Origin of the sequence: Nostoc sp. XA010 (assembly GCF_020829625.1) — a bacterium.
GTDB lineage: Bacteria > Cyanobacteriota > Cyanobacteriia > Cyanobacteriales > Nostocaceae > Nostoc.
Genome location: NZ_JAIVFX010000010.1, coordinates 197,125 through 254,795, shown reverse-complemented (window position 1 = coordinate 254,795; position 57,671 = coordinate 197,125). Strand labels below are relative to the sequence as shown.

Here is a 57,671-nt window from a genome sequence, read left to right as displayed (position 1 = left end):
TCAACATATAATTTATTTGTAGTCTATTTTAGATGTTAAATTTAGGCTAAATTAAAGATAATTTTACTAAATAAATCGGATATAAAATTATTAGCTGGTTAAAGCTTTAATTATTTTGGTATTAGTTGAAAATCATAAGTTATCAAATTATGTTTTATAAATCGTTTCCATTGTTAGTGATTGGTTTATGGGGAGTTATAGTACTGCCCTTGCCAAATAAAGTAAATGCCATAACCCCTTTGACGCGAGCAGAGATTCAAGACCTCCAGAACATCGTACAACTGATACCCAAAGATAAACTCAAGAAACGTCCTGCACGCAAGTTAGATGCAATGATTCCTGGGGACGGGCTGTCAACTGGTCGAGCTTCGCTAGCAGATTTGCGTTTCAATGATGGCTCTTTGGCACGAGTGGGAGAACAGGCGTTATTTCAATTTTTGCCGAAGACTCGTGACTTTAAACTTTCAAATGGGACTGTGTTGCTACTCATCCCACCAGGAAGGGGACAAACACGTATACAAACGCCAAGTGCAGCAGCAGCAATTCGTGGTTCAGCATTATTTGTACGCTATGACCAACGAACAGACACCACAATTGTGGGTGCACTCACAACTAGCGGCATTGAAGTTTCTAACAAGGAAGGTTCTGAAACTAAGGTGCTGGAAGCAGGACAGATGATAATTCTAATTAAAGGGGAATTTCAGAGCTTATATGATTTTGATCTGAGAAATTTTTATGAAACGAGCCAATTGGTTCGGGAACTTGATTTGAATAGGCAAAATCCTGTGCCTACACATGATCCAGCAATCACCAGTGTTCAAGCCGAAACTACTGCGGCTTTGAAAGCACAGCCATCGGTAAAAGGTGAGGGAGTAATTGAAATGCAGCTAACTCGTCCTAATAGCCCAACTGAGACAACACCCGTAACCTCAACAGAGAAATCACCCAACACCTCAACTGAGACAACATCTGTAACCTCAACAGAGAAATCACCCAACACCTCAACTCCTCCAACACCCGTAACCCCAACTACTCCAACACCCGTAACTCCAACTACTCCAACACCCGTAACTCCAACTGAGCCAACACCCGTAACTCCAACTACTCCAACACCCGTAACCCCAACTACTCCAACACCCGTAACTCCAACTACTCCAACACCCGTAACTCCAACTACTCCAACACCCGTAACCCCAACTGAGCCAACGCCCGTAACCCCAACTATTCCAACACCCGTAGCCCCAACTGAGCCAACACGCGTAACCCCAACTGAGTCAACACCCGTAGCCCCAACTGAGCCAACACCCGTAACTCCAACTGAGTCAACACCCGTAGCCCCAACTGAGCCAACACCCGTAACTCCAACTACTCCAACACCCGTAACCCCAACTACTCCAACACCCGTAACCCCAACTGAGCTTCCAAGTACATAAAACTACTAATGGGAGTACAAAATGCTCTGCGAATGCCGAACGCAGTTGGTTTTTTCATAATTTTAATTTCGCCTAAGTATTGTGGGACTTAGCTGCTTCAAGGCAGTAGCACAGACTTATGCCCGAAACCAGAGGCAGAACCCATGACAAACAATTTTAGTTACTGCCTCTACAGCAACCAAAGCAAAAAGTGATATTCCCTACGACGAGAGAACATCTGCTAACGCTAGATTAAATCAAGGACAGGACTTACACAGGGTTAACGGGATATCCTTATATAGTTCAATGACGTTTTCTGTGTAAGTTCCTAAGAACTGATTTATTGCTAAAGACGAACATAAATTTATGACTTTTGATTACGACCTGTTTGTAATTGGTGCGGGTTCTGGAGGTTTGGCGGCTTCCAAACGGGCGGCTAGCTATGGGGCAAAAGTGGCGATCGCAGAATATGATTTAGTTGGTGGCACTTGTGTGATTCGCGGTTGCATTCCCAAAAAACTCATGGTCTATGGATCTCACTTTCCTGCCCTGTTCAGTGAAGCTTCAGGCTATGGCTGGAAAGTAGGTAATGCCGAGTTAGACTGGGAACATTTCATTACATCTATAGATAAGGAAGTTCGGCGACTGTCACAACTACATATCAGCTTTTTAGAAAAAGCGGGAGTGGAACTAATTTCTGGTCGCGCCACATTGTTAGACCCCCACACAGTAGAAGTTGATGGACGCAAAGTTACAGCAGATAAAATTTTAATTGCTGTTGGTGGGCGTCCCATCAAACCAGATTTACCAGGGATGGAATATGGCATTACCTCCAACGAAATCTTTCATCTAAAAGAACAACCAAAACACATCGTCATTCTTGGCGCTGGTTATATTGGCACAGAATTTGCCTGTATCATGCGTGGTTTGGGTTCTGAGGTTACACAAATTACCAGAGGTGAAAAGATTTTGAAGGGGTTTGATGAGGACATCCGTACAGAAATTGAAGAGGGGATGACGAACCACGGAATTCGCCTGATTAAGAATAATGTGGTAAAAACAATTGAACGCGTGTCGGAAGGTTTTAAACTGACTTTATCAGGGGAAGACCAAGAACCATTAATCGCCGACGTGTTTTTAGTGGCGACTGGTCGAACTCCCAATGTAGATGGACTAGGTTTAGAAAACGCTGGGGTTGATATTGCTGCTACTTCTATGGAAGGGCCAGGGTATAGTACCACAAATGCGATCGCAGTCAATGAATATAGTCAAACTAATCAACCGAATATCTTTGCCGTTGGCGATGTCACAGACCGAATCAATTTAACTCCTGTCGCCATTGGTGAGGGACGAGCCTTTGCAGATAGTGAATTCGGCAATAACCGCCGCGAATTCAGTCACGAAACTGTTCCCACAGCCATATTTTCTACCCCAGAAGCCGCTACAGTCGGCTGGACAGAAGCCGAAGCACGAGAAAAACTCGGTGATGCCGTCAAAATTTTTCACACTCGCTTTCGCCCCATGTACTATAGTTTGACTGGTAAGCAAGAAAAAACAATGATGAAGTTGGTGGTTGATAGCAACACTGACAAAGTGCTAGGCGCTCACATGGTGGGTGAACATGCTGGTGAGATCATTCAAGGTGTAGCGATCGCTGTGAAGATGGGCGCAACTAAAAAAGACTTTGACGCCACCGTTGGTATCCATCCCTCAGTAGCGGAAGAATTTGTCACAATGCGGTAATAAGATTTAGGAGTTAAGAGTTAGGAGTTAAGAGTTAGGAGTTGAAAAAAGAAACTCATTACTTAAAACTTAAAATTCTTAACTTCTCACTCCCAACTATCTACAGCTTTGCAATATATATATCTTCACGGTTTCGCTTCCAGCCCTAATTCTGCCAAAGCGCGGGATATAGGCGATCGCTTTGCCCAAATTCATACAAAGCTAAAAATTCCCGATCTAAATGCTGGCGATTTTTCGCAGTTAACAATTACTCGTCAGATTACTCAAGTTGCCGCAGAATTCAGTAATAATTCTACCCCAGTAACGCTCATTGGCTCAAGTTTAGGCGGCTTGACCACCGCCCACTTGGGACAACAATATTTACAAGTACAACGTCTTGTGCTGCTAGCACCAGCTTTTGAGTTTTTATCCCATTGGTTACCCAAGCTAGGCGATGAAGAACTACAGCGTTGGCAGCAAGAAAAATATATCAAAATCTACCACTATGGGGAGGAGCGAAAGCTTCCCTTAAGTTACGATTTCGTTACAGATGCTGCCCAATACCAAGAGGAGTTTTTGCAACGTCCTATCCCCACCCTGATTTTGCATGGAAAAAACGATGAAGTCATCCCCATCGAAGCCAGTCGTAACTTTGGGCAATCGCGTCCTTGGGTGGAGTTAGTCGAACTCGACAGCGATCACGCCTTGGGTAATGTTATGGAAGAAATTTGGCAGGCAATTCGCCTCTTTTGCCAATTACCTTGAAGCTGTAAAATATTAGACTCTTACATAAATAATGTCTTTAGTCATTTGTCCTTTCTTTAGTTACTAATGACTAATGACAAATGACCAATGACTAATTACTAAAATTATGCTTCCCTTTATCCGGTCAGATTTAGCCAAATTTACCGCGTACAAACCTCACCCCAGCAGCGATACAGCCGAATCTGTCCCCGTGCAATTTGATCGGCTAGATACAAATGAAAGCCCTTATGATTTACCACCTGAGTTAAAAGAAAAGCTAGCCTGGACATATCAGCAAGTAATTGAAACAAATCGTTATCCTGATGGCGGACATGAGACACTTAAAGATGCGATCGCCCAATACGTCAATGAATCAGCCGCCATCTCGCTATATACTGCTGCCAATATTTCTGTTGGAAATGGTTCCGATGAACTAATCCGTTCTTTATTAATCGCCACCTGTTTAGGAGGAGAAGGTTCCATTCTAGTTGCCAATCCCACTTTCTCAATGTACGGAATTTTGGCACAAACTTTGGGTATTCCTGTAGTCGCGGTAGGTAGAAATGAAACAAATTTTGAAATTGACTTAAAAGCAGCACAGGCTGCGATCGAACAAACTCAAAATCCCGCCATTCGCGTAGTTTTTGTAGTGCATCCCAATTCACCGACAGCCAATAGCTTAACTGCGGCAGAGTTGGCATGGTTAAGAAGTTTAAGTGAGCATATTTTGGTAGTAATTGATGAAGCTTACTTTGAATTCAGCCAAACTACCCTAGTAGGTGAATTAGCACAGCGTCCTAATTGGGTAATATTACGCACTTTTTCTAAAGCCTTCCGCTTGGCAGCTCTCCGTATTGGCTATTGCGTCGCTCATCCCGAAGCGATCGCCATCTTAGAAAAAGTTCGCTTACCTTACAATCTCCCTAGCTTTTCCATAGCAGGAGCATTAGTTGCTTTACAAAATCGCGCACTCTTATTAGAGTCAATTCCCCAAACCCTGAGTGAACGAGCCAAACTCATCGAAATTTTATCCCAGCAACCAGAACTACAAATTACCGCAAGCGCTGCTAACTTTATTTACTTACGTCTTAAACCAAATAGCTTTAATTCACCAGATGCTGCCTTAAAAACTTTCCACCAGAAACTTAGAACACTTGGCACCGTTGTGCGACACATTAGCGGAGGATTTCGAATTACTGTAGGAACAATCGAGGAAAATGCCCGCACCGTTAATCGAGTCCAAGCTGTTTTGGCAAATTTGGAATTTTAGGAATTCACTCAGTAATTAAATCGGCTGTTCACCTCACTGCCCAAACGGCGTACTATTCCCACTGTTTGCGGCAGCACACCTACTAAAAGAGCAAAAGCAACATCCGGCAGAAGAGCCACTATATCTGGTGGAAAGTATTGTTCAAATTGATCGAGAATTTTCTGAACTCGCTGCCCAGGCACCGGGTTTTCTGTAATTTGTTTGATCAATCGAATCCACTGTCGTCTAATTAAGTAAGCCTTCTGGCGTTCTTCATTAGATTCGGGAGTTAATAAAGACAGATTCCCTATGGGCAATGCTCTTTGGCAATCACAATCGTAATCCCCACCTACAGCAGCCCCAGGCCCAGCGAACTCTGCATGATAGCGTTTAAAGAGGATTAATCCATTTCGTCTACGACTATTGACGATGAAAACTTCCCCACTGTGTAAACGTGTAAGGATATCCGAGCCTTGCGATTGCTCAGTTCCATCTGGCATGACAAGAGAGTCAAGGAAACTCGCTTCAGGGTAATAAGTTGATACCATAGAGGTCTGATAGCGTCGATGCTGTTCGCTATCCATGTTTTTTAAACTTTCAACGAATTTGGTAGTAGTATGCACTTCAAAACAAATTAACTGTTATGTCGAATCAGGTTTTTGAATTCTTTATATTATCAAGACTCTTTTGACCAATTTTACTAAGATAGTAATAAATAGGCATTGTTTAGTAATTGAGTGATCATATTTTATGAGATATAACTAGATTTGTCTTCCAATTATGAGAGGCTTTTCTTAAAGTTTTTATAAAGATGAATATCTTAATTAAAAAGTTATTATGAGCTATTGCTAGTTTTCTCAGAGCAATTGTACAGCTATTTTCATTATAATTAATTTATTTATCTATATAAAATATTCTAAAATACTTGTCGTTTAATAGCAAACAAAAAAGTAAAGTTTAATAAGTTAATCATTTAAGATAAGTTTTTAAAGTTATATATTTATTAATATTACGAATAATAAGCTGCATAAAAAATCCAAACAAAATATCCTTAAAAAAATTATTTAAAGCTATGTAGCAAGTACTAAATGATTCGTAAAGTTTTTTACTTATTTTCTTTTCTCCGAGACGCTACACATTGGCAAAAGCCTCTCGTAGAGATAGTGGTTCAATAATTTTTGCAAAAATCTAAGTATATGTAGGGTGCCCTAGAACGCAGCCCGTAACACAGTCTTTGGACAGTGCTATACTCTCGTCTGGCACACCCTGCATATATTTCAAAAATAAAATATCAGTTCTATAACTAATACTAGCTTAGTTTTAATTAAGTTAGTTTGTGCTTTGATTATCTATATTGGTGAGAAATTTCCCAAAAGTAATTACAACATCAAAACTTAATTATTATCTGCCAAAATAAAATTCAAATAGTGGAATCAGTACTCAGATGCTTGTGCAATAACATTTGGCTTGAGCGTCTTAGCAAAAATTTATTCCAATTCGATTCGACTTTATGCACCCGATATCCCAACTTGAAATAAAGTTGCCTTGCTTGATGGTTATTTTCCAAAACGTGGAGATATAAGTCTTGAAATCCCCAGTCACGAGAAACTTTTTCACAGCTAGTCAGTAACCCTGAAGCAACACCGTGTCTACGGTATTGTGGGTGAACTGCTAAATTAGATAAGTAAGGAAAACCCTTGCCAGTCTGGCTCCACGAATCACTGTAACGTACACCCAGTTCTACACTTCCTACTAAGTTATTAGCCGCACCAGTAGTAGCTTCAAAGGCCACTAAACAAATATGACGCGACGGAGGTAATGCCATGCGATGCCTTAAGTCTTCGTAAATACCGAGACGTAGCAATGGGAAAGCCCATCCCCACATACCCTGTTGGGAGTGAAAGCTTTCAGCAATAATTTGAGAAACACTGATCAAATCAGCCGATGTAGCTGTACGAATTTGAAATTGGCAGCAAGCTGGATTGATTGGCTGTTGCTGGTATGGATGAAAAAACCGATATTTCAAGGCTAGTTTAGTATTGATTTTATTCAACGAAAATTTTCTCAAATCTCCTCAAATACCATTTCAACTGAAGAAAAACTTTATATCTGCCCAGGATATTGAACTAACCTAAGATTGCTAATTCGCTTTTCCTTGTAGAGCATACAAAGTTTTCCACTTTAGTTTGGGGCTTTATAGCCTGTATCTTTGGAAAAGTCAAAGTCTTAGAAGTTACAACTTCATCAAGCTACAATCTTAAGTTCAGTAGGTTCAAGTGCATCCCTTGCTTTAGGTAGGGAGGATATAAGTTTGTTTACCACAAAAACATCTGTAAAGTGGAACAGGTTTAGGTGAATGGGTAGATAAATAGCATAACCTGTCCGTAAACATTACCTACAAAATTGTTAAGTAAGTACACTACCGACAAATTCTGCTTGCAAACCACCTTTAGTTACAGTACTGAACTCGCTTAGGCAATTGCCGCTAGACTAACAGGACTTTACTACTAGTACAGGTTGGCGGAAATAAACCTACCATTTCATTACAGCTAAAAAGCTCAAAATTATAGACTTTTCACTTCTGAGAGCCAGTTGCTTCTGTTCTCTTCTCTTCGAGAGGCTACGCCAACGAGACGCTGCGCGTACCTTGCTTCCCCGGAGGGGTACAAGTAGGTAGAGCCGCAAGGGCGTACTGACTGGCTTTTTTTGACTTCCGTCTTTACGGTAATAAGTCATAGTAAGAGTCTGTACAGGTACAGGGGAAGAATCTCCAAGATTCAAGATCCCTAACTTCTTAACTCTACCTTGTCTTAATGATAGTTCTGATTGCTAAATTAGAAGGAGGTATTTGTCTAATAGTATACTTTGACTTTAAATATTCATGTTTTAATATTTTTGACTCTACCATGATTACCATAAATAAAATTTACCTGCAAGTGTTAGTAAAACTGCTGCAAAGGGAAAACTTAATATGCAGCTTCATCTGGATTTGTCAGCTAGCTATGAGCGCTGTATGTATTATCAGACATTGCTCACAGGAGGTGAAGGAAGATTTGGCAAGCAAGCAGCGACTCTGTAACCCTAAAACTGATTATGAAAACAATTACACTGCACCAACGCAAACGGTAATAGGCATAAGCTATTGAGACGAATTACTGTGCGTAAACGCTCCTATACTCAGCAGTCATGTAGCCAAACAGCCTTATTGGTCGAAATGCTCTGCTATTACCTGACTCAGAAAAATTCTTACCTGATCAGATTATTCTTTATCCGACTGCCGTTGCAGCAGGAAAGCGGTGCATGAAATCCCAAGCAAACAGTAAGCCTAAAATTTTGGTTGTCGATGATGAACCAGACAACCTTGACTTGCTTTACCGCACTTTCTATCGCGACTATAAGGTGCTAAGGGCAAACTCTGGCCCTGCGGCACTCGATCTGCTGGTTCAAGAGGGGGAGGTCGCGGTGATCATCTCGGATCAGCGGATGCCGATGATGAGCGGTACAGAATTTTTGAGCCTGACAGCAACTCAATATCCAGATATTATCCGGATTATTTTAACTGGCTATACCGATGTCGAAGACCTGGTGGAAGCAATTAACGCTGGTAAGGTATTTAAATACGTTACGAAACCGTGGGAAGCTGAGGAACTCAAAGCAGTGGTACGCCAAGCTTTGGATACTCACAATGTTCTCAAAGCCCGTACCCGCGAGCTTACTCGCACACTTCGGCAAGAATCGCTGCTGAATACTGTCACAAATACAATTCGCAGTGCTTTAGACTATCGCCAAATTTTGCAGGCAATTGTAGATACAGTAGGTCACATGTTGGAGGTGGATGTTTGCCTATTACGTCCCTTCCAAGATGAGCAGTTAGCGGATAAAGGATTTATTTATCAGAAGCCTCTTTTTGAAGAAGCAGGGGTGCAGGCAAATAATTCTTCTGCTGTGTCCCTGTCAACCTCTACGCCTCTGCCTCTTTTGGCTCAAACGGTCTGGGAAACTCGTGAAGTCCAGGTGATTCACGATGTAACTGATGATGAGCGTATTCACGGTAATACTCCCGAACTGCGCCAACGTGGGGAAGCTTTTACTGCCGCTAACATTTGCTCTAGTTTAGTTGTGCCATTGATCTGCCAACAAGAACTGATGGCAGTGCTGGCACTGCATCAGTGTTCTGTGCCTCGCTTGTGGGAAGAGGATGAGGTGCAGCTAGTGTTGATGGTGGCGGATCAGGCAGCTTTAGCTTTGTCTCAAGCTTATGCTTACGAGCAAGTACGTGCCCTTGCCAAGCGAGAAGCTTTAATTAATACAATTACTAGCGCGATTCGCTCTAGCTTAGACCCCCAAGATATTTTTGCGGCGATTACCCAGCAATTGGGACAAGCTTTACAAGTAGATGGCTGCATCCTGTCTTTGTGGACAGATGAAGATGAGTTTGTTCACTGTGTGGGCTTGTATGACAGTTTTCAACATTCAGAAAATTTGCGTAGGGACAGCTTAAACCAGGCATCGCCAGCCCCAGACAATAATTCAAGTAGCAAGAATAACCTATTGCCTCCGAGATTGCCCTATTCTCAAGCATCTATACAGGAGAATCCAATCCTCCAACAAATGCTACAGACTCATGAACCAGTGGTAATTGGTAATGTGAGCCATTCTCCCTCAGATGTGCAGGGTTTTGATTTGCCGTTAAACATGCCAGCGCGATCGCTAATGTTTGTGCCATTATTGGCTGATGGTAAATGTATCGGTAGTATTACTTTACATGAAGGTAAAAAAGTACGCCGATGGCTGTCATCTGATATTGATTTGGCTAAAGCAGTGGCAGCTCAAGCAGCGATCGCTGTGCAGCAGTCATACCTGTATCAAAAAACTCGCCAACAAGCTGAACGCTTACTGGAATTAGATAAACAAAAAACTGAATTTTTCCAAAATATTTCCCATGAGTTTCGTACACCCATCACCTTGATTCAAGGGCCTTTAGAGTCGGCGGTGGCGGCTGGTGAAGGATTATCTTACTCCCAAAGTGCGATCGCCCTGCGTAACTCCCGCCGTTTGCTGCGACTGGTAAATCAACTCCTGGATTTACAACGTCTGAATGCAGGGAGAATGCAGCCTAGCTTCCATCCCTGCGATTTAGCAGAATTTGTCACCCAAATTGTGGAATCTTTTCGTCCCTACTGCGAGAAAAAGAGATTGCATCTCGTCACCCAGTTAGATGAATGTTCTCCAGTGTACTTGGACATGGAAAAATTTGACAAGGTGGTTTATAACCTCCTGTCAAATGCCATGAAGTTTACTCCCGAAGGTGGGATGATTATTGTCAGACTAAAATCTGAACGCGATCGCTGCATACTACAAGTAGAAGATACTGGAATAGGCATTGTTAAAGAACAAATTCCTCACCTCTTTGAGCGCTTTCGCCAAGCTGAAGGTTCAGCAAACCGATCCTATGAAGGTAGTGGTTTGGGTTTAGCTTTAGTTAAAGAATTGGTCGAATTACATGGTGGTCAAGTCACTGTGGAATCAGTTTACGGCCAAGGCACTACCTTTAGTTTGTGGCTTGTGACTGGAAATGCTCATTTACCCACACAGCAAGTACTAGAAACGCCTACCGAACTGAATACAAGCCGCGCTAGCGTAGAATTGGCTGATTTAGAACTGGTATCAACAACAGACAATATTGAAGATAGTACAATAAACTCCTCCCCTAGTATTGATACTCAAGACTCAACACTTAAGACTCAGCACTCAATTTTAGTTGTAGATGACAACCCGGATTTACGAACCTATGTATCTGAGATTTTCCGCCGCAATGGCTATCATGTACGCACAGCTCGTAACGGTTCTGAAGGGCACAGTCTAGCTAAGGAAATTATACCCAGCTTGATTGTGACTGACTTAATGATGCCCTTGGTGAGCGGACTTGAAATGATTCAGATGATCCGCAAAGAGGAGAAGTTGAAAGGAATACCAATCATTCTGCTGACAGCAAAAGCTGATGAGGAAACCCGCATCGAAGGTACAGAACATGGTGCAGATGCTTATTTAGCAAAACCATTTAACGATCGGGAACTTTTGGCGGAAGTTCGGAATCTTTTGGCATTGAAGGAAAATGAACGGCGAATCATAGAGTTAAATACTTATTTAACAGAATCGGTGCTAAAGCGCTTTTTACCGGCTGTATTGGTACAAAAAGCTGCAACCGGAGATTTGACGTTAGATTTGCGCCCAGAACCACGCTTAATTACAGTTTTGTTTAGTGATATCGTGGGTTTTACACAGCTATCAAATACTCTCAGATCCCGACGAGTCGCAGAGTTACTAAATGAATATTTAGAAGCCATGACCAAAGTTGTATTTGGCAATGGCGGCACTGTAGATAAATTTATGGGAGATGCTATTTTAGCTTTATATGGAGCGCCGGAAGAGCTAACCCCCAATGAACAAGTGCGTCGTGCTATCAATACAGCAAGAGCAATGCACCGCTCACTAGCTGAGTTGAACCAGCGCTGGCGAAACCAAGGTGTATTCGATGGTGACAGACTTACTAGCGTCCAGTTTCGGTGTGGTATCCACCAAGGTACTGCTGTTGTGGGGATGTTTGGTAGTGCTCAACGAGCTGATTATACTGCCATTGGCCCAAGTGTGAATATTGCTGCAAGGTTGCAGGCTGCTGCTGTTCCCGGTACAATCTTAGTTTCTGCTGCCGTGGCAGATTATTTGCAGGAAGAAGAAATTACTAAAGGTAGTCCGCTAGAACTTAAAGGAGTAGATGAAACAGTTTTGACTTTCGCTGTTACACCAGAGGTAATGGTTAATCGCTAAAATTTAGACTGGTATTTTAAAGCATTAGCAATGAGTAAGAGTGCCTAATCATATCCAGTTTATATAATATGCCACTATCAGTTGCAGACAAAACTCCAATTCCAAGCACAGTCTGGAGGCGACACAGCGATCCACCAGCTTTGTGGATTTCTGTCATTATAGGTTCAGTCTCTCTGCACTTGCTAGCGTTCTGGCTGATGCGCTCATCTAATGCATTTAGTTTGTGGTTTCCCCAACAAAGTCAATCTGCTGTTCCCATTGAATTGATAGAAATTGCTCCAAAATCAAAATCAACAGCCAAAACAGTTTCGCCAAAGCCAGCATCCGCAACTAAAAAGTTTTTACCAGCACGTTCATCACAAACAGCCCGAACTACGCCCAGAAATCAAAATTTTGGCACAATAAATCCTGCTGATAATCTCCAGCAGAAGAAGCAAACTTACGCCTCTCAACCTAATAGGCAACCCTTTAGGCAACAAAGAGTTGCTAGGGCGACACTGACGCCGAATTCTAAACCAACACCGACACCGACACCAACACTGACACCGACACCGACACCTACAGTTCCAGTCGGTAATCTACCTTGGAACCGTCGTCAAGAAATCAAACTGGGAAAGGGAACACTACTACCAACAGGTATTCCATCAAATTCACCAGATTCGGAAGCTGAAAATAGAAAAACGCCACCTACCTCCGCTCAGGAAACGCCAGTAACTCCGACTAGAGAAACTCCACGCACCCCCCCCGCTCAGGAAACGCCAGCAACACCGACTAGAGAAACTCCACGCACCCCCCCCGCTCAGGAAACGCCAGCAACACCGACTAGAGAAACTCCACGCGCCCCTACTCAGGAAACTCCCGCAACATCGGCTAAGGAAACTCCACGTACCCCTGCCCAAGGAGCATCAGTAGCAATAGTAGCTCCTTTGCTTAGAGATGAAGTCAGTAGCTTGATACAATCAGGAAGATTACGACAAGATGCTTTACCGGACGTTATTGCTTTATATAGGGGAAGCAACACAAAAGAATTAGACTCAAGTTTTCTCGTTCAGAATTCTGGACTTGAACCAGCACAACTCTTGGCTAGTTTCATAATTGATAACAATGGCAATTTTCAACAGGCTGTAGTTCTAGAAATAGAACCACTAACACTGCAAAGTGAAAAAAGCACATACCAGCAGGTCCTCAGCGAAGTTTTTAAAACAGAAAACTTTATTGCTGCTCACAACAACGATGGCACAAAACCAGAATTAAGCAATCTGTATGTCAGAATCAACATCCAACCTGCTAATTCCAACTAATGCTTGAATTTTTACAAAAGCTGTGTTATATTTATAGGGTTGGAATTGTGCGGGCGTAGTTTAGTGGTAAAACTATAGCCTTCCAAGCTATTAATGCGGGTTCGATTCCCGCCGCCCGCTTAAAAAAGTTTGAAATGCACTAGTGCAGCACGGTAGAAATGCACCTTATTTTTAGAAAATAAAGGGCAAAATACCCTATTGCTCTATGTGTCGCGCTATTTTGGAGTGGGTGTCTGAACCCCGCCCAGTAAAGCTAAGGCTTAATATTAAACAGCTTAATTATTGCTTTTATTGACTAAGAAACAGCCATGATTGAGTAAGCAATGCCTACGGAGAGGTACGCCTACGCTAACCTTGGCAAACAAATTAAAAACTAGAGGAATATCGCCCAGCTTGAATTCTCGGGTATTGCATAAATGCGGGATGAATTGGCGGGTGAAACCATTGGAAATTCGTTATAAATTATGCGAAATCATCCCCTAATTCAGCAACGCAAATTTTCGAGTATCCCTCATTGTTTTAAAATCAACAATCTTTAATATTTATCTACTTATCCAAATCTACCGCTAACGTAATCTCTGGTATCTTGCTGCTGAGGATTGTTGAAAATTAATTCTGTGGCGTCGTACTCTACCATGTAGCCGTTACGACCTCCGCTTTCTGTAGTTTTAACATTAAAAAAGGCTGTTTTATCAGAAACCCGCGCTGCTTGCTGCATATTATGGGTAACGATAACGATGGTATATTGCTCTTTAAGTTGGTGAATTAATTCTTCAACCCGCAACGTGGAAATAGGATCAAGGGCAGAGCAAGGTTCATCCATTAATATAATTTCAGGTTGGACTGCGATCGCACGAGCAATACATAACCTTTGTTGTTGTCCACCAGATAAAGACGAACCACTTTGTCGCAGTTTGTCCTTTACTTCGTCCCACAAAGCTGCTTGTCGCAAACTCCGTTCTACCAATTCATCCATATTGCCTTTGTAGCCGTTGATTTTGGCTCCAAAAGCAATATTGTCATAAATCGATTTTGGAAACGGGTTTGGTCTTTGAAACACCATCCCAATCCGACGACGCACCTCTACAGGATCAATGTCGGATGCATACAAGTTTTTATCGTAAAAAAGTATTTTACCTTCTGCCCGAAATGACTCAATCAGGTCATTGAGGCGGTTATAGCATCGTAACAACGTACTTTTACCACAACCAGAAGGGCCAATAAAGGCTGTAACCTGATTTTTTGGAATATCTAGCCAGATATCTTTCAAGGCTAAAAATTTGCCGTAGTAAACGTTGAGGTTTTCGGTGCGTAAAACGGTTTGAGTATCGTTGACTGTGCTAATGTTGTTAGCCATAAATTAAATGTAGTATTAGTTTTAGCGATACAAATCCGCTATGTAGATGCTATTCGACTAAGCTTTCTTGCGGGTTGCCCAGCGAGCGATGATACTTGTGATTAAAACCATCAATACCAAAATCAAAGATGCTGCCCAAGCTAGTGATTGCCAATTTTTAAACGGAGAAATGGCATATTTGTAAACTAAAACAGCAAGAGAAGCTGTGGGTTCAAATAAGCTACCAGGCCAAAAATTGGAAAACAGGGCGGTAAATAGTAAAGGTGCGGTTTCTCCAGATGCTCTGGCGATCGCTAGGGTTGCCCCAGTTACAATAGCTGGTAGGGCTGCTGGCAACACTACTTGACTAACTGTTTGAAAGTTAGTTGCTCCTAACCCTACAGATGCTTGTCGCAAATCTTGCGATACTAACTGCAAGGCTTCATCAGTGGTTCGGACAATAATTGGCAACATCAAAATTGCCAGTGCAAACCCTCCACCTAGAGCAGAGTATGATCCTAAGTTTAACTTTACCAGTGTCAAAACTACAATGCCATAAGCAAATACTCCAGCAATAATTGACGGGACTCCGCTCAGGACGTTAGCCGCAAAACGTACCCATCTTGCTACATTGGCCGAGCTAAATTCTGTGATGTAAATCGCCGCCAAGACACCAAATGGAATACTAATCAGGGCAGCAATTCCTACCATTAATAGTGTGCCCAAAATTGCATTACCAAAGCCTCCTCCCTGTTGTAAAGCTTTGGGCGGCAGTTCAAAAAAGAGGCTGGGACTCAAACTGCTAAAGCCTTGAATAATGACGTAAGAAAGCACTGCTAGCAAAGGCACAAGTGCCAATACCCCACAGATAAATGCAACTACAGTCATTACTGTATTAAACAGTGTCCTTTGAGACATGGGAGCGCGAGTTAGACTGCGCTCTGGAAAACTAGAAGTCATAATTCAACCCAAAACTAAGCTACAGTCGCTTGACTCTCAGAACGATAAACTCGGCCATGATATTGACTACCAGGGTCAAGAAGAATAGAACTAAAGCAGCGTACATTAAAGCCGAAACTTGCAAACCACTAGCTTCTGAAAATTGATTTGCTAGTAGAGAAGAAATTGTATTGCCTGGTGCTAACAGTGAGATACTAATGTTGTTGGAATTACCAATTAACATTGTTACAGCCATTGTTTCTCCCATTGCCCGACCTAGTGACAACATCACAGCACTAACTATCCCTGAAAAGGCTGCTGGAATCAGAATTTGCAAGATGGTTTCCCATCGGGTTGCTCCTAGTCCTACGGCGGCTTGGCGCAAACTGGAGGGTATAGATATTAAGGCATCGCGCGATAGAGCTGTGATGATGGGCAAAGTCATAATTGCTAATATGACTCCTGCCGGTAACATTCCTGGGCCTGTAGGGGGGGTGCTAAAAAATGGTATCCAGCCAAAGTAACTATTGAGCCATTTTCCCAAGTTAGTTAAGATAGGCACTAAAACAAAAATACCCCACACGCCGTAGACAACGCTGGGAATAGCTGCAAGCAGTTCTACCGCAAAAACTAATACCAACTTCACTTTTGCAGGTAAAAAATCTTCGCTTAGTACAATAGCAGTACCAACTCCAATCGGTACAGCTATCAGTAAACCGATAAAAGAACTCAAGAGAGTTCCATAAATTTGAGGTAGCACCCCGTAGGTATCATTAACTGGGTTCCAAGTGGTGTTAGCTAAAAAGCTAGCACCAAACTTTTGGATGGCAGGCCAAGAAGCAATTGCAACTTGTAAGCCGATCCATAATAAAGCGGCAGCAACCCCAAAGGCGAAAATTTTAGTAAGCCAAATAAAACCCTGATCTAGGGACTTTTCTACATCAGAGCGATTTTTTGTCGCTGATGAAAGGTTTTGAGAATTTGTAGTCATGACTACCGACTTTCACAATTAAATCAGAGGAAGATATGGGAGGCAACCATATCAACAAATTTGTTGCCTCATCGTCTTTTAAAACTGAGACATTGGTAACACAGAGTTCCAAATTACGAATGCCTCTAGTCTAGTAAGCAGCCTAAAAATTATTATCTAGGAATGCCTCATATTTTGACTGTAGCTACTTGCTAGCACTAGTACCACTACCAACAGCAATTTTATACTCTGGACTGATTTGATCGGCAGCAGCAGCCACCTTTGTAATGACGTTTTGGGGTAGAGGAACATACCCTAGTGCCACAGAATTCTTCTGACCCTCAGTTAAAGCGTATTCGATCGCAGCTTCAACAGCCTTAGCTTTTGCCGCATCGGGATATTTCTTGTAAGCCAAAATCCAGGTGTAAGTGACGATGGGATAGGAATCAGCGCCTTCGGGATCGGAAATAAAGACGCGGAGATCAGGCGGGAGAGTTACTGATGCCAGAGTTTTAGAGGCTGACTCCTCAGTAGGTACAATAAACTGACCGCCTTTGTTTTCCAAAGCAGCAAAATTGAGACTATTTTGTTTGGCATAGCCGTACTCGACATAACCAATAGAACCTTGTGTTTGTTGGATTTGGGCGGTAACACCCTCATTCCCTTTAGCACCAACTCCCTTAGGCCAATTCACAGTTTTGCCTTCACCAACTTTAGTCTTCCACTCCGGGCTGATCGCACTGAGGTGTTTTGTAAACACACCTGTTGTTCCGCTACCATCAGAACGATAAACAACTGTGATTGCCTGTTTTGGAAGTTTTATACCAGGGTTAGTCTTGGCAATTTGGGGATCATCCCAAGACGTGATTTTGCCTAGTAGAATATCAGCGTAAACGGCTCGTGGTAGCTTTAGTTCTGCAACATCTGGCAAGTTGTAAGCTAGCACGATACTACCAGCAGTTACAGGCAGTAAAATAACGCCTTTATCGGCTGGCACCTTCTGGATTTCTTCATCCTTCATGGCAACATCGCTGGCACCAAAGTCTACAGTCCCTTTGATAAATTGCTCAACTCCAGCACCGCTACCAACTGAGGCATAGTCAACTTGCAGGTTTGGATATTTTTTGTTTAGATCCGTAAACCATGTATCATACAGTGGTGCTGGGAAAGACGCACCAGCTCCGCTTAATTTTATATTTCCACCCAAATCTAATTTGGTTGTGCTGGAGGCAGTGGTATCTGTAGCAGTGCCAGAATTGGTGGCTGTATTATCTGGGTTTTGCTGTCCGCCACATGCAGCTAGGCTGATTGTCAGTGCTAACACTGAAACTGAAGCTGTGAGGCGATGAATTTTTGTTACACTAAGAGGTGAGGGCATCGCTATCAATGTTTGGGTAACTTTTCAGGTGAGCGCTTCTCAGGATACCCTTAAAAGATGAAGGTTAAGGTAAAGGATAGGTTAACAAAGCAAAAAAATGCTTGTTTTTTTTTGATGAAGAACAAACACTCGTTTCTACTTTTACTTGATAAAATTTATACTGCTATTTTAGTCACACCTGACAAATATTACCACAGGAATTTGGTTATAGATATTTACAAAAATTTTAGTACTAGTGTAAATTTATTGATAAAGCCATAAAAAAATGTATAAAAATATGGCAGGCTATGGTATAATTTAAGGCTTATAAATTTGGGTGTTAAGATGAAATTTGTTTTTGTTTATTCAGTCTAAGCAGACTTTAAGCCATAACTAAATAATTTAACTTTAGTAAGTGAAACTATTGTTGAGAGAAAACAGAAGAAAAACTATAAATTGCCTATTTTATGAGAGGAGGTGGTGCGATCGCTAAAAAATAGTGAATTAAGAAACTATCTTTAACACTTTGTAGCAAAAGTTGGTATTAAATCTAAAACTTTATAAATACTATATTTTATTTACTACTTTTATTAAGTATTAACATGTATTAGGTCAAATACCATAATTAGACTCAGCTTCAGCCAATAAAATTACAGCTATAGACACCTAAGGCATAATTTGCAGAATTGAAAAGTTACATACCAAAAAGGCAAAAAAAATATGCTAATTCTTAGAGGTGTCAGCACAAATCTCATTTTAACACTAATGAATATACTAGTACGGCGGGCGCAAAAATAAACATACCATTTCAAATCCACAAAAGCCTGGAATACAATCCTTTTGACTTTTGAGTTCCGCCTTACGGTACTAGTTGCAGTTGGTTTTCCCTGTTGCCTTTTCCTGGTTGACTGAATAAATGTTTGCTGCTTCCAATCAATTACTATGGTCAATGATTGGCTTACTCCTAACAATGGGTGGCACTTTCCTAGAAGCTTATGGCATCACCTTACCTTGGAATTGGAGTAAGCACGGAATTCAGACAATTTCATTAGGTGTCACTTTTCAAGTTGGCGCAGTATTGTTGGTGGGTTGTTTAGGGGGCAAAAATGCTGGTGCGCTCTCACAAATTGCCTATTTAGTCATGGGGTTGACCTTATTACCTGTATTTGCGGATGGGGGCGGTATTGGTTATATTAAGTTATCTCAATTTGGCTATCTATTAGGCTTTATTCCTGGAGCTTGGATTTGTGGCTTGTTTGCTTTTAAAGCTAGACCTCGACTAGAAACTCTCGCCTTTAGTTGCATTTGTGGCTTGTTAACTATCCACCTATGCGGTATTACTTATTTGATTATTAGTTATATTTTTCAGTGGAAAGGCACAGAAAATGTCCCCTTGATGCAAGCAATCCTTAGATACTCCTGGTTTGCACTACCAGGACAACTAAATGTGGTCTGTGCCGTTACTGTAATAGCATATATATTGCGTCACTTAATGTTTTATTAGTCGTGAAGGGGCTAGAGGCTAGGGGCTAGAAATTTAAAATTCTTCTAATCCTTAGTCCTTAGTCCCTAGTCCCTAATCCTAGCCCCTAGTTTCATGCGTTTAAAAAATCGCCTTTTCTGGATAGCTGCCTTCATAGCTTTTTTCTTAGATCAAATAACAAAATACTGGGTAGTGCAAACCTTTAGCTTGGGGCAAACACTACCACTCTTACCTGGAATATTTCACTTCACCTATGTCACTAATACTGGTGCGGCTTTTAGTCTGTTAAGTGGGAAAGTAGAGTGGTTGCGCTGGTTATCTTTAGGAGTGAGTTTAGTATTGATAGCGTTGGCCTTGTTTGGCCCGACATTAAATTTGTGGGATCAGTTGGGCTATGGCTTGATTTTAGGTGGAGCTATGGGCAACGGTATCGATCGCTTTGTTTTAGGCTATGTTGTTGATTTTCTTGATTTTCGCCTGATTAACTTTGCTGTATTTAATGTGGCAGATTCATTTATTAGTATCGGTATTGTTTGCCTGTTAATTGCTTCCTTCCAAAAAACACCGGCTTCAACTGATAGGTCGCATTAAACTATTAAGCCTGGGATGATTAATCCCAGGCTATTGATTGCTAAAACCTTTGCTCAATCCTATATGCGAAGACTTGATCATGGTTTGAGCGATTTTGAGTTATTATTTTACACCAGTTATTCAAACTGGTGTAAGAGTTCAGATGCACTGATGATTGCTGATGGCATATTATTCAGATTATGCCTCAGCTTTTAATTTAATTGCCTGTTGTTCCAGGAGTTTTTGGTGAACTAGAGCCTGGAGTATTATTAGGAGAACCTGTACTTGGTTCGGGATTGGTGTCAGTAGTACCAGACTCAGGTGTAGTTGGGTTTCCTGGTACGGTAATGCTACCAGCAGGAGCGCCAGACTCAGGTGTAGTCGCGCCTCCTGGTGCTGGAGTTAAGTTGTTAGGAGCGCCAGATTCAGGTGAAGCTGGGCTTCCTGGTGCTGGAGTTAACTTGCTAGGAGCGCTAGGATCAGATGGGGTAACGGCTCCTGGTGCTGGAGTGCTTTCGGGAGTCGCAGATCCGGCTCCAGGTTCAGTTGTGCTACCTGGTGCAGTTGTGCTACCTGGTGCAGTTGTGCTACCTGGTGCAGTTGTGCTATCTGGAGTGGTGGTGCTATCTGGAGTTGTGGTGCCACTAGGCGTGGTTTCTGCGGGTGCCGTAGTGCTACCAGGAGCGCTAGTAGGGGTGAGCGCTGTGCCGCCGGGACAACGTGAGTTGAGCGGAAAATACTCGCATAGAATTTTCATCCCTTGTGGCGACATCTTAATTTCCGTTGGTGCACTAGTTGAGTCGCTACTGGACTGGGCTATGGAGGATTTACTAGATTCGGCTACAGCAATGTTAGCGGTAAATGCTAAAGATAAAGCTGCACCAATCAGAGTCAGAGATTTTCCCATTATTCTGTAATTAACCTCAACGGAACACTCGGCCCATTAAAACAGAGAATAGAATTTAGAAAATCTTCCTAAATGAATATATTTAGGTTTGTTTCAGAATATGTGGATATGTAAAATTGGTAAAAATTAAATCTGTTGTCTATTGATGGCTAGTGCCTAAAAATACATAAATTAAAACTATCTTCGTAGTCATATAACGATTTAACTTTATAGGGTAAGCCTTTAAGGATGGATATTTTTTTATATTTATGAATCAAAGTAACAAAAGCTACAAATAGGGTTTAGTAATAAGCTAATATAAAGTATAAATTAAGTCAAAAAAATCCGTATAGATAATTTATGCTTTGGCTTATGAGTAAAATGATGAAAGACTAACATTTAATATTGATTGTAATTCGCCCGATTCTTCACTCAAAAGTGTGATGTAAATAGCCGATGAGTTCTCCCCAACCGCCTCAAAAGCCACAAACTTTACTTGGTCAACTGACTCAAGCGGTACATACTATCCAAGCTAGGGTCGATTTTTCTAAATTGGCGCTCAAGCCTAATGCCAAAGTACCGGAACTCTGGGTGCAGGATGCGGGGGCGGATAAAGCAGAGGTATATCCACTGTTGGGCGATCGCTATATTCTAGGTCGTAGCTCTAAATCCAGCGATATCGTCATCCGTAACCCTGTTGTCAGCCAAATTCACCTGTCGCTATCGCGGAATTCTAGCCAACGCACGCCAGCTTTTGTCATCAAAGACGAAAACTCTACCAATGGTATTTATCGTGGCAAGCGTCGTGTCAATTCTCTAGAACTGCGTCACGGCGATATTCTTACTCTAGGGCCTCCAGAACTTGCCGCTTCTGTGCGGTTGCAGTACGTCGATCCACCAGCCTGGTATGTGAAAGCTGCAAGTTGGACAGCTTATGGGGTTGGTGGTACTAGTGCTTTGTTAGCGTTAGTAATTGGTGTCGAATGGCTGAAATTTACAGTTAAACCCCTACCTACAGCTACACGCGCCCCAGTAGTTGTGTACGCCCGTGATGGAGCCACTCCCCTGAGAGAGCCTCGGACTACCTCTCATGTAGACATGAAGCGTTTAGAGGAATTTGGCCCTTATTTGCCTGCTGCGGTGGTGGCTTCAGAGGATAGTCGTTATTACTGGCACTTTGGGGTTGATCCTGTGGGGATTTTACGAGCCGTATTGATCAATAGCCGCAGTGGAGATGTGCAGCAAGGAGCCAGTACTGTTACCCAGCAAGTTGCCCGCAGTTTGTTCCGCGAGTATGTAGGCAGACAGGATACCCTTGGACGCAAATTGCGAGAAGCAGTTGTTGCCCTAAAGCTCGAAACCTTTTACAGCAAAGATGATATTTTGCTGATGTATTTAAATCGGGTTTTTTTGGGGGGAGATACCTCTGGCTTTGAGGATGCATCCCGGTATTATTTTGAGAAGCCCGCTAAAGAATTAACTTTGGCAGAAGCAGCAACATTGGTAGGAATTTTACCTGCTCCCAACGCTTTCGATTTTTGTGGAGATAGTCCCAATAAGCTAGAAGCAGCCGAATACCGAAATCGCGTAATTAAGCGGTTGCTGGAGATGGGCAAAATTAAACCTGAAGATGCAAACCGAGCTAGACGCTCCACCGTCCAAGTTAGTCCTAAAGTGTGTGAACAGCAAGCTAAGACGATCGCTCCTTATTTTTACAATTACGTCTTCTCTGAACTTGAATCAATCTTAGGGGAGGGAGCCGCAAGAGAAGGGAATTATATCATTGAAACCAAGCTTGATCCAGTGATACAGAGTCAAGCAGAAGCGGCATTGAATAATTCAGTGAACAACGCCGGTAGAAATTTTAATTTTTCTCAAGGGGCGGTAGTAACTCTTGACTCTAGTACAGGCAGTATCCTGGCAATGGTGGGCGGGACTGATTACAGAAAAAGTCAGTTCAATCGTGCTGTTCAAGCCAAAAGACAACCAGGTTCCACCTTCAAAATCTTTGCTTACACGGCTGCTATTCAACAGGGATTTTCAGAATCAAAAAGTTATTCTTGCGCTCCTTTAACTTGGCAAGGCTTTACTTATAAACCCTGTCGTGCTGGTGCTGGCGCTACTTTAGATATTGCCACGGGGCTTGCTCTTTCAGAAAATCCTATCGCCCTACGAGTTGCCAGAGAAATCGGGCTAAATAAAGTCGTGGCTATGGCACAGAATTTGGGAATCAAGTCAACCCTTGATCCAGTTCCTGGCTTGGTACTAGGTCAAAGTGTAGTCAATGTTTTGGAAATGACTGGTGCTTTTGGCGCTATTGGTAATGGTGGTGTACGGAATCCTCCCCATGCCATTAACCGAATTTTAGACAGTGGTGATTGCCGCGATCGCAATGATATCAAAACCTGTCGTGTAATCTACTCTTTCGACCAAGATCCAGATGCCAACAAACGAGTTCTGTCAAATGGTGTAGCCGATGAAATGACTGGTTTAATGCGTGGCGTAGTCACCAGAGGTACTGGTCGTAGTGCTGCCATTGGACTGGGGGAAGCTGGGAAAACAGGCACAACTGATAAAAACGTTGACTTATGGTTCATCGGCTTTATCCCCAGTCGGCGGCTTGTAACTGGTGTTTGGCTGGGAAACGACAATAATTCCCCGACATCTGGTAGCAGCGCTCAAGCAGCTCAGTTGTGGGGGAATTATATGCGGCGGATTACAAGGTAAATTGGGGACTGGGGACTAGGGACTGGGGACTAGGGACTGGGGACTAGGGACTGGGGACTGGGGACTGGGGACTGGGGACTGGGGACAAGGAAAAGGCAAAAGATTACAGGGTGGGCAGAATTCACGTTTGCTACCTTATCTCTTACCAATTTCCACCAATCCCCAGTTCCCAATTATTATTGATATCCTTGCCAAGGAGCAACTTCCAACGTGCCGCTAGGCCTAAATATTACTTGGAAGTGGGCGAGAGGTTCTTTATTGTTGGGAGCTGCTACATTGGAACCGTAGACCGCGTTGAACATCTTGGGAAGGGGTGTTTCGCGGAAATAGTCAAAGGCTACTTGGTTGAGTGGTTCATAGTCAGCAATTACACCATCTTTGTTAACTGCTACCCGATATTTCAAATCTCGCGTAAAGGTGGGGGTACCACTCCAGCTTTGGCGAACTGTAGTATAAAGCTTTTGGTTTAAACCTTTGACTATATTAGAGTCAGTAATTTTTGCACCTACTACCTCTGGCGTCCTAGCATATCCTCGCCAAGGGCTAACTTCTAGCACACCTTTTGTAGTAAACACTACTCGAAATTGAGCGATTGGTTCATTAGAAATGGGAGGACGGCTAGCTGGATTGTAAAGTACGTTAGGCAGAGGAGTTTGCCCTACTCCTATATTTGCCTCTTTATTCACTGCTTTATAACCGACGATCGCTCCATCCGCAGCTACACCCAGACGATAGATCAAATCCTGTTGTAATTCTGAGCGATTAGTCCAAGCTGGATGAATTTGGTTGTAAACTTGACGATTTAATGAACGCAACTGGGATGGATCGGTAATTTCTGGAACTGTATTTAAAAGTGCTTCTAAATCTTTAACTGGCGGCTTTGTATTAGCTGTGGGTGTTCGTGTAGGCGTTGCAGCAGCTGATGCTGGAGCAGCAATATTGTTTGTTGGAGAGCTAGTTTGCTCATCTGGTTTAGGCTGCGGTGGACGCATTTCGGGAGGTGGAATCAAGTTAAAGGCGATCGCTGCTACTGCTAAACTTGACACACCCACAGCAGCAGGAACAGCCTGTCTGATTACAGCCTGACTAGCACCGCCATAGCGTCTGGTAACTGGTTGTAGTTCTAAAGAAAGTTCAGGTAAAGTTTGGGTATCAGCAAAAAACTGATCCACTGCTTCCACTAAATCAAACAACTGTACTGTATTTAAATCTATTTCGATAGGCGGACGTTTGGAATTGTTAGAGTTATCGAACCCCTCTGGAGCGCCTTCTGAATATATAATTAACCTATGTCGATTGCCGTCAATTTTCCGAAACTCTACTAGCTCCGATTCCTGGTTGTGTGCCTGCGGATTGGGTACACTACTTAAAAATTCTTGGGCATAGCCACTAACAGCCCTCACCAAACTTTCAAAAAATTCCCGCCCTCCCGTTAGGGGTTGGTTATAACCAGATAAATAACATTCTGCATTTACCAATATTGATAATTCCGGGCGCATTTCCTGGAAGTGTGCAGCCCTAGTGATATCACTTAACCCTTCTAAAAGCAGTGTACAATTAGGCAAACTGTACTTACGTTGAATATTCATTCCACTTCACCGTCAAAAAGACTAATCCAGAATCGCTGCATTCCAGCTGTACCAGTACAAAATAGTAATTGTCCTAACAAATTTATAGCTAGCTCATCTAATTTTGCATCAGAAGTTAATGCCAGGACACCAGAACGTCGAGCATTCATCCGGCTCTTAAAATGCGCTCTAAACCTCTCTAGGTAATTAGATAGGCGCAAATTCTGTTCTAATGGAATCTGCTTTTCTTCCATTTGTTGACAGATCATTAGTAACTGGCGAATCACAACAGTTAAACGCCGGGCTATGTGGCAAGCAATGACCACCAGAGCTTTTGCTTCCATGATACTTAAGGGACGGCGCATGTGCGCTCTTCGTAGCGGATTAGAGCTACGCATCCGCCATAAATTCACCCTGTCTTTAACAATTCCTTTTAGATCCAACTCTTGAGCAAAAGTTAGGATTGCTTCCGAACCACCAAGCTCTAAAGCTTCAATTGCCAGTAAAATCAGGTCAATTTGCAACCGGGTTCTGCGAGGACACGTTTTGGAAGCGATCGCAGGATCTGGCAAAGTGTCCAAAACCATAGGCAGTGAATCTTGAGTTGGACTGTTGAACGGCGTTAAACTTGTTGACACATTCATTCTATAAATACCTTATGCGGTTTCAACAGACTAGATAAAACAAATTTAAGATCGGTAGCCAAGACTTGAGCATTAGACTTGTAGCAATAGCATGACCACCTGATATATACATTACTTAACTCTTTCTACTCAAAGTTTTCCCTATATTGAAATCAAAATTTTAAAACATAACTTAATTAACCTCATTTATTTAGTGCAATACCTCTTATAGCTTGATTTAGATTCTAATTATCGTCAATAAAGGGCGAAGCTTCAGCCTCGACCCCCAGCGTATGACATTATAGTGTACGATTTTTCAGGTATCTGAAATTTGGCATTGGGCATTGGGCATTGGGCATTGATTATTAATTCTTCTCCCTCATCTCCCATTCCCACTCCCCACTCCCCACTCCCTACTCCCCATTTTATGGATTTGAAGTCTCTCGTTCGTGACATCCCAGATTTCCCTAAACCCGGAATTTTATTTCGGGATATTACTACCCTGCTGCGCGATCCAGAGGGACTGCGCTACACTATTGACTTTCTAGCACAAAAATGCAACGAAGCTGGGATAACGGTGGATTATGTCATTGGTATAGAGTCGAGGGGATTTATTTTTGGTTCACCCCTGGCTTATAAAGTAGGAGCTGGTTTTATTCCCGTCCGTAAAAAAGGTAAGTTACCAGCAGCCGTTCATTCAATTGAATATGAACTAGAGTATGGTATGGACTGCCTAGAAGTGCATCAAGACGGTTTACACCAAGGTAGCCGAGTTTTAATTGTGGACGATTTGATTGCCACAGGTGGAACTGCTAGTGCAACAGCAAAGTTAGTGCAAAAGATTGGCTGCGAACTAGTAGGATTTGGGTTTATTATCGAGCTACGGGATTTAGAAGGGCGTAAATATCTGCCAGACGTACCGATTATCTCTCTAATTGAATATTAGTTATTTGTCATTGGTCATTAGCAAAGGACAAATGACCAATGACAGATAACAAAGGACAAAGGACAAAGGACAAATGACATCTACGAGAATTTCATTGGAGACAGGTCGGGATTGGCTAATAAGGCTAGTCACGAACGAAACTTTTGTTTATGTGGGAAAGCGGGTATTGCAGGCACTACTTACTTTGTTGTTGGCGTCAGCTTTATCGTTTTTCATTATTCAACTTGCTCCAGGAGATTATGTAGATACGCTGCGGCAAAACCCGAAGATATCGCCAGAAAGAATTGAACAAATCAAGCGGCAGTTTGGTTTGGATAAGTCTTGGCCAGAACAATTTGGGCTGTGGCTATGGCGAATCTTGACAAAAGGGGATTTTGGCACTAGTTTTATTTATCAACGTTCAGTAGCATCGCTGTTGTGGGAACGAGTACCAGCGACTTTGCTATTAGCGATCGCATCTTTAATTGTCACATGGGCGATCGCCATCCCTCTGGGAATCTTTGCTGCTGTTAACCAAAATAAGCTATCAGACCGGGTTTTACAGGTAATTAGCTATGCCGGACAAGGCTTTCCCAGTTTCATCACTGCCTTAGCGCTGCTGGTTTTCGCCCAAATCACCTCGCCCTTCTTCCCAGTGGGTAGCATGACTAGCATTAATCACTCGGAACTGTCGTGGTTTGGCAGAATCTTAGATATCGGCTGGCACATGATTTTACCGACGATCGCCCTATCAATTACTAGTTTTGCTGGTTTACAACGCATTACTCGCGGCGAATTATTAGATGTTCTGCGTCAAGATTACATCCAAACGGCTCGTGCCAAAGGACTGCCAGAAAATCGCGTTATCTACGTTCATGCACTCCGCAATGCGATAAATCCTTTGATTACCTTATTGGGTTTTGAATTGGCTGGTTTATTAAATGGTGCTTTCATTGCCGAATTTTTCTTCAACTGGCCCGGTTTAGGGAGGTTGACTCTACAAGCTTTACAAGCTCAAGATTTATATTTGTTAATGGCAAGCTTAGTAATGGGCGCAGTCTTGCTGATTGCTGGTAATTTAATTGCGGACTTAATGTTAAAAGCCGCCGATCCACGCATTCGCCTAGAAAATCTCAATTAGTCATTTGTCATTTGTCATCTGTCATTTGTTATTGGGCATTGGTTATTAATTCTTCTCCCCCTGCCTCCCCTGCTCCCCCACTCTCCCCATCCTCATATCCATGCTGTCCGAAGTCTATTACTTGGTGCGCTCAAAAACTGACGGTAATTATTTGATAGCTCGTCCCGACACCGAAACATCAGGTTATTTATTGCTGTTTCAGGAAAACTTTGATGCCCTTAGCTATCTCAACACCCATGCAGCAGAAGTGGCAAATCGCTTTTCTGTGGAATCTATTCCACGTACACAGTTAGGAAACTTGCTCAAACGCTGGGGTTTTAGCGGTGTGGGTATTGTGACTGACCCATTATTGCCCAAGGTTGAGTTTTTACAACACACTTAAGCCAATTATGTGAACTTGTATTAAGTAAATAAGATGCAATTGCTCTGCAATTAAAAGTAGTTTTGCCATTTTCAAAAAAGTAACCTACTCAACTAATAAAACCAATTCTCTAGTTGAAGTTCTTGAAAATCGGCATAGTCTGAAACGTTATTTGTTACCAAAATCAGACCATTTACTTTTGCGATCGCTGCAATTTGTCCATCTGGATATGCAGGAGTTTTTCCTATAGTTACCAGTCGCGCTCTTTCTAAAGCAAACCATTCGGCTCCTAGGTTATCATAGGGCAGGGTAGAAATATTTGGTTGGACTATATGCAGGAGATACTGCTCAATTCTCTCTGGCCTTTTAGAAGCGGACAGACGATAGCAACCAAATAGCAATTCATGCCAAGTAACGGAAGCAATACCAAATTCCCGTTGATACTGTTGCAACCTTTGGATAACTGCTGGATTTGGTTGTAGCCTTAATGGCTCAGAGATGACGTTAGTATCCAGTAAAAAGCGGCTCACAAGACGATCTCTCGTGCAGGAGACTTGTCGCGTACATCTTTCCAAACCTCATCGGAATCAATCTCGGTTCCTTCTTCCATGAGTTCTTGACGAAATCGCTCCACAGATTTCCAAAAACCCGGCTTTCTATGCAACAAACGCTGATATTCAGCCGCAGGTAGAATCATAGCAACTTGCTGCCCCTGTTGCGTAATTTGTACCGATTCGCCTTGTTCAATTCGCTGAAAAATTTTATCTAGATTCTTAGGAACTTGCTCAATTGAATACTGCTGAGACATTGCGCTTTCACCTGTGTCCGTCACAATTTATTAAAAATTGCGAGTAGTAAAAAATTACGGCAATTCTGCAAACTTGTGTTAATTAAACAAGGATGCGTAGGCGTAGCCCATCGTAGACATCGCACAATTAAAATCAGGCAATATGGGTGAGTTCAACTCATCACCATTGAACAACGTAGCAACTAACTTTAAACTCGCTTGTTCGTACTCTCTCAGATATTGGCTGGTTCATAAACCATCTTTGTTAGGGGATTTAGCTATTTTAGCCTGAGTGAAAATGGGGCATTGGGAAGAGGCAGTGGAGCAGGGAGCAGAGGGGAAAGAGTTAATTTTTTATTCTCCCTCTCATCTCCCCACTCCCCACTCCCTATACCACTACCTTTTCTAAACTTAATTTAGAACGCTTCACTTGCTCAGGAATCGCCACGGGATAATCTCCAGTAAAGCAGGCAGAGCAGAAACTATTGGTGTCTTCTCGTGTTGCTTCTAGCATCCCTTCCCAACTGAGATAGGCGAGGCTGTCTACTTCCAGTTGCTTGGCAATTTCCGCTACTGACTTGGTAGCAGCAATCAACTGATCTTGAGAATCGGTATCGATACCATAGAAGCAGGGATGAGTTACTGGTGGGGAAGAGATTCGCATGTGTACTTCTAATGCACCAGCTTCACGCAAGGTTTTGACTAATTTACGGCTGGTAGTACCCCGCACAATCGAGTCATCAACAATAATTACTCGTTTACCCGCCAGCACATCTTTGAGGGGGTTGAGTTTCATCCGAATACCTGATTCGCGCATGGTTTGGGTTGGCTGAATAAAGGTTCGTCCAACATAGCGATTTTTAATCAGTCCTTCGCCGTAAGCTACACCAGAAGCTTGGGAAAATCCGATCGCAGCAGGGATACCTGAATCAGGAACACCAAAGACAATATCGGCATCTACAAAGGATTCTTTAGCTAGTTGATGTCCTAAGCGCATCCGATAGCTGTACAAACTCTCGTTGTGCATGACGCTATCAGGGCGAGCAAAGTAAATCATCTCAAAGATACACAGTTTCCTCTGGGGCTTTTGGCTCCAATGATAGGAAGCCAAACCTTCTTCAGTAATCCAAACTAATTCACCTGGTTCTACATCTCGCAGGTATTCGGCTCCAATGATGTCTAAGCCACAAGTCTCTGAAGCCAAAACGTAACGGACTGGATTACCAGCCAAAGTGCCAATTACTAGAGGGCGAATGCCATTAGTGTCCCGAACACCCATAACGCCGTTAGGAGTGCCAATAACTAAACTAAAGGCTCCTTGGCAACGATGAAATGCCTGAATTGAACCTTCTAGCCAATCTGCACCAGCGTTGATCGCTTCTGCGATCGCAAAAGCGATCATTTCTGAGTCTGTTGTCGTGACTAAGTTGCATTTTTTCTCAAGCAACTCTTGACGTAATTGCACTGTATTGACTAAATTGCCATTATGTGCAAGAGCTAATGAACCCAGACGGGTTTCCAGCACTGCGGGTTGGGCATTAACTTTGCGGCTAGAACCTGTGGTGGAATAACGAGTGTGACCAACAGCAAGGCTACCAGGCAACTGATCCAAAATGGATTCATTAAAGACTTGAGACACCAAGCCCATATCTTTGTGGAGGTGGACTTGTGTACCCTCAAAGGTGGCAATACCAGCTGATTCTTGACCCCGATGCTGGAGGGCATACAATCCAAAGTAGGTCAGTTTAGCAACGTTTTCTCCTGGTGCGTAGATGCCAAAAACACCACAAGCTTCTTCTGGCTTGTCAGGCTGATTTTCATGACTATTGATTGGGTTGTTGGTCTGGTCGGGGTATTCATCCGAAGTGACAGAATGAATAGAAATCATGCTAGCTTTGCTCCTGGTGGGGGGGGGTCAAGTCACTGGGATTATGTCTATAGATAGTTGTAGCTTTCTTAATAAATCTTTAACCATCTATTAAAACAGTACCGTAATTATGATCAGAGACGCTACTAAAAGAGTTAGAAGTTAGGAGTGGGGAGTTAGGGATCATGCTGTTTATTCCTAACCCCTCACTTGTTTAACTGGGGTTAGTGGTATGGATGGCAAGACGCCTAGCGATCGCGTGGAAATAGCGATCGTTCATATCTTCGATCCTAACTTTGATTAAGGCTTGGTTATCAGTAGTGAAAACCCCCAAACCCGTCTCATAATTATGAACTGTGCCCAGTTTTTGCCACTCTTGACCCAGATGTTCCTGTAAATATGATTCCCAAATTGCTTGCTGTGCTGATGCTACAGAAACTAAAATTCTGGCACCACCTTCGGCAAACAACACCTCGTCTAAGCGGTTTAACTGTGTTGCTGCTATTTCCAAATAGATTTCCGCACCAAGATTGCCAGAAATGCAACATTCTGCTATTGCGATCGCTAATCCCCCCTCAGCAGAATCGTGGGCTGAACGTACCCAACCATTACGAATTCCTTCACGACAAACTTTCTGGACGCGACGTTCTAAGTCAAAATCTACCCGTGGCGGTTTTCCGGCAACAGTACCGTGGATGGTGGCTAAATACTCCGATGCTCCCAAACTGATTTTGGATGCCAGAGGCAATCCGAGAAGATAAATCACATCGCCGACTGCTTGCCAACCTTGACCACAAATTTTGGTGATATCAGGAATCAAGCCCACCATACCCACTACTGGGGTGGGATAAATGGGTTGGGGAATACCTTGAGAATCAAGGGTTTCATTGTATAAAGAGACATTCCCGCCTGTGACGGGTGTTGCCAATTCTCGACAACCTTCTGCCAAACCACGACAAGCTTCTGCCAATTGCCAGTAACCAATCGGTTTTTCTGGAGAGCCAAAATTTAGGTTATCCGTCACCGCTAGAGGTTCTGCACCCACGCAGCTAAGATTGCGTGCAGCTTCTGCCACCACTGCCTTAGCTCCTTCGTAGGGATCAAGATAAACATAACGAGGATTGCAATCTACTGTTGCCGCCACTCCTGATTTTAGATTTGGGATTTGGGATTTTAGATTGGGGATTTGTTCTAGGGGGCGCAAACGGATAACAGCCGCATCTGCACCACCTGGCAGTATTACTGTATTATTTTGTACTTGATGGTCATACTGACGATATACCCAGTTTTTAGATGCGATCGTGGGTGTATCGAGCAAAGTTAACAGAATATCATTCCAACTTTGCACGCCTCCTTGGAGTTCTATTCCAGCAGTTGTGCAAGCAGGTAAAGAATCAGGTGTCCATTCCCAAGCTTGACGTGCATATTCTGGGGGTTCTGTCAATAACTCTCGGTTATATAGTGGGGTATTCTCCGCCAAAGCCTCGGCGGGAATTTCTGCTGCAACTTCACCTTGAAAGAGAATCCGCACGATGGGTTCAGCGATGACAGTACCTGCGACAACGGCTTGAAGTCCCCAACGGTGAAAAATGTCGATTAATTCCTGCTCACGCCCTTTGTGGGCAACGAAGAGCATTCGTTCTTGAGATTCCGAAAGCAAATATTCATAAGGAACCATCCCCCTTTCTCTTGCGGGAATTTTATCTAAATCTAGTTCAATTCCCACACCGCCTTTTGCTGCCATCTCTGAAGTAGAACAGGTGATACCGGCTGCTCCCATATCCTGGGCGGCGACAACTGCACCTGTCTTAAAAGCTTCCAGACAAGCTTCAATTAACGACTTTTCCAAAAATGGATCGCCCACTTGCACAGCAGGGCGATCGTCTATTGACTGATCGCTCAATTCTGCACTGGCAAAACTTGCGCCTCCCATACCATCGCGCCCAGTAGTAGAACCAACATAAAGCACGGGGTTGCCTAAGCCAGATGCTCCAGATTTGACGATTTCTGATGTTTCCATTAATCCTAGTGCCATAACGTTCACCAGGGGATTACCAGAATAAGCCGGGTCAAAGTACACTTCGCCACCAATGGTGGGTACTCCTACGCAATTACCATAATGTGAAATTCCCGCCACTACCCCTTGGAACAGCCTTTGAGTTTTGGCATCTTCTAAGGAACCGAAGCGCAGCGAATTTAATAGAGCAATGGGACGCGCACCCATTGTAAAAATATCTCTGAGAATACCACCTACTCCCGTTGCTGCACCTTGAAATGGTTCTACAGCTGATGGGTGGTTGTGGGATTCAATCTTAAAAGCTAGTTGGAGTCCGTCGCCTAAGTCTACAACACCAGCATTTTCACCAGGCCCCACGAGGATGCGGGGCCCCTCAGTGGGAAATTGTTTGAGTAGAGGTCGAGAATTTTTGTAACAGCAATGCTCTGACCACATCACGCCAAACATTCCCAGTTCAGCTTTGTTAGGATGACGCCCTAACCGACGGACAATTTCTGCGTATTCTTCTGGTTTAAGACCTTCAGCAGCGATTTCTTGAGGGGAGAAAGCAGGAGATGTGGCGGTCATGGAAATAATGCACCAATTGTACAGAGCATTATTCTATCGATTTACTTGCCCTGTAGGTTCAGTTCTAGGATGGTTCATGGTTAAATGCTAAAGATTAACTAAAATAAATAGATTTAGTTAATAAATATTCGTAATACGTCTAAAGATAAATTGTATTAAATACTAAAATAGTAGTAATTGTACTGAGAATTGTATAGTAATAAAATTTTATTTTGTTGTAACGTACATAAATAATTTCCAGGTTACGGAAATGGCTATAAGTCTGTCAGACGAGCCATTATTCTGAACGCAATGCCTGCGGCGGACTACGCCTACGCACCTAGATCAATGTGGGTATTCAAGCCTAATTCAGAGGATTTTGATTATGCCTAGACTTACCGTTCCACCAAATTTCATTGGCACTAGTGGTTCCGACACTTTAACCGGGGAACAGTTAAATGTATCCGTGGCAATTGGCATTGATATTTTAACTGGAGGTTTCATTTGTACCCGCTCAGGAAAAGACACGATTACTGGCATCGCTACAGGCACAAACGACCTCGAAGGTAGCAGCAACGGCGGTAGTGGGAAAGGCATTTCCAATAGTGGCAAACTGAATGCAGGCGATGGAGAAGACACGATCGGAGGTACTGGTACTGGCAGCAACGGCGGCAAGGGCATTGAACTAGCTCCTGGAGGCGATGGTGGTAGTGCGATCGGCATCACCAATACTGGCAGTCTGAATACAGAGAACCGAAACGACGCGATCGCGGGTACAGGTACTGGCGGCAACGGTGGCATCGGTGGCAACGGCGGCGATGGTGGTAGTGCGATCGGCATCACCAATAGTGGCAGTCTGAATACAGGGAACGGACAAGACACGATTACAGGCACTGGTCAGGGCGGCAACGGTGGCAGGACTAACGAAAGTATGCTAATCCCTGGTGACGGTGGAGCTGGAACTGGCATCACCAATACTGGCACTTTAAATACAGGGGACGGAGAAGACACGATCACTGGCATCGGTACAGGCGGCAATGGCGGTAGTAGCGGAGGTGGAAATCCTGACGACGGGGGCGCCATAATCGGGGTCGGTGGAGCTGGGATAGGCATCATTAACAGTGGCAATTTTAATACAGGGGATAGAAAAGATAGGATCGTCGGTACAGGAAAGGGCGGCAATGGCGGCTATATTTTTGGTAATAGGGGCTACGGCGGAACTGGGATAGGCATCAGCAACAGTGGCAATTTTAATACAGGGGACGGAGAAGACACGATCGCCAGTACTGGTACGGGTGGCAACGGCAGCGATGGCCGCAACGGTGGCGGCCCCGGTGGAGATGGTATCGGCATCAGCAACAGTGGCAAACTGAATACGGCAGACAGAGAAGACACGATCACAGGTACTGGTATCGGCGGCAACGGCGGCACCACTGGCAATGCGGGAGGTGGTGACGGCGGAACTGGGACTGGCATCGCCAACAGTGGTAGTTTGAATACAGGGAATGCAAAAGACACGATCACAGGTACTGGTATCGGCGGCAACGGCGGCAGTAGCGTTGGCAATGGTAGGGGTGGTACTGGCACAGGCATCAGCATCAGCAACAATGGCAGTCTGAATGCAGGAGACGGAGAAGACACGATCACTGGCATCGGTACTGGAGGCAACGACATCAACGGCGGCGTCAGCAACGGCACAGGTAGTGGGATCGGCATCGCTAACAGTGGCATTCTAAATGCAGGAAACGGAGAAGACACAATCATCGGTATCGGTACTACTGGCATCCCCAACTTTATCTACTTCGACGTCATCAGCGTTACTGGCACAGGCATCGCTAACAGTGGCACTCTAAATGTAGGGGACGGAAAAGATAGGATCGCGGGTACAGGAACTGGCAGCAACGGCGACAATGATGGCAACGGTGGAGCTGGGACAGCTGGGACAGGCATCGCTAACAGTGGCAGTTTGAATGCAGGAGACGGAGAAGACACAATCACTGGTATCGGTACTGGCGGTAACGGCGGAATCGCCCGTAAAGACGGCGGAACTGGGATCGGCATCACCAACAGTGGCAAACTGGATACAGGAGACGAAGAAGACACGATTATCGGAACTGGTACTGGTGGCATCGGCAACCTTACTACCGACGGCATCGGCGACGTCGGTGCTGGAACCGGCATCCAGAACACTAAAGACGGCACCATCACTACAGGGTGGGGCAATGACACGATTACGGGTTATGGGAACAGTTCTGGAACAAACGCCACTGCCTATGGCATCGTCAACGATGGAGTGATTGATACCGACAAAAGTTCTGACAAGCTTACCGGACAGGCTACAGCAACAATTGGTGGTAATGCATACGGCATTTATGGACAAGGAATCATCAAGACTGGCGATGGCAATGACTCTGTTATCGCTACCAGTATCCTAGATGGAGTTCAACAAAAAGTCTCTATTGGTGGCGGCATTAGCATTGATTTGGGCACTGGGGATGACTACTTCAAAGGCTTTGGGGAAGCAACTGTTGATGGCGGGGACGGTTTTGATACCCTCGATCTGAGAGCTTTCAATCGCTCCCAATTGCTGGTATCTGGTGTAATTTCTGACAATATCCTTAAAAGTGCCAATATTACTTTCAACAACAATCAAAGCCCCATTAGCTTATCTACCAGTGGCTTTGAGAAATTTGTCTTTGCAGATAGCTCTTTCTACTACAGTACTTTAGCAAACGGGGCATAAATTTGTTAAAGCAGAATTCAGAATTCAGAAGTAAAACACGCTTTATACCTGGGTAACAGACTTAGCTTGTGTACCTCACTAACTTGGAATCTGCTGTAATTCCCCTCTATCTTGTGTTTTAACCTTTAAATGTCTAATTGGTGTTGTTCCATCTAAAGCTGAAAAAGCATTTACCAACGTATATATTCTTAACTCAAAGTTACGGGTATTTATTGATGCCCAGAAATTATTCTGCTATATGCAGTTTACTTGTAACAATCAAGTGACGAGAATCACACATATCTATGATTAGGATCGTCACTTTGCGATCGCTAGCTAGGCATAATTAATGACAACTGAACTCTAGCCGAGTCATTAATAGGGAACACACTTAATAGCCGACAGCCTTTATCAAGGACTGTCGGTTTTTTATGTCCGTATGTCCTGCATCCTCTAAGAAATACCCCATAGTTATACTTAAATAAATTTCCCCACAACTGGTTAGTAACTTGACAGAGATTTAGCCATAGCCACTACCAAATGTGGGGAAGGTATGATCAAATTGGGTATCTTATGCCTATCGAGCGCTTATTGCACTCACTCTAGTAGACCGGAAGTATACTCCTAGACCAGCACACACTTTGTATTAAGACATCGCTTGAATGATGTAATCAAAGTAAGGTGCTGCTTCGGCAGCGTCTTCTGCACTCAGTAAGCCAAGGGAGGCTGTTTTGAGGGAATTGATCGCTTCTACCATTCCAGGCACGGGAACGCCCAATGAGTTGTACATTTCCCGTACACCAATCAAACCAATTTTTTCAATTGGCTCTTTATCGCCGGCAAGCACACCATAGGTAATTAGACGCAAGTACCAGCCAAAATCGCGGATACATAGAGAGCGTTGGCGTTCGCCGTAAGCATTACCTCCGGGGGAGATAAAGTCAGGACGCTTCTGCCAAAGTTGTTTGGTTGCTTCTTGAACTATCTTTTTTTCGTTTTCGGCTAAGGTAGCCGCAATCCGCGTCCGTTGTACGCCGGTTTCCAAAAAGTCTTTGATGTTTTTAAGTTCGCCACTGCTGGGATAACGCAGTTCGTCGTCGGCTTTGAGAATAACTTGGCTAATTACAGTCATGATTATTGAAATCACCTGAAATATTATCTGTTAGTTTAGCGAGTTGGAGGTACACAAGTGAAGGGATAGGAGCTACTTATGTATTGAATTTATCTTTTTAGGGAGTGGGGGAGCAGGGGGAGCAGGGGAGGCAGGGGAAGAAGAATCAATAACTAATGTCCAATGCCCCATGCCCAATAATAAATGACCAATGACTAATGACTAATGACTAAAATAATTTGGCAACAGGGTGAATTAATTGAAGTGACGATCGCTAACCTGAGTGATACAGGTGATGGTGTGGGACGCGCTGATGAGCGTGTAGTGTTTGTCCCAGATACAGTACCAGGCGATCGCGCTATTGTCCGCTTGGTACATGTTAAACCAAAATACGGCCACGGGAAGCTCCACGAGCTATTGGAACCATCTCCCCACCGTATCCGACCCAGTTGTATTGTGGCGGATAAGTGCGGTGGTTGCCAGTGGCAGCACATTAATTATGATTACCAGCTAGTAGCCAAGAAAAATCAAGTTATCCAAGCAATGGAGCGCATTGGCGGTTTTGTCCAACCACCGGTAGATCCGGTACTCGCCGCCGCTTCTGCTTTAGGCTACCGTAATAAATCTACATATCCTTTGGGCATATCGGCAACAGGACAGGTACAAGCTGGTTACTACCAAAAAGGTAGTCACCAATTAATTAATTTAAATCAATGTCCAGTCCAAGACGCGCGATTAAATCCCTTGCTTGCCGAAGTTAAGCAGGATATCCAACAACAAGGTTGGCGAATCTATGACGAACAGCGTCACCAAGGACAAATTCGCCATCTTGGTTTACGCATTGGCCGACACACTGGAGAAATGTTGCTGACTTTGGTGGTAAAGGACTGGAATTTATCAGGAATTGAAACCCAAGCGCAGGAATGGTTAAAGCGTTATCCGCAGTTAGTAGGAGTGTCACTCAACCGCAATAGCGATCGCACAAATGCTATCTTTGGATCAGAAACCCGTTGCATCGCTGGAGTCCCACACCTGCGTGAAAGTTTTGCTGGACTGGAATTTCAAGTGCGCCCAGATACATTTTTCCAAGTTTATACAGAAACAGCAGAGGCACTATTGCAGGTAATTCAATCAGAACTCAATCTTCAAGGGCATGAGTTGCTAGTTGATGCCTACTGTGGTATTGGGACTTTAACTTTACCACTCGCCAAAAAAGTACGGATTGCTACAGGATTAGAAGTACAACCAGCAGCAGTGGAACAAGCTATTTTGAATGCCCACCGCAACGGAATTGATAATGTAACATTCCAAGTCGGGGCAGTAGAGAAATTGCTTCCAAAAATGGGCACAATACCAGAAGTAGTAATACTCGATCCGCCACGTAAGGGGTGCGATCGCGCTGTCATTGACACTTTACGGCAATTGAAACCATCTCGGATCGTTTACGTCAGTTGTAAAGTAGCCACACTCGCCCGCGACCTGAAATTGCTTTGTCAAGATGGGCAATATACTATCACACGGGTACAACCTGCTGATTTTTTTCCTCAAACGGCTCATGTTGAAGCTGCCGCCTTTCTTGTGCTATCAGATTTGCACAAGGATAGTAATTCCTTTACAAAAACTGAAATTTGAAATTTTTAGTCTAGTGCATACTAAAGATGCTAAAATTGAATTAAGGCAAAAATAAAAATTCATTTTGTTTAAATAAATTCAAGCTGCATAGGTTTTTAGAAATATGAATTGGATTGTGTAAATGACGAATCGGCAATTAACTAGAGTATGCCAATACTCTGTCAAATTACTAGCATCTTTTTAAGTTGCTTAATCATTATCAAAAGTATTACAGCCGTTAAATCTCTAAACAATCCCAACTCATACTATAAAGCTAATGCTCCCTAGCATTTTCAAAATTTAGTTTTAAAGACGCAAGTTTGAAGGCAGCATGACCACCTCAATTTTATCAGGGTGCCTGTAATAGCAAACTGATGTCTAGCTAACTGAAAGCTATGGGGTTTCTCTTGTGATTACAATTTCACTCCGTCCAGTTGCACGTTATTGGGGCACTATTAGTTTTGCCTCAACCCTCTACCTTTGTCCAATATTAGATTTACTGTTGGCAGAAATCCCATCAAAGTTACAAGCAGAACTGCGGCTAGGACTTCAAGAAGCCCTAGTAAACGCAGCTAAACATGGCAATAATCTTGATCCAAGTAAGACAGTTGTAGTCCGTTTTTCCTTAATAGATAATCAATATTGGTGGATAATATCAGACCAGGGTAGCGGTTTTACGCCTTCATCTACTAATGAAGAAGAACCAACAGACTATCTCCCACCAGATGAATCAGAAAATGGTCGTGGTTTGTGTCTTCTGCATCAAATCTTTGATCAGGTAGAGTGGAACCGTAAAGGCACAGAATTGAGACTTTGTAAACAAATGGAAACTCGCCGGGGATTATCTCTGCGACGGTAGGGTAGTTAGGAGTTAGGAGTTAGGAGTTGAATAATAATTCATAACTCCTAACTCTTAACTTCTAACTTTTTCCATGAGACGGACAGGGAGGGGCAGAAATAGAGCGATCTAACCAACCAATTGCCTGTTCTAATCTAGCTTGAGCTTCTTGTGGCTCATTCTTTAAAAGATACACAATCGCTGCTGCCACTTGTTCATTAGCGCGAGAATTGCGGTTAGACTTGAGGCGATGCCAATCGTTAGGGGAAATGCTCAGTCTTTCCATGAGGGCTTGAGCTAGTTCCAGAGTACTAAGTTCATTCAGTTGACTGGTTTTCGGCAGCTGGGTAGATTGGGACATAACTATTGGCACATTTGCATTTACTTCTACTTTACTACTTGTAAATGAAGCCGCCAAAACAATCACAGCCGTCAGCAGAAAATTCAGAACCAGATTTTGAACAAGAACTAGAGGAAGTAGAGCGATCGCTCCTATCCTTAAAAGAACGTTACGATCAAGTGCAGCGCGATCGCCAACAACAGGCACAATGGCAACAGCGCCGGGATCAACTAAAGCACAATAAATCTCAGACACCAGAAATCAAAGCAGAGTTACGGCACATTCAACAGCAGTTGGAAAGGCTAGAACTAAACTTAGAAAGCCAGTTATTTTCTTGGCGTAGCCTCAAAAAACCTTTCTGGCAAGTCGTCCGCTTTAGTGGAATGGGCGTTATCATAGGCTGGATATTAAAGTCTTATGCTGGGTAATGCCAATTTTGGATTTTAGATTTTGGATTTTGGATTGGGTTAACTGGTTAATATTCTTTAATATCTCTACTCCTTACGTTGACGAAATATAAGTTATAAAATATGGCAAATCGACGGATTGCAGAAATATTGCGAAGTGGTCAACCTGATGAGTCCCTCCAAGTGCAAGGCTGGGTGCGGACGAAACGCGAGTCGAAAGGGTTTGCTTTTATTGAAGTCAATGACGGCTCATCACTAGCTAATTTGCAAGTCGTCATAAATCAGGATTTGCCAGATTACGAAGCTGTATTGAAAAAACTGAATACAGGTGCTGCTGTTGAGGCTACAGGTGTACTGGTGGCTTCTCTGGGTAAAGGACAGCGAATTGAGTTGAAAGCCGAGTCCGTGAAAGTTTACGGAGAAGCTGATCCCGATACATATCCTCTGCAAAAGAAACGCCATTCCTTTGAGTTTCTGCGAACCATTGGACATTTGCGATCGCGAACTAATTCCTTCGGTGCAGTTTTCCGCGTCAGAAATGCTTGTTCGACAGCAATTCACCAATTTTTCCAACAAAGAGGCTTTTTGTGGGTACATACACCCATCATCACTGCTAGCGATTGCGAAGGCGCTGGTGAACTGTTTAGTGTTACCAGTTTAGATTTAAAGAATATTCCCCGCACAGAAAACCAAGCAGTAGATTACAGTCAAGACTTTTTTGCTAAACCCACATATTTAACAGTTAGCGGCCAGTTGGAAGCGGAAGTTATGGCGATGGCGTTTAGTAATGTCTACACCTTTGGCCCTACCTTCCGTGCAGAAAATTCCAACACCTCCCGCCACCTAGCAGAATTTTGGATGGTTGAGCCAGAAATGGCTTTTTGTGACTTAGAAGGCGATATGGATTTAGCTGAGGCGTTTCTCAAACACATTTTTAAATATGTATTGGAAACTTGCCCAGAAGATATGGAATTTTTCAATGAACGCATTGATAAATCTGTGTTAGCAACAGCCGAAAATATTATTAATAATCAGTTTGAACGCTTAACTTATACAGAAGCGATCGCACTTTTAGAAAAAGCTGATGTTAAATTTGAATATCCTGTAAGTTGGGGTTTAGATTTACAATCAGAACACGAACGGTATCTAGCTGAACAATTATTTAAAAAGCCTGCGATCGTTACAGATTATCCAGCGCAAATTAAAGCTTTTTATATGCGCTCGAACGACGATGAAAAAACCGTCCGCGCAATGGATATTCTCGCACCCAAAATTGGCGAAATTGTCGGCGGTTCCCAGCGCGAAGAACGTTTAGAAGTATTAGAACGCCGCGTGTTAGCGCAAGGATTAAACCCAGAAGATTTGTGGTGGTATCTGGATTTGCGTCGTTACGGTACTGTTCCACATGCTGGTTTTGGGTTGGGTTTTGAACGACTTGTGCAATTTATGACGGGGATGGGAAATATTCGTGATGTGATTCCGTTCCCGCGTACACCACAAAGTGCTGAGTTTTAGTTTAAATTTTAGACCTGGTATCGCGTCTACACAAACCAATTCCGTCTGCGCGGATTAATAAAAACTTTGAAACCCGCGAATGCGGGTTTTGTTTGTATAGCCAACGTATTTTCTAAAACTGTTAATTAAAATTAAGATTTTTGAATCTCCTCTTGTAAAACTTGAACTTGCTCAATAGATAATTCAGTAACTTGAGCAATTTGTTCTAAACTCATTCCAATTCGCAATAAATTTAAAGCCAACTTTCTTGTTGTTTCTGCTTTACCTTTGGCTTCACCTTCTGCTTTACCTTTAGCTTCGCCTTCTTCTAGGATTTGTTGATAAATGACTGATTCGCGCATAATCTCACTCCTTAAAATTTTGCTAATTACATCTTATTACTTGTTCTAATTCATCGGAAGCTTTAGGAATTGGATATGTAGATTCCCAAGGATTAGGGATATTAGCCCTATCATTATTTATATCTACTGTATTTTTTGGTCGTTCTGTTGTAACTTGTTGCTTAGGCGGTAATTGCCGTTGATTTGAGGTTGTTACAGTTGTTTTTAGTTGCTCCTTAGTTTGCAAATAAACTTGTTTAGCTTTTTCAAGGCTAATTTTTGTCTGTTGCTGTTTATCGGCTTGTTGCCTTTTTTGTGTTATTAAAGCCCTTTCCGTTATATCAGCATTTAACTGCTCTCTTCTTTCCCTCATCTCTCTTCTTTCCCTTATCACAGCTTCTAACTGCTCTCTTGCTGTTCTAACAGCAGCTTCTTTTCTAATAGCTGCTTGTCTCTCTTCCTCCGCTTTCAAAGCAGCCTGAAGTTTTTGTTTTTCTATCTCCTCTGTTTGAGTTTTTTGGATTTCTATTTTGTCAGACGTAGGCGAAGTAAGAGGGCTTATTGTGGGTTGAGCGTTTATTGGGGTTTCATAAACTTTGGTAACTGGTGAGCGAACTGGGCTAGGAATAGCTACCGGAACATTTTCTACAGGAGAAACAGAAACCGGATTTTTGGTGTTTGGTTGATTAATAGCCGCAGTAACAACAGCAAAACATCCCAGTCCTAAACCAATGAAAACTTGCCAAAGTTTTTGCCTTTTCTGAGTCTGGCTAGAAGACACATTGACTGATTTAGCTCTACCGACTGATACAGTAGCTACAGAACTAGATGACGCAGTAGATTTAGACCCATTGGTTGATTGAATTGCCGTTTTTTGCCATAGTATTCTAGGCATTTGTAACGCTTTTTCAATTTCGTTCAACTTCTGCAAAATCACTTGCGTATTTTGAGGACGATGATTTGCAGTAGGAGCCATCAAATGGTCGATTAAATCTGCCAAAAGGGGAGAAATATTGAGTGCAGATTTTCGCCAGTGCAACTCGTTAGTCAGAGGGTCATAAATTTCTTTATCCTGGGGTTCCTTACCTGTGAGCAGAAAAATAAAAGTCCGTCCCAATGCAAAAAAGTCTGACTGCTGTACTGAATAACCGTTTTGTTGTTCTGGCGGTGAATAGCCTTGTGAAATAATTCTGGTATGGGAATTTCCCGCCAAAATGGTTGTCGTGACTTGTCGAACTGCACCAAAATCAATTAAGACAAGCTGGCCACTTGGTCGCAGCATGATATTCTGAGGCTTAATATCACGGTGAAAATATTGATGAGCGTGTACTAAAGCAAGAATTTCTACAAGTTGTTTTAGCCAATTGAGAGCTTTAGCTTCAGAAATACGTTGATAATTACGAAATTCCATCCATTGCTCTAAATTTACGCCTTCAATTTTCTCCATTGCTAAACAGTGCAATGGTACAGAGCTATTTTTAGGTAAAACAGTAAAATAACCATCTGGTTCTACCTTGGGAATACCTGCACTGTTTAGCTGACTCAAAACCTTTGCTTCCTGTTGAAACAGTTCAATGGCTTTGGGGTTCTTCTCAGTCAGCACTTTTAAAACTTTAGTTTTCCCACACTCGTCAACTTCAAAAGTGTTACCAAAGCCACCTTGTCCTAGTTGTTTGATTACCCGATAGCGTCCTTGCAACAGTATTTCTGACCCACAGTTACGGCAAATAAGGTTGTTTGCATTCACCGGGTCAACAGGTTTTGGACAATGGGAATTTATGCAATAGGTCATTACACAGAAGTAAATATCCTAAAGAATCGATTTTTATTGATATCTAAACAGAGGGTTAAACCTATAACGTTCTATTAACAGAGTTCCCTAAAACTTTGACGAAGTAACATATATAGCAGTTATAACTTCAGTATTAAATCTTATACACAATAAATTAGGGTTACAACAATTGTTGTAACCCTACAGATTGGCTATATTCAATTTGCTCAAAGACCGCCATAAAACGACAATTAACCTCATAACTACCGAATTATGAGGAATTATTCACATTTACTACATCTAGATTAATTGTTTGCCAAGGCAAATACTTTCTTGCTTGCCTGCGTGGGATAAGTGACGCTAGTGTTAAAAGAATTGTGGAAAGTAAAACCTCATCCCAGAAGTCGAGTAGGAAGCTAGAATGGCAATTCCAAATAAACAAGTAAAATCTAATACAGATATTTTAGATAATAGACGCACCCAAACTCGTATCCAAGTTCGCATTCCTAAAGACTTACATGAGGAACCAGTCATTTCACGACTGGTTTCTCACTATGGCATCACAGTGATTATTGCTGATGCTCAGGTAAGCGCAAACGTGCCACAATATAGCTGCTTCGATCTGGAACTGCGAGGTACTGTTTCTCAGATTGAAAGCGCCCTAACTTACCTGGATGAACTGGATTTAGAAGTTTTGCACCAATCCAGCCCTGAAGAAGATGGTTGGTAAATCTTAGTTAGGAGTTAGGAGTTAGAAGTTAAAAAATTCATAATTCGTAACTCCTAACTTTTAACTCTTAACTTTGTTTAGGCCATTTGATTTTCAATCGCCCACCGCGCTAGTTCAGTGCGGTTGTGGAGATTGGTTTTGCCCAACATATTGGACACATGGCTTTCAACCGTGCGCTGACTAACATTTAGTTCTTCAGCAATTTCCCGGTTAGCTAAACCCCTAGCGACAAACTGGACTACTTTCAGTTCGGTTGGGGTTAATTGCACATCGAAGGGAACCTGGATACGGGAACCGTTTTCGCCTCCTTTAGCTTGGTGTTCTTTCCAACGGATAGTTTGTTTCAGCGAGGATTCAACTTGCGCTACGAGTTCTTCTGGTTCAAAGGGTTTGACCATATAAACATCAGCACCTTTATTCAGACCCTTAACTCGGTCTGCACTTTGTCCCTTAGCTGAAAGGAAAAGAACCGGAATCCAACTGGTGCGTTCGTTTTGCCGGACTTGTTCCACAAAAGTATATCCGTCCATTTCCGGCATCATCACGTCGCAGATAATCATGTCTGGAACATCTTGCTCTAAAATTTCCAGAGCTTCACGTCCATTTTCGGCGGTGATGACTTCGTATCCCCGGAATTCTAAGTAATCCTTCACCAGCAAGATGAGGTTAGGGTCATCATCAATCAATAGAAGTCGTTTGTGATCTTTCATGCTGGGCTCTTTCATAGCAGTGGCACTTGTCGCGCTTCGGTCCATCAAAGTCTTGAATATTTATCCTCTATCGTGGGTTATTTCGAGATGTTGTCCTTTTTCCTACTTAACTTGCCTTTGCTGTCTCGAAACCTCAAAAATGCCGAGCACTTTCAAGAGACTAGTAGCTCGATAGCAAAAGTCCAGCAAGGATACGTATAGCAGTAGTATCTATAATGCGCTATTATATATCGCATTGAAAGTGACGGGCGAAAAAACACTGATTAAATAATAATCCTTCTGACTCACAAGTAAGTATTGGCTTAAAGATGACCCTACCTCAAAACCAACCCGCACTTTCTTAAAGCTTACTGCTGTACCATATCCTTCGGTTGTTAAGCCTCTATGAGGTGTTCACAAGAAACTAGGGAAGTTTCTGGCAAAGGATGGGTTAAAAATGCATATTCCTCTACCACCTTATTGCCTATTAAGTGTTCTTGGATGATCCGCTCAATAACTTCCGGGCTTACTTGGCGATATCAGACACCATCAGTGTAAACCACCATTATGAGTCCAGAACAACAAACACGCAAGCAGTTGGCTTTTAGTTCTATAGACGCAAATGGGATGACTCTGTTGCGGCTCATCAAATTTTAACTCTTTAAGTCGCTTTTTTAAGTATTCCCAGGATTCCAGACTAGCTCGTTTTGAGCAGCAACTAGCAATTGTCTGGTCAGCGCAAATAAAAATGTGCCTCTGAATTTTTGCAAGTCCTAAAGTTTCTACACAATTACTCAGGGCTTTATGTTCTAGAGACTTAGCGGCTTTGGGGATTTGATGGCTAGACTGGATCACTGTATTGTTACTTATCGAACGGCTCCCTGATTACTGTTCTATAAAAATTTCCAAGCTTTGGAAATAGAAGGAAATGGAGACCGGGGAATGGGGAATGGGGAATGGGAAATGGGGAATGGGAAATGGGAATAAGAATTCTCCTAACTCCTAACTCCCTACTCTCTTCGTAACTTACAGAACAAAACCCGAAAGGTATAAATAATTAGGCATTTATACTTAAGTACATCTCTAAGGCTCTAGTTCGGGAACCCGTACTCAAAGAATTCTTGCCATTGGACGCTATTTTTCGGTAGATTAGCACTCAGGAGTTGAGAGTGCTAATCTATAAAGGAAAGAAATAATATGGCAGCTTTATCTCTAAGCGTTTCTACAGTTAAACCTTTAGGCGATCGCGTTTTCGTAAAAGTGAACGCCTCTGAGGAAAAGACCGCAGGTGGTCTGTATTTGCCCGATACCGCCAAGGAAAAGCCCCAGGTAGGGGAAGTAGTGGCTCTTGGTCCTGGCAAGCGTAATGACGACGGAAACCGTCAGGAATTGGAAATCAAAGTCGGCGATAAGGTGCTGTACTCGAAGTACGCTGGCACTGACATCAAACTCGGCACCGAAGAATATGTACTGCTTTCTGAAAAAGATATTTTAGCAGTCGTTATCTAGTGGTCATTAGTCATTGGTCATTAGTCATTAGCCAATGACAAAGGACAAATGACAAATGACAAAGAACAAAAAACAAATGACAAAGGACAACTAACAATAAATTATGGCAAAGCGCATTATCTACAACGAAAACGCCCGTCGCGCCTTAGAACGAGGCATTGACATCCTGGCTGAGGCTGTAGCTGTTACCCTTGGCCCCAAAGGTCGTAACGTAGTCCTAGAAAAGAAATTTGGCGCACCGCAAATCGTTAATGACGGTGTAACGATCGCTAAAGAAATCGAATTAGAAGATCATATTGAAAACACTGGTGTAGCTTTGATTCGTCAAGCTGCTTCTAAGACCAACGATGCTGCGGGCGATGGCACCACCACTGCTACCGTTTTAGCTCATGCGATCGTCAAAGAAGGCTTGCGGAACGTTGCAGCTGGTGCTAACGCAATTTCCCTGAAGCGCGGTATTGACAAAGCTACTGCCTTCTTGGTAGAAAAAATTGCTGAACACGCCCGTCCAGTGGAAGATTCCAAAGCCATTGCCCAAGTTGGTGCGATCTCGGCTGGTAATGACGAAGAAGTTGGTCAGATGATTGCCCAAGCAATGGACAAGGTGGGCAAGGAAGGCGTAATTTCCCTAGAAGAAGGGAAATCTATGTTCACCGAGTTGGAAATCACTGAAGGGATGCGCTTTGACAAAGGCTACATCTCTCCTTATTTCGCTACCGACCCTGAGCGGATGGAAGCGGTTTTTGATGAGCCTTTCATACTGCTGACCGATAAGAAAATCGCTTTGGTACAAGACCTTGTACCAGTGTTAGAGCAAGTAGCTCGTGCTGGTCGTCCTTTGGTGATTATCGCCGAAGATATTGAAAAAGAAGCTTTGGCAACCTTGGTAGTAAACCGTTTACGCGGTGTACTCAACGTGGCTGCTGTTAAGGCTCCTGGCTTTGGCGATCGCCGCAAAGCACTACTAGAAGACATCGCTGTTTTAACTGGTGGTCAACTAATCACCGAAGATGCTGGTCTGAAGCTAGATAACACCAAGCTGGATAGCCTGGGTAAAGCTCGCCGGATCACCATCACCAAGGACAGCACCACAATTGTTGCCGAAGGTAACGAAGCTGCTGTTAAGGCTCGTGTAGAACAGATTCGTCGTCAAATCGATGAAACCGAATCTTCTTACGACAAAGAGAAATTACAAGAGCGTCTTGCTAAACTCTCTGGTGGTGTCGCTGTAGTGAAAGTGGGTGCAGCGACCGAAACCGAAATGAAAGACAAGAAGTTGCGTCTAGAAGACGCTATCAATGCTACTAAAGCTGCTGTGGAAGAAGGTATTGTTCCTGGCGGTGGTACAACTCTGGCTCACCTCGCTCCTGAATTGGAAGTTTGGGCAAAGAGCAATCTTAAAGATGAAGAGTTGATTGGTGCTTTGATTGTTGTTCGCGCCTTACCTGCACCTCTGAAGCGGATTGCTGAAAACGCCGGTCAGAATGGTGCTGTTATTGCTGAACGTGTGAAAGAGAAAGAATTCAACGTTGGCTACAACGCTGCGACAAACGAATTCGTCGATTTGTTAGAGGCTGGTATTGTTGATCCTGCTAAAGTGACTCGTTCTGCTCTGCAAAACGCTGCTTCGATCGCTGGTATGGTGTTGACAACCGAATGTATTATAGTTGACAAGCCTGAGCCTAAGGATAGCGCTCCTGCTGGCGCTGGTGCTGGCGGCGGCGACTTCGATTACTAATACTTTGTAGTTACATAATTTGTAAAAATAGCTGCCTCCGCAAAGGAAGCAGCTATTTTTTTGTGTCAAGATTCAGGTGTTTAAAAGGAGAAAATAACGAAATGGAAGATTACCAAGCCGCTTTTATGCAACGTCATCTTGATACTGAAATATTATGTAAAAAGGAATCGGAAAGAAGAGTAGCCGCTATGCACTTTGGAGGTGTAACCATTGAGTGTTTATTAAAAGCAATGATTTTTGCTACCTTAGCAAAGGGTGCAACTCAGGAATGGAAGACAGATTCTACTAATCCTGGGCATACTATTACTAATCCGGGACATAGTTACATAGAAGCATTAAATCGGCACAATCGACTTAAATCTAGAATTGCTAATTTTCCTGAAGTGCGAAAATGGCTTAATGAAGTGGAAAACCCTAATAGCCAAAATTTTATAGATATGCGTTATTGTGGCCTTGAGCCTAATGATGAAAGTTACAAACGCTGGTTAAAAGCTTATCGGAATCTCAAAGGGTGGTTACAGAAACAAACTACTCAACTTTAAAGAGGTGGTCAAATGCATGAAAATTGGCAGGTTTTGCTAAAGCAGGAAATTACAAATCAATATGTGCATAATTCACAAGAATGGGTTGATTTAAATATTTCTACATCAGGTTTATTGAATTTGACTATTGTAAGCGATCGCTTTATTAGTTTATCTACTCCCCAGCGTAAAGAGCAAATCTCAGGCTTACTTAAATCTTACGTCCCTCATTTATCTCCTGGATTTCTCTCCTTATATACGCTTCAAGAAGCGCAGTCGCTGAATCTTTCACCACCACAGGTTTTAAGTTCAGTCTCAGTAAAAACTTGGCAAGATTTAGCTATCCAAGCAGCAAATCCGCAAAATCAATTAACCACACCCCAGCGCGAACCTAGTTTACCCAGGACAGTGACATTTTATTCCTTTAAAGGAGGAGTAGGACGCACTACAGCATTAACTCATGTTGCTTGGATTTTAGCAATGCGGGGACGTAAAGTTGTAGCTGTTGATTTAGATTTAGAAGCACCGGGTTTGAGTACAGCATTTAACCTCAAACCACAACCAAAATATGGAATTGTTGACTATTTTTATGAGCGTTCCTACTTACCAGAAGGAATAGAGGCAAATATTTCAATTGCAGAAATATTTGGTGAAGTGAGAATACCGAACGCTACAGGGAGATTATTTGTTGTTCCTGCTGGTTTTCTTAATCTTGATTATGTTTCTAAGGTTGATGATCTCCATGCTACTACCGTTATTGATGGAGATCAAAGTCTTTGGTCTGTTTTCAAACGTGAAATTTATGAACAATTAAAACCAGATATTCTCTTAATTGATTCGAGAACCGGAATTAATCAATGGGGAGCTTTATCATTAATCCAAGCTGCCGACGAAGCAATCATTTTCCTTTTCCCTAATGAACAAAATAAACAGGGCATAGAACTACTTTTACAATCGCTTCAAAGCCTGAAAAAATTATCAATTAATTTTGTTTTTTCTCCTGTACCTGATATTACTAAAATAGGCTTATCTAAAGTAACAGAAATTTGCAAATCTTTGTTTGAAAGGATAAAAATCGTAAATAATGAAAATAATAACGAGGAAGACATAGATAATTATCAATCAAAAATAGAGGAACCTTTAGTAGTTCCTTACATACACCTAATTGCTTTGGCTGAAAACTATCCTGTTCCAGCTTTACTAGATTACTATAATAAAATTGCCAATTTGATTGATGAAGAAACTGATGATCTCCAACGCAAAAATGTTTTAGCTAACTCAGAAAAACGCTGGACTATTATTGAAAGCCTGCAATTTCCTGAAGTAAATGCTGCTGATACAGAACATTTGGGTCTAATATTTCAGCGTACCACTGATTTTGAAAAATTCTTAGATGATACTACCTGTTTGATAAGAGGACGAAAAGGAACAGGTAAAACTGCTCTGTATTCGCTTTTTCTAAAACACAAAAGCGTTGGTCAAAAACTGGCTCATGGACGATTAGATAATACTGTATTTTTGTCAGCACATGGTAGATTTAAGGAAAGCCGTCCCTCTCGTGATGAATTCCAAGTCATCCATCGGCATTTGCAGCAAAATGATGGAACATGGGAATCTTTTTGGAGAGCTTATTTACTGCTGAGATGTCATCAAGAAAAATTATTTAAATTTCCTAGAAATAATAAATTTAGCCGATTGAAAGAAATTATTAATAAGTTATCTACAGAAGGCTGGCAGTATGAATCTACCCAAGCTTTACTACAACTGTCTACTCATTCTGATCTACGGCTTATCGTCAAAGATGCCATAAACATAATTCATCAAGAAGCTAAAGATAAATCTCAAAAACTGTGGTTTCTTTACGATGATTTAGATGAAGACTTTCGTCAAGCAGGAGAAGTAAGACAGCAAGCAATCACGGGCTTATTTCAATTGATTCAGTCTTGTTATGCCAACAGATTAACAGCAATTAGGTTTAAAGTTTTCTTGAGAGAAGATATATGGAATCGCTTAATTTTTGACAACAGAAGTCATTTCAATGGACGCGATATTCTATTACAATGGACTAGGGTTGATTTTTTACGATTAGCACTGCGCCAAGTAATACAGTCTCAAGATTTCAAGAACTTGGTTGATAAATTCTCTCCTATTGCTGTTGAAAGTATTGATCAAGCTGGTGAAGAAGTGATTGATAAAGCTTTAGAATTACTTTGGGGAAGTCGTCGGAGAACAGGAGACAAAGCTAAATATGTATCCAGATGGGTTTATGAAAGATTAACAGACTCAAGTGGTACTACCTTTCCTCGAAGTTTAAGCATATTATTAGAAGGAGCAAAAGAGCAAGAATTAAGCTATAAAGGAAAATCATCAATTCAACCACCTACTGACCGCTTACTGCGAAGTAAAGCTTTAGAATTCGGGTTGAAGAAAGCATCAGAAAAACGCTGTGATGAAATCCGAGAGGAATATCCTGATTTGGCTAATTTTTTTGAATCCCTCAAGCTTAAATCAGCCTTTTTAACTCAAGATGAATTACATACTATATGGCAAGATTCAGCACATGATATTGCATATTTTGAAGAATTTGCTTCTTTTTTAAGTGAAATTGGCATTATTGAATGGCGCGAAAAAGAACAACGCTATAAATTTGCGGATATCTATGTATATGGTTTTGAAATGATTCGCCAAGGTGCAGTATAAAAATATTTTTGATTTTATATTTCAGGTTGTATAGAACTTCTCGCAGGTTTGAGTTTTAAAAGATTTGGCTCGGCAATTTTTGTGGGAGGATATTATGAAAGAATCTGTAATTTATCAATATATCGTTATATCCTTCAAAAGGAAGCGTTGAAAGTGATTAGTCGTCAGCTTAAACGGCGCTTTGGTGATATTGATGCATCATTAGTTGAACAGGTTCGGAATTTATCTGCTGAACAGTTAAAGGAGTTGGGAGAAGATTTGCTTGATTTTTCGGAAGTTGCTGATTTGGTAGCTTAGTTAGAATAGCAGGAACAAGCTTAATCAAAATGAATACAAACGCCCTTTATTACTAACAGCGGTTAAGAAAATCTTCAGGTTCAATAGCAGCTTGCTTTAAAATTGCACGTAATGTTCCTTCTGGCATATCATCAGAATGATTTTGGGAATAGTAGTGTAACGATTAGTTTCAGGATTAAACCAGATTTCATGACTCCCTACGGCTTGACGATGAAAAACAAAGCCAAAGGTTTTTAAGATTTTGATAATCTGTATGTAGCTCAAGCCAGCTAGCCGTCCCATGAATTGACTACTGACATACAACTAAAGGATAGTTAAATTGTTCAGCTATTGGTTGCAAATAATCTAGCTTTTGATGAAAGTGGTTTTGTCTATATGGTCTATCGCACTAGCGTACACCTTGGTGAAAACAATGATAAATTGCAAGTAAAGTAGCAAAGAATGCATTAAATAAACATAAGGTATCTGAAGTTTAATCTTGAATTTATAAATGACCTGCAATCCGCAAGTAGCAGAAGGTTGGCATGGCAAACTTAATTTAGTCTATGCCGATCGCCAGGGTAAAACCCAATTAATTTACAATCACCAGCAAGCGCCCCTGAAGGTACAACGCCCATTTTACCCAGAAGGGGAAAAAGTTTGTCATAGCGTCATTTTACACACGGCTGGGGGAATGGTGGGAGGCGATCGCTTATCCTCTAACATCCACCTCCAACCCCAAACCCAAGCCTTAATCACTACAGCTGCTGCAAGCAAGATATACCGCAGCAATGGCTTACAAGCTAGACAAACCATCCAAATGCAAGTTGATGCTGGTGCTTGTTTAGAATGGTTGCCGCAAGAGACAATTTTATTTAACGACGCGATTTATCGGCAAGATTTACGGGTAGAATTAGCAACCGGGGGCAGTTGGTTAGGCTGGGAAATTACCCGATTTGGTCGCAGTGCTAGAGGAGAAAAATTCTTGCAAGGAGAATGGCGATCGCACACAGAAATTTGGCAAGAAGGTATTCCTTTATGGATTGATCGGCAATGGTTACGGGGTAGCGAAGAAATTTTCCACAGCCCCCACGGTTTGGCTGGAAAACCAATAGTAGGTAGTCTAGTTTGGGTTGGTGGTGCAGTTTCAGCAGAAATTGTCGAAAAAACGCGAAATTTATGGAATGGGGAAGGAGAAGCGGGTGCTAGCCGATTACAACATGGATTATTGTGTCGATATCGCGGTGCTTCTACGTCTGAGGTGAGAAACTGGTTTATTAATGTTTGGCAGATGCTGCGAGTTTCTTTTTTGAATCGTGGTAATTGTTGTATACCAAGAGTGTGGCAGCTTTGAACGAACCACGAAGGCGCGAAGGACGCGAAGGAAGAGGTAAGAATGCAATTGACGCCGCAGGAAAAAGATAAGCTATTAATTTTTACAGCTGCTTTATTAGCAGAAAGACGTAAAGGAAGGGGTTTAAAACTGAATTATCCTGAAGCGATCGCTTATATTTCTGCTGCCATTTTAGAAGGTGCAAGGGATGGGCAAACTGTAGCTGAATTAATGAGTTATGGTACAACTCTATTGACGCGGGATGATGTCATGGAAGGTATACCTGAAATGGTGCATGACGTACAGGTAGAAGCAACTTTTCCTGATGGCACAAAGTTAGTAACAGTACATAATCCAATTCGTTAATTTTTGAATTTATTATGATTCCTGGGGAAATTATCACACCATTAGGTGAAATTGAACTAAATGTTGGTCGTCCAACTATAAAATTACAAGTTTCAAATACAGGCGATCGCCCCATACAAGTAGGTTCCCATTATCACTTTTATGAAGTTAACACTGCCTTACATTTTGACAGAGAACAAGCGCGAGGAATGCGCCTCGATATCCCCGCCGGAACCGCAGTCCGCTTTGAACCAGGCGACGAAAAAGAAATAACTCTAATCCCCCTCGTCGGTACTCGCCAAGTCTACGGCTTCAACGCCAAAATTAACGGAAACCTCTAAAACCTCCGCGTCCCTTTGCGTTAAAAAAAGGATTTTATATGCCTTACAGAATGGATCGCCGCGCCTACGCCGAAACCTACGGTCCCACAATAGGCGATCGCATCCGACTTGCAGACACAGAATTATTTATAGAAGTTGAACAAGATTTCACGACTTACGGCGATGAAGTAAAATTCGGTGGCGGTAAAGTCATCAGAGATGGAATGGGACAATCCCCCATTTCTAATGCCGATGGTGCTGTAGATTTAGTAATTACTAATGCCTTAATTCTCGATTGGTGGGGTATTGTCAAAGCGGATATCGGCATTAAAGATGGCAAGATTTTCAAAATTGGTAAAGCTGGAAATCCTTATATTCAAAATAATGTAGATATTATTATCGGCCCCGGAACCGAAGCCTTAGCTGGTGAAGGAATGATTCTCACTGCTGGTGGTATTGATGCCCATATTCATTTTATTTGTCCCCAACAAATTGAAGTGGCGATCGCTTCCGGTATTACCACCATGATCGGCGGTGGTACTGGCCCAGCTACGGGTACAAATGCCACTACCTGCACCCCCGGCCCTTGGAACATTTACCGAATGCTGCAAGCTGCTGATGCCTTTCCCGTGAACTTAGGATTTTTGGGTAAAGGTAACGCCAGTCAACCCCAAGGACTTGTAGAACAAGTAGCCGCCGGAGCAATGGGGTTAAAACTACATGAAGACTGGGGAACTACACCCGCAGCAATTGATACTTGCCTTAGTGTTGCCGAGGAATATGATGTGCAAGTAGCGATTCATACTGATACCCTGAATGAAGCCGGATTTGTCGAAGATACGATCGCTGCGTTCAAGAATCGTACTATCCACACCTACCACACTGAAGGCGCAGGCGGAGGACACGCACCAGATATTATCAAAGTTTGCGGCCAAGCCAATGTTCTGCCATCTTCCACTAATCCCACACGTCCTTATACTCTAAATACCTTAGACGAACACCTAGATATGTTGATGGTATGCCATCACCTCGATCCAGCGATCGCTGAAGATGTCGCTTTTGCCGAATCTCGCATCCGTCGAGAAACCATTGCTGCTGAAGACATTTTGCACGACTTAGGCGCATTTAGCATGATTTCTTCCGATTCCCAGGCAATGGGAAGAGTAGGTGAAGTGATAATTCGCACCTGGCAGACATCTCACAAAATGAAGGTGCAACGAGGAACTCTTAACACACAAGGAACTAAGCAAAAAGCAGACAATTTTCGTGCAAAAAGGTATGTTGCTAAGTATACAATTAACCCTGCGATCGCTCACGGAATTGCTGAATATGTGGGTTCAGTGGAAGAAGGAAAATTAGCAGATTTATGTTTGTGGCGTCCCGCGTTTTTTGGCGTGAAACCAGAGATAGTCATTAAAGGCGGAATGATTGCATGGTCGCAAATGGGCGATGCTAACGCCAGTATTCCCACACCACAACCAGTGTATATGCGACCGATGTTTGGTAGTTTTGCAGGGGCGCGTCATGCTACATCATTAACTTTTGTTTCCCAAGCAGCTTTAGAGAAAGAAATACCCAGCCAGTTAGGTTTACAAAAGGCAACAGTTGCAGTTTCTGGGACACGCCAATTGAGTAAGCGGGATATGAAGCTGAATGATGCACTACCCCACATTGAAGTAGATCCAGAAACATACCAAGTCAGGGCAGATGGTGAGTTGCTCATTTGTGAACCTGCGACAGTTTTACCAATGGCACAGAGGTACTTTTTGTTTTAATTCATCACAGATCAATTTACTGAAGTAAGAAGTTACCAAGAAAGGATTATCGAAACTTATAAAGACGTGGATAAAGATTTAAAATGCAAAATTAGGAAATTTTTTTGTTATTTTACGTTTCTAATTTACTTATTGGTAATAGCAAGTTATGCTCAATTTTTTGTCTAATTTTCTCGCTAATATTACAATCGCTGTTTAAGCACTTAACCAGGAGCTTGTTACTATTATATACTGCTGTACTAGTTTAGCTTGTCTATAACTGAAAACTAAGAAGGCACTCTTAGTCTTGGGCGATCACTTACGCAATTATATCTCCAGTTCCCTACGGAAACCGATACATTAAAGGCTACAAGTCATTCCACCATCTGCTGTATTCAAAGCTAAAATTTTACCAGCCATAATTTAATAGTAAAAAATACTTTTTAGGTAGGGAGGTTTACTAAAAAACTTGGCAGACAAATTGTTACAAATACAGCCAGTCTTACAAAAATTTACTTTTACCCCGTACCTTGCATCTATATGACTTCACAATCTTCTCGGTCTGACAAAATTCTAGTTGTTGATGACTCTCCTGATAACGTGTTTTTGATCAAAACTATTTTGGAGGAAGAAGGTTACACCATTAGCACCGCAGAAAATGGTATTTCAGCCTTGGCAGAATTGAAAGCTTCTCCTTGTGACTTAGTTCTGCTGGATCTGATGATGCCAGATATGGATGGGTACGAAGTCACCAAGCACATTCGTGGAGATATGAAATTGCCACAATATATCCCCATACTGCTAATCACTGCCCACGATGCGCCCAACGTCGCCCACGGATTAGACTTGGGTGCTGATGATTTCATCCGCAAACCTGTAACAGTAGATGAATTGCTGGCACGAGTGCGATCGCTACTGCGTTTGAAGCATAGTATGGATGAACGTGATGAAATTGCCCGCCAGCGAGAAGATTTTGTCTCCCGCCTCACCCACGACTTACGCACTCCCTTGGTAGCCGCCGATCGCATGTTGATGCTATTTCAACAAGGAGCGTTGGGAACATTATCAGCGCAAATGCAGGAAGTAATCGCCATCATGGCGCGTAGCAATGTAAACCTGCTTTCTATGGTCAATACCTTATTAGAAGTTTATCGCTTTGAAGCAGGTCGCAAGAGTTTGGCGTTTCAACCAGTTAATCTTGGCCAATTGCTAGAGGAGGTGACTGGAGAATTAGCACCTCTAGCTCAAGACAAAACACTGTCTCTAAATTTAGACCTTACTGAGGAGTCAAGCACAAAAACAGTGATGGGCGATCGCTTAGAACTGCATCGTCTATTCACCAATCTTATAGGGAATGCGATCAAATTTACCGACTCTGGGTCTGTTACTATTCGTTTAACTTCTCAACGTCAGTTTGATAAAAATAGTCAATCTCAGTTATCAGAAAAATATAATTCCGTTGAATATATTAGTATTGAGATAGCGGATACCGGCCCAGGCATTCCTGCTGAAGAACAAGCCACCATATTTGAACGATTTCGCCAAGGCAGCCACAAGAGTTCTGGTAGTGGCTTAGGACTCTACCTTGCTCGCCTAATTGTCGAGGCACATCAAGGCATTATTTTGCTAAATTCTGAGTTGGGCAAAGGGAGTGTATTTATTGTCCTTTTACCCACTAAAAAATGACAAAATTAGCAATTATCAATTATGAATTATCGAATTTTTACCCTGATAATTCATGATTTATAACTTGATTTCTCTC

Annotated in this window: 46 protein-coding genes, 1 tRNA gene and 2 pseudogenes; 30 read left to right on the top strand and 19 right to left on the bottom strand. The window is 42.5% G+C overall.

The genetic code is table 11. The features are described 5' to 3' along the window. The first annotated feature begins 149 nt into the window (after positions 1-149). The 4 genes from LC608_RS17355 (at position 150) to LC608_RS17340 (ending at position 5,148) form a co-directional block, all read left to right on the top strand. Positions 150-1,433, top strand: a complete 1,284-nt coding sequence (locus LC608_RS17355) for a FecR family protein (RefSeq protein ID WP_229554712.1) — start codon at positions 150-152, stop codon at positions 1,431-1,433. Between the two features lie 345 nt (positions 1,434-1,778). Next, on the top strand, positions 1,779-3,155 hold the full coding sequence (gene gor / locus LC608_RS17350; RefSeq protein ID WP_229554711.1) for a glutathione-disulfide reductase: 1,377 nt from the start codon (positions 1,779-1,781) through the stop codon (positions 3,153-3,155). 108 nt (positions 3,156-3,263) lie between these two features. Continuing rightward, complete coding sequence (locus LC608_RS17345; RefSeq protein ID WP_229554710.1) at positions 3,264-3,899, top strand: YqiA/YcfP family alpha/beta fold hydrolase; 636 nt, start codon at positions 3,264-3,266, stop codon at positions 3,897-3,899. 106 nt (positions 3,900-4,005) lie between these two features. Continuing rightward, positions 4,006-5,148, top strand: coding sequence for a histidinol-phosphate transaminase (locus LC608_RS17340; RefSeq protein WP_229554709.1), 1,143 nt, complete (start codon positions 4,006-4,008; stop codon positions 5,146-5,148). Positions 5,149-5,156: 8 nt separating this feature from the next. Here the strand turns inward: LC608_RS17340 and LC608_RS17335 are convergent, their stop codons facing one another. Beyond that, positions 5,157-5,711: a hypothetical protein gene (locus LC608_RS17335; protein WP_229492762.1), complete on the bottom strand. Its 555-nt coding sequence runs from the start codon at positions 5,709-5,711 to the stop codon at positions 5,157-5,159. A gap of 836 nt (positions 5,712-6,547) precedes the next feature. Further along, on the bottom strand, positions 6,548-7,180 hold the full coding sequence (locus LC608_RS17330; protein WP_229554708.1) for a GNAT family N-acetyltransferase: 633 nt from the start codon (positions 7,178-7,180) through the stop codon (positions 6,548-6,550). A gap of 1,247 nt (positions 7,181-8,427) precedes the next feature. Between LC608_RS17330 and LC608_RS17325 the strand changes: the two genes are divergently transcribed. The 3 genes from LC608_RS17325 to LC608_RS17315 all read left to right on the top strand — a co-directional run bounded on the left by LC608_RS17325 (position 8,428) and on the right by LC608_RS17315 (position 13,376). Next, positions 8,428-11,955, top strand: a complete 3,528-nt coding sequence (locus LC608_RS17325) for a response regulator (RefSeq protein WP_229554707.1) — start codon at positions 8,428-8,430, stop codon at positions 11,953-11,955. Positions 11,956-12,023: 68 nt separating this feature from the next. Then, complete coding sequence (locus LC608_RS36890) at positions 12,024-13,256, top strand: hypothetical protein (RefSeq protein ID WP_267871105.1); 1,233 nt, start codon at positions 12,024-12,026, stop codon at positions 13,254-13,256. Between the two features lie 49 nt (positions 13,257-13,305). Continuing rightward, positions 13,306-13,376 (top strand) — tRNA-Gly (locus LC608_RS17315). Between the two features lie 430 nt (positions 13,377-13,806). On the opposite strand, the gene pstB is transcribed toward LC608_RS17315, so the two are convergent. The 4 genes from pstB to pstS form a co-directional block, all read right to left on the bottom strand. Next, a complete protein-coding gene (pstB, locus tag LC608_RS17310) occupies positions 13,807-14,613 on the bottom strand; it encodes a phosphate ABC transporter ATP-binding protein PstB (RefSeq protein WP_229554706.1) in 807 nt (268 codons plus the stop codon). A 57-nt stretch (positions 14,614-14,670) separates the two neighbouring features. After that, positions 14,671-15,552: a phosphate ABC transporter permease PstA gene (pstA, locus tag LC608_RS17305; RefSeq protein WP_229554705.1), complete on the bottom strand. Its 882-nt coding sequence runs from the start codon at positions 15,550-15,552 to the stop codon at positions 14,671-14,673. A 19-nt stretch (positions 15,553-15,571) separates the two neighbouring features. Next, positions 15,572-16,522, bottom strand: a complete 951-nt coding sequence (pstC, locus tag LC608_RS17300) for a phosphate ABC transporter permease subunit PstC (RefSeq protein ID WP_229554704.1) — start codon at positions 16,520-16,522, stop codon at positions 15,572-15,574. A gap of 184 nt (positions 16,523-16,706) precedes the next feature. Then, the gene (gene pstS, locus LC608_RS17295; protein WP_229554703.1) at positions 16,707-17,879 is read right to left on the bottom strand and encodes a phosphate ABC transporter substrate-binding protein PstS; all 1,173 of its coding nucleotides are present in this window, start codon (positions 17,877-17,879) and stop codon (positions 16,707-16,709) included. An 895-nt stretch (positions 17,880-18,774) separates the two neighbouring features. Between pstS and LC608_RS17290 the strand changes: the two genes are divergently transcribed. The 4 genes from LC608_RS17290 to LC608_RS17275 all read left to right on the top strand — a co-directional run bounded on the left by LC608_RS17290 (position 18,775) and on the right by LC608_RS17275 (position 23,524). Then, positions 18,775-19,362, top strand: a complete 588-nt coding sequence (locus LC608_RS17290; protein WP_229554702.1) for a biotin transporter BioY — start codon at positions 18,775-18,777, stop codon at positions 19,360-19,362. A 93-nt stretch (positions 19,363-19,455) separates the two neighbouring features. After that, positions 19,456-19,932: a signal peptidase II gene (lspA, locus tag LC608_RS17285; protein WP_229554701.1), complete on the top strand. Its 477-nt coding sequence runs from the start codon at positions 19,456-19,458 to the stop codon at positions 19,930-19,932. Positions 19,933-20,132: 200 nt separating this feature from the next. Further along, on the top strand, positions 20,133-20,828 hold the full coding sequence (locus LC608_RS17280) for a hypothetical protein (RefSeq protein ID WP_229554700.1): 696 nt from the start codon (positions 20,133-20,135) through the stop codon (positions 20,826-20,828). A 425-nt stretch (positions 20,829-21,253) separates the two neighbouring features. Beyond that, positions 21,254-23,524: a transglycosylase domain-containing protein gene (locus LC608_RS17275; protein WP_229554699.1), complete on the top strand. Its 2,271-nt coding sequence runs from the start codon at positions 21,254-21,256 to the stop codon at positions 23,522-23,524. A 176-nt stretch (positions 23,525-23,700) separates the two neighbouring features. On the opposite strand, the gene LC608_RS17270 is transcribed toward LC608_RS17275, so the two are convergent. Then, on the bottom strand, positions 23,701-25,113 hold the full coding sequence (locus tag LC608_RS17270) for a DUF4335 domain-containing protein (RefSeq protein ID WP_229554698.1): 1,413 nt from the start codon (positions 25,111-25,113) through the stop codon (positions 23,701-23,703). Then, entirely contained in the window at positions 25,110-25,736 is a 627-nt protein-coding gene (locus tag LC608_RS17265) for a DUF3038 domain-containing protein (protein WP_229554697.1), read from the bottom strand. The genes LC608_RS17270 and LC608_RS17265 overlap by 4 nt, the downstream gene beginning before the upstream one ends. 406 nt (positions 25,737-26,142) lie before the next feature. On the opposite strand from LC608_RS17265, the gene LC608_RS17260 reads away from it, so the two are divergent. The 3 genes from LC608_RS17260 to LC608_RS17250 all read left to right on the top strand — a co-directional run bounded on the left by LC608_RS17260 (position 26,143) and on the right by LC608_RS17250 (position 28,163). Further along, entirely contained in the window at positions 26,143-26,661 is a 519-nt protein-coding gene (locus LC608_RS17260; RefSeq protein ID WP_229554719.1) for an adenine phosphoribosyltransferase, read from the top strand. Between the two features lie 73 nt (positions 26,662-26,734). Further along, positions 26,735-27,781 carry an ABC transporter permease gene (locus LC608_RS17255; RefSeq protein ID WP_229554696.1) on the top strand — a complete coding sequence of 349 codons (1,047 nt, stop codon included), beginning with the start codon at positions 26,735-26,737 and terminating at the stop codon, positions 27,779-27,781. Between the two features lie 100 nt (positions 27,782-27,881). Beyond that, a complete protein-coding gene (locus tag LC608_RS17250) occupies positions 27,882-28,163 on the top strand; it encodes a hypothetical protein (RefSeq protein WP_229554695.1) in 282 nt (93 codons plus the stop codon). A gap of 92 nt (positions 28,164-28,255) precedes the next feature. On the opposite strand, the gene LC608_RS17245 is transcribed toward LC608_RS17250, so the two are convergent. From LC608_RS17245 to purL, 4 genes are all read right to left on the bottom strand, one after another. Next, entirely contained in the window at positions 28,256-28,672 is a 417-nt protein-coding gene (locus LC608_RS17245; RefSeq protein WP_229554694.1) for a type II toxin-antitoxin system VapC family toxin, read from the bottom strand. After that, positions 28,669-28,950: a type II toxin-antitoxin system Phd/YefM family antitoxin gene (locus LC608_RS17240; RefSeq protein ID WP_229554693.1), complete on the bottom strand. Its 282-nt coding sequence runs from the start codon at positions 28,948-28,950 to the stop codon at positions 28,669-28,671. Before LC608_RS17240 ends, LC608_RS17245 begins: the two co-directional genes overlap by 4 nt. Before the next feature lie 367 nt (positions 28,951-29,317). Further along, entirely contained in the window at positions 29,318-30,817 is a 1,500-nt protein-coding gene (gene purF / locus LC608_RS17235) for an amidophosphoribosyltransferase (RefSeq protein WP_229554692.1), read from the bottom strand. A gap of 193 nt (positions 30,818-31,010) precedes the next feature. Further along, positions 31,011-33,380 (bottom strand): phosphoribosylformylglycinamidine synthase subunit PurL, encoded by a 2,370-nt coding sequence (purL, locus tag LC608_RS17230; protein ID WP_229554691.1) that lies wholly within the window; start codon positions 33,378-33,380, stop codon positions 31,011-31,013. A 364-nt stretch (positions 33,381-33,744) separates the two neighbouring features. Between purL and LC608_RS17225 the strand changes: the two genes are divergently transcribed. Continuing rightward, on the top strand, positions 33,745-36,102 hold the full coding sequence (locus LC608_RS17225) for a hypothetical protein (protein ID WP_229554690.1): 2,358 nt from the start codon (positions 33,745-33,747) through the stop codon (positions 36,100-36,102). 625 nt (positions 36,103-36,727) lie between these two features. Here the strand turns inward: LC608_RS17225 and LC608_RS17220 are convergent. Further along, positions 36,728-37,213: an allophycocyanin subunit alpha-B gene (locus LC608_RS17220; RefSeq protein WP_118168483.1), complete on the bottom strand. Its 486-nt coding sequence runs from the start codon at positions 37,211-37,213 to the stop codon at positions 36,728-36,730. A gap of 204 nt (positions 37,214-37,417) precedes the next feature. Here LC608_RS17220 and rlmD point away from each other — a divergent pair, with 204 nt between their 5' ends. After that, the gene (gene rlmD, locus LC608_RS17215) at positions 37,418-38,824 is read left to right on the top strand and encodes a 23S rRNA (uracil(1939)-C(5))-methyltransferase RlmD (protein WP_229554689.1); all 1,407 of its coding nucleotides are present in this window, start codon (positions 37,418-37,420) and stop codon (positions 38,822-38,824) included. 388 nt (positions 38,825-39,212) lie between these two features. Beyond that, entirely contained in the window at positions 39,213-39,662 is a 450-nt protein-coding gene (locus LC608_RS17210; protein WP_229554688.1) for an anti-sigma regulatory factor, read from the top strand. A gap of 61 nt (positions 39,663-39,723) precedes the next feature. Here LC608_RS17210 and LC608_RS17205 read toward each other — a convergent pair whose 3' ends face one another. Continuing rightward, positions 39,724-40,002 carry a DUF6439 family protein gene (locus LC608_RS17205; protein WP_229554687.1) on the bottom strand — a complete coding sequence of 93 codons (279 nt, stop codon included), beginning with the start codon at positions 40,000-40,002 and terminating at the stop codon, positions 39,724-39,726. 44 nt (positions 40,003-40,046) lie between these two features. Between LC608_RS17205 and LC608_RS17200 the strand changes: the two genes are divergently transcribed. Both LC608_RS17200 and asnS read left to right on the top strand, forming a co-directional pair. After that, on the top strand, positions 40,047-40,409 hold the full coding sequence (locus LC608_RS17200) for a hypothetical protein (protein WP_229554686.1): 363 nt from the start codon (positions 40,047-40,049) through the stop codon (positions 40,407-40,409). 102 nt (positions 40,410-40,511) lie between these two features. Continuing rightward, positions 40,512-41,903, top strand: coding sequence for an asparagine--tRNA ligase (gene asnS / locus LC608_RS17195; protein ID WP_229554685.1), 1,392 nt, complete (start codon positions 40,512-40,514; stop codon positions 41,901-41,903). A 131-nt stretch (positions 41,904-42,034) separates the two neighbouring features. On the opposite strand, the pseudogene LC608_RS17190 reads toward asnS, so the two are convergent. Both LC608_RS17190 and LC608_RS17185 read right to left on the bottom strand, forming a co-directional pair. Beyond that, a pseudogene (locus LC608_RS17190) lies at positions 42,035-42,277 on the bottom strand (flagellar assembly protein H); the annotation flags it as partial. Beyond that, the gene (locus LC608_RS17185) at positions 42,267-44,015 is read right to left on the bottom strand and encodes a serine/threonine-protein kinase (RefSeq protein ID WP_229554683.1); all 1,749 of its coding nucleotides are present in this window, start codon (positions 44,013-44,015) and stop codon (positions 42,267-42,269) included. The pseudogene LC608_RS17190 and the gene LC608_RS17185, both read right to left, overlap by 11 nt. A gap of 400 nt (positions 44,016-44,415) precedes the next feature. On the opposite strand from LC608_RS17185, the gene LC608_RS17180 reads away from it, so the two are divergent. Next, positions 44,416-44,724 (top strand): NIL domain-containing protein, encoded by a 309-nt coding sequence (locus tag LC608_RS17180; protein ID WP_181927876.1) that lies wholly within the window; start codon positions 44,416-44,418, stop codon positions 44,722-44,724. Positions 44,725-44,801: 77 nt separating this feature from the next. Here LC608_RS17180 and LC608_RS17175 read toward each other — a convergent pair whose 3' ends face one another. Further along, on the bottom strand, positions 44,802-45,479 hold the full coding sequence (locus LC608_RS17175; protein WP_012407592.1) for a response regulator transcription factor: 678 nt from the start codon (positions 45,477-45,479) through the stop codon (positions 44,802-44,804). 1,131 nt (positions 45,480-46,610) lie between these two features. Here LC608_RS17175 and groES point away from each other — a divergent pair. The 5 genes from groES to LC608_RS17150 all read left to right on the top strand — a co-directional run bounded on the left by groES (position 46,611) and on the right by LC608_RS17150 (position 52,178). Next, positions 46,611-46,922, top strand: a complete 312-nt coding sequence (groES, locus tag LC608_RS17170) for a co-chaperone GroES (protein ID WP_100898362.1) — start codon at positions 46,611-46,613, stop codon at positions 46,920-46,922. Between the two features lie 103 nt (positions 46,923-47,025). Then, on the top strand, positions 47,026-48,660 hold the full coding sequence (groL, locus tag LC608_RS17165) for a chaperonin GroEL (protein WP_229554682.1): 1,635 nt from the start codon (positions 47,026-47,028) through the stop codon (positions 48,658-48,660). A gap of 101 nt (positions 48,661-48,761) precedes the next feature. Then, on the top strand, positions 48,762-49,202 hold the full coding sequence (locus tag LC608_RS17160; protein ID WP_229554681.1) for a hypothetical protein: 441 nt from the start codon (positions 48,762-48,764) through the stop codon (positions 49,200-49,202). 33 nt (positions 49,203-49,235) lie between these two features. Beyond that, positions 49,236-51,881 (top strand): ParA family protein, encoded by a 2,646-nt coding sequence (locus tag LC608_RS17155; protein ID WP_229554680.1) that lies wholly within the window; start codon positions 49,236-49,238, stop codon positions 51,879-51,881. 48 nt (positions 51,882-51,929) lie between these two features. Continuing rightward, positions 51,930-52,178: a DUF4351 domain-containing protein gene (locus LC608_RS17150; RefSeq protein WP_229554679.1), complete on the top strand. Its 249-nt coding sequence runs from the start codon at positions 51,930-51,932 to the stop codon at positions 52,176-52,178. Between the two features lie 96 nt (positions 52,179-52,274). On the opposite strand, the gene LC608_RS17145 is transcribed toward LC608_RS17150, so the two are convergent. Then, positions 52,275-52,460, bottom strand: a complete 186-nt coding sequence (locus tag LC608_RS17145; RefSeq protein ID WP_229554678.1) for a type II toxin-antitoxin system HicA family toxin — start codon at positions 52,458-52,460, stop codon at positions 52,275-52,277. Between the two features lie 208 nt (positions 52,461-52,668). Here LC608_RS17145 and LC608_RS17140 point away from each other — a divergent pair, with 208 nt between their 5' ends. From LC608_RS17140 to ureC, 4 genes are read left to right on the top strand one after another with little or no spacing between them, the layout of a single operon-like run. Next, entirely contained in the window at positions 52,669-53,511 is an 843-nt protein-coding gene (locus LC608_RS17140) for an urease accessory protein UreD (protein ID WP_229554677.1), read from the top strand. A 42-nt stretch (positions 53,512-53,553) separates the two neighbouring features. Then, positions 53,554-53,856 (top strand): urease subunit gamma, encoded by a 303-nt coding sequence (gene ureA, locus LC608_RS17135; protein WP_012407584.1) that lies wholly within the window; start codon positions 53,554-53,556, stop codon positions 53,854-53,856. A 14-nt stretch (positions 53,857-53,870) separates the two neighbouring features. After that, positions 53,871-54,176 carry an urease subunit beta gene (locus tag LC608_RS17130; RefSeq protein ID WP_229554676.1) on the top strand — a complete coding sequence of 102 codons (306 nt, stop codon included), beginning with the start codon at positions 53,871-53,873 and terminating at the stop codon, positions 54,174-54,176. Between the two features lie 38 nt (positions 54,177-54,214). Then, entirely contained in the window at positions 54,215-55,930 is a 1,716-nt protein-coding gene (gene ureC, locus LC608_RS17125; RefSeq protein ID WP_229554675.1) for an urease subunit alpha, read from the top strand. Positions 55,931-56,042: 112 nt separating this feature from the next. Here the strand turns inward: ureC and LC608_RS37570 are convergent. Further along, a pseudogene (locus tag LC608_RS37570) lies at positions 56,043-56,147 on the bottom strand (hypothetical protein); the annotation flags it as partial. Positions 56,148-56,449: 302 nt separating this feature from the next. On the opposite strand from LC608_RS37570, the gene LC608_RS17120 reads away from it, so the two are divergent. Beyond that, a complete protein-coding gene (locus LC608_RS17120) occupies positions 56,450-57,595 on the top strand; it encodes a hybrid sensor histidine kinase/response regulator (protein ID WP_229554674.1) in 1,146 nt (381 codons plus the stop codon). Positions 57,596-57,671: the final 76 nt, after the last annotated feature.

Excerpts from the sequence above, each read along its gene's own strand:
- LC608_RS17355 (WP_229554712.1), top strand. The coding sequence starts at position 150 with ATGTTTTATAAATCGTTTCCATTGTTAGTGATTGGTTTATGGGGAGTT.
- gor (WP_229554711.1), top strand. The coding sequence starts at position 1,779 with ATGACTTTTGATTACGACCTGTTTGTAATTGGTGCGGGTTCTGGAGGT.
- LC608_RS17340 (WP_229554709.1), top strand. The coding sequence starts at position 4,006 with ATGCTTCCCTTTATCCGGTCAGATTTAGCCAAATTTACCGCGTACAAA.
- LC608_RS17335 (WP_229492762.1), bottom strand. The coding sequence starts at position 5,711 with ATGGATAGCGAACAGCATCGACGCTATCAGACCTCTATGGTATCAACT.
- LC608_RS17325 (WP_229554707.1), top strand. The coding sequence starts at position 8,428 with ATGAAATCCCAAGCAAACAGTAAGCCTAAAATTTTGGTTGTCGATGAT.
- LC608_RS36890 (WP_267871105.1), top strand. The coding sequence starts at position 12,024 with ATGCCACTATCAGTTGCAGACAAAACTCCAATTCCAAGCACAGTCTGG.
- pstB (WP_229554706.1), bottom strand. The coding sequence starts at position 14,613 with ATGGCTAACAACATTAGCACAGTCAACGATACTCAAACCGTTTTACGC.
- pstA (WP_229554705.1), bottom strand. The coding sequence starts at position 15,552 with ATGACTTCTAGTTTTCCAGAGCGCAGTCTAACTCGCGCTCCCATGTCT.
- pstC (WP_229554704.1), bottom strand. The coding sequence starts at position 16,522 with ATGACTACAAATTCTCAAAACCTTTCATCAGCGACAAAAAATCGCTCT.
- pstS (WP_229554703.1), bottom strand. The coding sequence starts at position 17,879 with ATGCCCTCACCTCTTAGTGTAACAAAAATTCATCGCCTCACAGCTTCA.
- LC608_RS17290 (WP_229554702.1), top strand. The coding sequence starts at position 18,775 with ATGTTTGCTGCTTCCAATCAATTACTATGGTCAATGATTGGCTTACTC.
- lspA (WP_229554701.1), top strand. The coding sequence starts at position 19,456 with ATGCGTTTAAAAAATCGCCTTTTCTGGATAGCTGCCTTCATAGCTTTT.
- LC608_RS17275 (WP_229554699.1), top strand. The coding sequence starts at position 21,254 with ATGAGTTCTCCCCAACCGCCTCAAAAGCCACAAACTTTACTTGGTCAA.
- LC608_RS17270 (WP_229554698.1), bottom strand. The coding sequence starts at position 25,113 with ATGAATATTCAACGTAAGTACAGTTTGCCTAATTGTACACTGCTTTTA.
- LC608_RS17265 (WP_229554697.1), bottom strand. The coding sequence starts at position 25,736 with ATGAATGTGTCAACAAGTTTAACGCCGTTCAACAGTCCAACTCAAGAT.
- LC608_RS17260 (WP_229554719.1), top strand. The coding sequence starts at position 26,143 with ATGGATTTGAAGTCTCTCGTTCGTGACATCCCAGATTTCCCTAAACCC.
- LC608_RS17255 (WP_229554696.1), top strand. The coding sequence starts at position 26,735 with ATGACATCTACGAGAATTTCATTGGAGACAGGTCGGGATTGGCTAATA.
- LC608_RS17250 (WP_229554695.1), top strand. The coding sequence starts at position 27,882 with ATGCTGTCCGAAGTCTATTACTTGGTGCGCTCAAAAACTGACGGTAAT.
- LC608_RS17240 (WP_229554693.1), bottom strand. The coding sequence starts at position 28,950 with ATGTCTCAGCAGTATTCAATTGAGCAAGTTCCTAAGAATCTAGATAAA.
- purF (WP_229554692.1), bottom strand. The coding sequence starts at position 30,817 with ATGATTTCTATTCATTCTGTCACTTCGGATGAATACCCCGACCAGACC.
- purL (WP_229554691.1), bottom strand. The coding sequence starts at position 33,380 with ATGACCGCCACATCTCCTGCTTTCTCCCCTCAAGAAATCGCTGCTGAA.
- LC608_RS17225 (WP_229554690.1), top strand. The coding sequence starts at position 33,745 with ATGCCTAGACTTACCGTTCCACCAAATTTCATTGGCACTAGTGGTTCC.
- LC608_RS17220 (WP_118168483.1), bottom strand. The coding sequence starts at position 37,213 with ATGACTGTAATTAGCCAAGTTATTCTCAAAGCCGACGACGAACTGCGT.
- rlmD (WP_229554689.1), top strand. The coding sequence starts at position 37,418 with ATGACTAAAATAATTTGGCAACAGGGTGAATTAATTGAAGTGACGATC.
- LC608_RS17205 (WP_229554687.1), bottom strand. The coding sequence starts at position 40,002 with ATGTCCCAATCTACCCAGCTGCCGAAAACCAGTCAACTGAATGAACTT.
- LC608_RS17200 (WP_229554686.1), top strand. The coding sequence starts at position 40,047 with ATGAAGCCGCCAAAACAATCACAGCCGTCAGCAGAAAATTCAGAACCA.
- asnS (WP_229554685.1), top strand. The coding sequence starts at position 40,512 with ATGGCAAATCGACGGATTGCAGAAATATTGCGAAGTGGTCAACCTGAT.
- LC608_RS17185 (WP_229554683.1), bottom strand. The coding sequence starts at position 44,015 with ATGACCTATTGCATAAATTCCCATTGTCCAAAACCTGTTGACCCGGTG.
- LC608_RS17180 (WP_181927876.1), top strand. The coding sequence starts at position 44,416 with ATGGCAATTCCAAATAAACAAGTAAAATCTAATACAGATATTTTAGAT.
- LC608_RS17175 (WP_012407592.1), bottom strand. The coding sequence starts at position 45,479 with ATGGACCGAAGCGCGACAAGTGCCACTGCTATGAAAGAGCCCAGCATG.
- groES (WP_100898362.1), top strand. The coding sequence starts at position 46,611 with ATGGCAGCTTTATCTCTAAGCGTTTCTACAGTTAAACCTTTAGGCGAT.
- groL (WP_229554682.1), top strand. The coding sequence starts at position 47,026 with ATGGCAAAGCGCATTATCTACAACGAAAACGCCCGTCGCGCCTTAGAA.
- LC608_RS17160 (WP_229554681.1), top strand. The coding sequence starts at position 48,762 with ATGGAAGATTACCAAGCCGCTTTTATGCAACGTCATCTTGATACTGAA.
- LC608_RS17145 (WP_229554678.1), bottom strand. The coding sequence starts at position 52,460 with ATGGGACGGCTAGCTGGCTTGAGCTACATACAGATTATCAAAATCTTA.
- LC608_RS17140 (WP_229554677.1), top strand. The coding sequence starts at position 52,669 with ATGACCTGCAATCCGCAAGTAGCAGAAGGTTGGCATGGCAAACTTAAT.
- ureA (WP_012407584.1), top strand. The coding sequence starts at position 53,554 with ATGCAATTGACGCCGCAGGAAAAAGATAAGCTATTAATTTTTACAGCT.
- LC608_RS17130 (WP_229554676.1), top strand. The coding sequence starts at position 53,871 with ATGATTCCTGGGGAAATTATCACACCATTAGGTGAAATTGAACTAAAT.
- ureC (WP_229554675.1), top strand. The coding sequence starts at position 54,215 with ATGCCTTACAGAATGGATCGCCGCGCCTACGCCGAAACCTACGGTCCC.
- LC608_RS17120 (WP_229554674.1), top strand. The coding sequence starts at position 56,450 with ATGACTTCACAATCTTCTCGGTCTGACAAAATTCTAGTTGTTGATGAC.